General features: G+C 59.9%; 51 protein-coding genes (1 of these 51 running past the window's edge). 32 read left to right on the forward strand and 19 right to left on the reverse strand.

The window, feature by feature from the left end:
• On the reverse strand, positions 1–693 hold a 693-nt coding region (locus AC1DVF_RS06310), incomplete at its 3' end, for a HAMP domain-containing protein (RefSeq protein WP_477782231.1).
• 393 nt (positions 694–1,086) lie between these two features.
• Here AC1DVF_RS06310 and pmrG point away from each other — a divergent pair.
• The 6 genes from pmrG to AC1DVF_RS06340 all read left to right on the forward strand — a co-directional run bounded on the left by pmrG (position 1,087) and on the right by AC1DVF_RS06340 (position 8,857).
• The gene (pmrG, locus tag AC1DVF_RS06315) at positions 1,087–1,686 is read left to right on the forward strand and encodes a lipopolysaccharide core heptose(II)-phosphate phosphatase PmrG (protein ID WP_427120128.1); all 600 of its coding nucleotides are present in this window, start codon (positions 1,087–1,089) and stop codon (positions 1,684–1,686) included.
• Positions 1,687–1,749: 63 nt separating this feature from the next.
• Positions 1,750–3,465, forward strand: a complete 1,716-nt coding sequence (gene arnT / locus AC1DVF_RS06320) for a lipid IV(A) 4-amino-4-deoxy-L-arabinosyltransferase (RefSeq protein ID WP_477782232.1) — start codon at positions 1,750–1,752, stop codon at positions 3,463–3,465.
• Positions 3,462–4,979, forward strand: a complete 1,518-nt coding sequence (locus AC1DVF_RS06325; RefSeq protein ID WP_460128706.1) for an ArnT family glycosyltransferase — start codon at positions 3,462–3,464, stop codon at positions 4,977–4,979. Before arnT (AC1DVF_RS06320) ends, AC1DVF_RS06325 begins: the two co-directional genes overlap by 4 nt.
• A gap of 210 nt (positions 4,980–5,189) precedes the next feature.
• On the forward strand, positions 5,190–6,203 hold the full coding sequence (locus tag AC1DVF_RS06330) for an iron ABC transporter substrate-binding protein (RefSeq protein ID WP_016983392.1): 1,014 nt from the start codon (positions 5,190–5,192) through the stop codon (positions 6,201–6,203).
• Complete coding sequence (locus AC1DVF_RS06335; RefSeq protein ID WP_407047299.1) at positions 6,204–7,802, forward strand: ABC transporter permease; 1,599 nt, start codon at positions 6,204–6,206, stop codon at positions 7,800–7,802. It begins immediately after the preceding gene.
• Entirely contained in the window at positions 7,799–8,857 is a 1,059-nt protein-coding gene (locus AC1DVF_RS06340; RefSeq protein WP_093432691.1) for an ABC transporter ATP-binding protein, read from the forward strand. Before AC1DVF_RS06335 ends, AC1DVF_RS06340 begins: the two co-directional genes overlap by 4 nt.
• On the opposite strand, the gene AC1DVF_RS06345 is transcribed toward AC1DVF_RS06340, so the two are convergent.
• Entirely contained in the window at positions 8,858–9,748 is an 891-nt protein-coding gene (locus tag AC1DVF_RS06345) for a site-specific integrase (protein ID WP_049802099.1), read from the reverse strand.
• Between the two features lie 433 nt (positions 9,749–10,181).
• Between AC1DVF_RS06345 and arnB the strand changes: the two genes are divergently transcribed.
• The 14 genes from arnB (at position 10,182) to AC1DVF_RS06415 (ending at position 25,800) form a co-directional block, all read left to right on the forward strand.
• Positions 10,182–11,330, forward strand: a complete 1,149-nt coding sequence (gene arnB, locus AC1DVF_RS06350; protein ID WP_477782233.1) for a UDP-4-amino-4-deoxy-L-arabinose aminotransferase — start codon at positions 10,182–10,184, stop codon at positions 11,328–11,330.
• The gene (gene arnC, locus AC1DVF_RS06355; protein WP_099759112.1) at positions 11,327–12,352 is read left to right on the forward strand and encodes an undecaprenyl-phosphate 4-deoxy-4-formamido-L-arabinose transferase; all 1,026 of its coding nucleotides are present in this window, start codon (positions 11,327–11,329) and stop codon (positions 12,350–12,352) included. Before arnB ends, arnC begins: the two co-directional genes overlap by 4 nt.
• Positions 12,349–14,340, forward strand: coding sequence for a bifunctional UDP-4-amino-4-deoxy-L-arabinose formyltransferase/UDP-glucuronic acid oxidase ArnA (arnA, locus tag AC1DVF_RS06360; RefSeq protein WP_099759111.1), 1,992 nt, complete (start codon positions 12,349–12,351; stop codon positions 14,338–14,340). The genes arnC and arnA overlap by 4 nt, the downstream gene beginning before the upstream one ends.
• Positions 14,340–15,224: a 4-deoxy-4-formamido-L-arabinose-phosphoundecaprenol deformylase gene (gene arnD, locus AC1DVF_RS06365; protein ID WP_477782234.1), complete on the forward strand. Its 885-nt coding sequence runs from the start codon at positions 14,340–14,342 to the stop codon at positions 15,222–15,224. Before arnA ends, arnD begins: the two co-directional genes overlap by 1 nt.
• Positions 15,221–16,873 carry a lipid IV(A) 4-amino-4-deoxy-L-arabinosyltransferase gene (gene arnT / locus AC1DVF_RS06370; RefSeq protein ID WP_257355100.1) on the forward strand — a complete coding sequence of 551 codons (1,653 nt, stop codon included), beginning with the start codon at positions 15,221–15,223 and terminating at the stop codon, positions 16,871–16,873. The genes arnD and arnT (AC1DVF_RS06370) overlap by 4 nt, the downstream gene beginning before the upstream one ends.
• A complete protein-coding gene (arnE, locus tag AC1DVF_RS06375; protein WP_460090855.1) occupies positions 16,870–17,214 on the forward strand; it encodes a 4-amino-4-deoxy-L-arabinose-phosphoundecaprenol flippase subunit ArnE in 345 nt (114 codons plus the stop codon). The genes arnT (AC1DVF_RS06370) and arnE overlap by 4 nt, the downstream gene beginning before the upstream one ends.
• Positions 17,211–17,615, forward strand: coding sequence for a 4-amino-4-deoxy-L-arabinose-phosphoundecaprenol flippase subunit ArnF (gene arnF / locus AC1DVF_RS06380; protein WP_016986767.1), 405 nt, complete (start codon positions 17,211–17,213; stop codon positions 17,613–17,615). The genes arnE and arnF overlap by 4 nt, the downstream gene beginning before the upstream one ends.
• Entirely contained in the window at positions 17,612–18,991 is a 1,380-nt protein-coding gene (locus AC1DVF_RS06385; RefSeq protein WP_034153972.1) for a UDP-glucose dehydrogenase family protein, read from the forward strand. Before arnF ends, AC1DVF_RS06385 begins: the two co-directional genes overlap by 4 nt.
• The gene (locus AC1DVF_RS06390; RefSeq protein WP_477782235.1) at positions 18,964–20,583 is read left to right on the forward strand and encodes an ArnT family glycosyltransferase; all 1,620 of its coding nucleotides are present in this window, start codon (positions 18,964–18,966) and stop codon (positions 20,581–20,583) included. The genes AC1DVF_RS06385 and AC1DVF_RS06390 overlap by 28 nt, the downstream gene beginning before the upstream one ends.
• 36 nt (positions 20,584–20,619) lie before the next feature.
• Positions 20,620–21,138: a GNAT family N-acetyltransferase gene (locus tag AC1DVF_RS06395; RefSeq protein ID WP_093432709.1), complete on the forward strand. Its 519-nt coding sequence runs from the start codon at positions 20,620–20,622 to the stop codon at positions 21,136–21,138.
• A 197-nt stretch (positions 21,139–21,335) separates the two neighbouring features.
• Entirely contained in the window at positions 21,336–22,514 is a 1,179-nt protein-coding gene (locus tag AC1DVF_RS06400) for an MFS transporter (protein WP_093432712.1), read from the forward strand.
• A gap of 157 nt (positions 22,515–22,671) precedes the next feature.
• Entirely contained in the window at positions 22,672–23,358 is a 687-nt protein-coding gene (locus AC1DVF_RS06405) for an HPP family protein (protein WP_477782236.1), read from the forward strand.
• Positions 23,359–23,538: 180 nt separating this feature from the next.
• On the forward strand, positions 23,539–24,645 hold the full coding sequence (locus AC1DVF_RS06410; protein ID WP_477782237.1) for an enoyl-CoA hydratase/isomerase family protein: 1,107 nt from the start codon (positions 23,539–23,541) through the stop codon (positions 24,643–24,645).
• A gap of 3 nt (positions 24,646–24,648) precedes the next feature.
• Positions 24,649–25,800, forward strand: coding sequence for an acyl-CoA dehydrogenase family protein (locus AC1DVF_RS06415; RefSeq protein ID WP_093432721.1), 1,152 nt, complete (start codon positions 24,649–24,651; stop codon positions 25,798–25,800).
• Between the two features lie 320 nt (positions 25,801–26,120).
• Here AC1DVF_RS06415 and AC1DVF_RS06420 read toward each other — a convergent pair whose 3' ends face one another.
• The 6 genes from AC1DVF_RS06420 to AC1DVF_RS06445 all read right to left on the reverse strand — a co-directional run bounded on the left by AC1DVF_RS06420 (position 26,121) and on the right by AC1DVF_RS06445 (position 33,113).
• Entirely contained in the window at positions 26,121–26,894 is a 774-nt protein-coding gene (locus tag AC1DVF_RS06420; RefSeq protein ID WP_093432724.1) for an enoyl-CoA hydratase, read from the reverse strand.
• Between the two features lie 16 nt (positions 26,895–26,910).
• A complete protein-coding gene (locus AC1DVF_RS06425; protein ID WP_477782238.1) occupies positions 26,911–28,038 on the reverse strand; it encodes an acyl-CoA dehydrogenase in 1,128 nt (375 codons plus the stop codon).
• A gap of 143 nt (positions 28,039–28,181) precedes the next feature.
• Positions 28,182–29,375 carry an acetyl-CoA C-acyltransferase gene (locus AC1DVF_RS06430; RefSeq protein ID WP_477782239.1) on the reverse strand — a complete coding sequence of 398 codons (1,194 nt, stop codon included), beginning with the start codon at positions 29,373–29,375 and terminating at the stop codon, positions 28,182–28,184.
• Positions 29,376–29,387: 12 nt separating this feature from the next.
• On the reverse strand, positions 29,388–30,149 hold the full coding sequence (locus tag AC1DVF_RS06435; protein ID WP_095126290.1) for an SDR family NAD(P)-dependent oxidoreductase: 762 nt from the start codon (positions 30,147–30,149) through the stop codon (positions 29,388–29,390).
• Positions 30,150–30,165: 16 nt separating this feature from the next.
• Positions 30,166–31,830, reverse strand: coding sequence for an AMP-binding protein (locus AC1DVF_RS06440; RefSeq protein ID WP_460090840.1), 1,665 nt, complete (start codon positions 31,828–31,830; stop codon positions 30,166–30,168).
• A gap of 266 nt (positions 31,831–32,096) precedes the next feature.
• Positions 32,097–33,113, reverse strand: a complete 1,017-nt coding sequence (locus AC1DVF_RS06445) for an AraC family transcriptional regulator (protein ID WP_477782240.1) — start codon at positions 33,111–33,113, stop codon at positions 32,097–32,099.
• Between the two features lie 291 nt (positions 33,114–33,404).
• Here AC1DVF_RS06445 and efeU point away from each other — a divergent pair, with 291 nt between their 5' ends.
• Genes efeU through efeO (AC1DVF_RS06465) form a run of 4 tightly spaced genes read left to right on the forward strand, consistent with a single transcriptional unit; the run spans position 33,405 to position 37,628 of the window.
• On the forward strand, positions 33,405–34,250 hold the full coding sequence (gene efeU, locus AC1DVF_RS06450; RefSeq protein WP_477782241.1) for an iron uptake transporter permease EfeU: 846 nt from the start codon (positions 33,405–33,407) through the stop codon (positions 34,248–34,250).
• A gap of 8 nt (positions 34,251–34,258) precedes the next feature.
• Positions 34,259–35,458 carry an iron uptake system protein EfeO gene (gene efeO / locus AC1DVF_RS06455; protein WP_477782242.1) on the forward strand — a complete coding sequence of 400 codons (1,200 nt, stop codon included), beginning with the start codon at positions 34,259–34,261 and terminating at the stop codon, positions 35,456–35,458.
• An 18-nt stretch (positions 35,459–35,476) separates the two neighbouring features.
• Positions 35,477–36,775: an iron uptake transporter deferrochelatase/peroxidase subunit gene (efeB, locus tag AC1DVF_RS06460; RefSeq protein ID WP_477782243.1), complete on the forward strand. Its 1,299-nt coding sequence runs from the start codon at positions 35,477–35,479 to the stop codon at positions 36,773–36,775.
• A 28-nt stretch (positions 36,776–36,803) separates the two neighbouring features.
• The gene (efeO, locus tag AC1DVF_RS06465; protein WP_477782244.1) at positions 36,804–37,628 is read left to right on the forward strand and encodes an iron uptake system protein EfeO; all 825 of its coding nucleotides are present in this window, start codon (positions 36,804–36,806) and stop codon (positions 37,626–37,628) included.
• Between the two features lie 123 nt (positions 37,629–37,751).
• Here efeO (AC1DVF_RS06465) and pssA read toward each other — a convergent pair whose 3' ends face one another.
• On the reverse strand, positions 37,752–39,095 hold the full coding sequence (gene pssA / locus AC1DVF_RS06470) for a CDP-diacylglycerol--serine O-phosphatidyltransferase (protein ID WP_257355079.1): 1,344 nt from the start codon (positions 39,093–39,095) through the stop codon (positions 37,752–37,754).
• A 216-nt stretch (positions 39,096–39,311) separates the two neighbouring features.
• Between pssA and AC1DVF_RS06475 the strand changes: the two genes are divergently transcribed.
• Together AC1DVF_RS06475 and AC1DVF_RS06480 are read left to right on the forward strand one after the other, a co-directional pair.
• A complete protein-coding gene (locus AC1DVF_RS06475; protein ID WP_007914737.1) occupies positions 39,312–39,875 on the forward strand; it encodes a TetR/AcrR family transcriptional regulator in 564 nt (187 codons plus the stop codon).
• A 54-nt stretch (positions 39,876–39,929) separates the two neighbouring features.
• On the forward strand, positions 39,930–40,409 hold the full coding sequence (locus AC1DVF_RS06480) for a nuclear transport factor 2 family protein (protein ID WP_038361256.1): 480 nt from the start codon (positions 39,930–39,932) through the stop codon (positions 40,407–40,409).
• A gap of 120 nt (positions 40,410–40,529) precedes the next feature.
• Here AC1DVF_RS06480 and sfnG read toward each other — a convergent pair whose 3' ends face one another.
• A complete protein-coding gene (gene sfnG, locus AC1DVF_RS06485) occupies positions 40,530–41,612 on the reverse strand; it encodes a dimethylsulfone monooxygenase SfnG (protein ID WP_093432753.1) in 1,083 nt (360 codons plus the stop codon).
• Positions 41,613–41,968: 356 nt separating this feature from the next.
• On the opposite strand from sfnG, the gene AC1DVF_RS06490 reads away from it, so the two are divergent.
• Positions 41,969–42,748, forward strand: a complete 780-nt coding sequence (locus AC1DVF_RS06490) for a TSUP family transporter (protein WP_093432755.1) — start codon at positions 41,969–41,971, stop codon at positions 42,746–42,748.
• Here AC1DVF_RS06490 and nudC read toward each other — a convergent pair.
• The 4 genes from nudC to AC1DVF_RS06510 form a co-directional block, all read right to left on the reverse strand.
• A complete protein-coding gene (nudC, locus tag AC1DVF_RS06495; protein WP_093432758.1) occupies positions 42,716–43,546 on the reverse strand; it encodes an NAD(+) diphosphatase in 831 nt (276 codons plus the stop codon). The genes AC1DVF_RS06490 and nudC overlap by 33 nt on opposite strands.
• A 6-nt stretch (positions 43,547–43,552) precedes the next feature.
• Positions 43,553–44,365, reverse strand: a complete 813-nt coding sequence (locus AC1DVF_RS06500) for a crotonase/enoyl-CoA hydratase family protein (RefSeq protein WP_186623282.1) — start codon at positions 44,363–44,365, stop codon at positions 43,553–43,555.
• Positions 44,366–44,570: 205 nt separating this feature from the next.
• Positions 44,571–45,494, reverse strand: a complete 924-nt coding sequence (locus AC1DVF_RS06505) for a magnesium transporter CorA family protein (RefSeq protein ID WP_460128660.1) — start codon at positions 45,492–45,494, stop codon at positions 44,571–44,573.
• Positions 45,495–45,501: 7 nt separating this feature from the next.
• On the reverse strand, positions 45,502–47,076 hold the full coding sequence (locus tag AC1DVF_RS06510; RefSeq protein ID WP_477782245.1) for a RimK family protein: 1,575 nt from the start codon (positions 47,074–47,076) through the stop codon (positions 45,502–45,504).
• 92 nt (positions 47,077–47,168) lie between these two features.
• Here AC1DVF_RS06510 and AC1DVF_RS06515 point away from each other — a divergent pair, with 92 nt between their 5' ends.
• Positions 47,169–48,269, forward strand: coding sequence for a peptidase C39 family protein (locus AC1DVF_RS06515; RefSeq protein ID WP_477782246.1), 1,101 nt, complete (start codon positions 47,169–47,171; stop codon positions 48,267–48,269).
• 107 nt (positions 48,270–48,376) lie between these two features.
• On the opposite strand, the gene AC1DVF_RS06520 is transcribed toward AC1DVF_RS06515, so the two are convergent.
• Both AC1DVF_RS06520 and AC1DVF_RS06525 read right to left on the reverse strand, forming a co-directional pair.
• Positions 48,377–49,531, reverse strand: coding sequence for a PQQ-dependent sugar dehydrogenase (locus AC1DVF_RS06520; protein ID WP_477782247.1), 1,155 nt, complete (start codon positions 49,529–49,531; stop codon positions 48,377–48,379).
• 52 nt (positions 49,532–49,583) lie between these two features.
• Positions 49,584–49,904 carry a hypothetical protein gene (locus AC1DVF_RS06525; protein WP_093432775.1) on the reverse strand — a complete coding sequence of 107 codons (321 nt, stop codon included), beginning with the start codon at positions 49,902–49,904 and terminating at the stop codon, positions 49,584–49,586.
• A 189-nt stretch (positions 49,905–50,093) separates the two neighbouring features.
• Here AC1DVF_RS06525 and ku point away from each other — a divergent pair, with 189 nt between their 5' ends.
• Entirely contained in the window at positions 50,094–50,960 is an 867-nt protein-coding gene (gene ku, locus AC1DVF_RS06530) for a non-homologous end joining protein Ku (RefSeq protein WP_095048876.1), read from the forward strand.
• 116 nt (positions 50,961–51,076) lie between these two features.
• Here ku and lpxO read toward each other — a convergent pair whose 3' ends face one another.
• On the reverse strand, positions 51,077–51,976 hold the full coding sequence (gene lpxO / locus AC1DVF_RS06535) for a lipid A hydroxylase LpxO (protein WP_099759425.1): 900 nt from the start codon (positions 51,974–51,976) through the stop codon (positions 51,077–51,079).
• A 378-nt stretch (positions 51,977–52,354) separates the two neighbouring features.
• Here lpxO and AC1DVF_RS06540 point away from each other — a divergent pair, with 378 nt between their 5' ends.
• Both AC1DVF_RS06540 and AC1DVF_RS06545 read left to right on the forward strand, forming a co-directional pair.
• Complete coding sequence (locus AC1DVF_RS06540) at positions 52,355–53,941, forward strand: ABC-F family ATPase (RefSeq protein WP_007914779.1); 1,587 nt, start codon at positions 52,355–52,357, stop codon at positions 53,939–53,941.
• Positions 53,942–54,221: 280 nt separating this feature from the next.
• Positions 54,222–55,409, forward strand: a complete 1,188-nt coding sequence (locus tag AC1DVF_RS06545; protein ID WP_477782248.1) for an MFS transporter — start codon at positions 54,222–54,224, stop codon at positions 55,407–55,409.
• Between the two features lie 149 nt (positions 55,410–55,558).
• On the opposite strand, the gene AC1DVF_RS06550 is transcribed toward AC1DVF_RS06545, so the two are convergent.
• Together AC1DVF_RS06550 and AC1DVF_RS06555 are read right to left on the reverse strand one after the other, a co-directional pair.
• Positions 55,559–56,596 (reverse strand): alpha/beta hydrolase family protein, encoded by a 1,038-nt coding sequence (locus tag AC1DVF_RS06550; protein WP_095048871.1) that lies wholly within the window; start codon positions 56,594–56,596, stop codon positions 55,559–55,561.
• Between the two features lie 236 nt (positions 56,597–56,832).
• Positions 56,833–57,444: an FMN-dependent NADH-azoreductase gene (locus tag AC1DVF_RS06555; protein ID WP_093432787.1), complete on the reverse strand. Its 612-nt coding sequence runs from the start codon at positions 57,442–57,444 to the stop codon at positions 56,833–56,835.
• 128 nt (positions 57,445–57,572) lie between these two features.
• Here AC1DVF_RS06555 and AC1DVF_RS06560 point away from each other — a divergent pair, with 128 nt between their 5' ends.
• On the forward strand, positions 57,573–57,671 hold the start of the coding sequence (locus AC1DVF_RS06560) for a LysR substrate-binding domain-containing protein (RefSeq protein WP_093432790.1). 810 nt of this gene lie beyond the right edge of the window; only the first 99 of its 909 coding nucleotides appear in the window; its start codon is at positions 57,573–57,575; the stop codon falls past the right edge of the window.

Here is a 57,671-nt window from a genome sequence, read left to right on the forward strand (position 1 = left end):
GCTCAGCACCATCAACGGCGTGCGCAGTTCATGGCTGACATCGCTGGTGAACAGTTTTTCCCGGCTCAAGGTGGCGCGCAGACGTCCCAACGTCTGATCGAACGACAGCGCCAGCTCGCCGACCTCATCAGCGGCGTAATCGGGATGCAACGGCGGCGCCACCTCGATGAGCTGATCGCGGTGGCGCACCTGGCGAGCCAGACGAATCACCGGCGCCATGACCCGTCGCGCCAGCAAGCGGCCCAGAATAATCGCCAGAATCACGCTGAGGATGAACCCGACAATCACCACAATAAACAGCAGATGCTCACGTTGTTCGAGGCTTTCCTGATCGCGCAGCAACACGTATTTGCGCCCCCCAACGGCTTCGACCATGGCGTAGAAAGCGTCACCGTGAAAAGTGATTTCCTGAAAGCCCAAGGGTAGCGCCGCCAGTTGCCGGGTCAGTGCCAACGGCCCCTGGCCACCCTCGAAAAAAAACAATTCGCCCTTTTCCGGGGCGTGGCTCCAGTGACTGATGTCATCCATTGCCAATAAACGGCGTAGACCTCCGCTTAGCGTGGTGGTGGTCAACTTGCGCTCGACCACGTGCACGCTGGCGACGATCCCCAACGCAAACACACCGGCCACAAGAGCACTCATCAGGGCGAACACGATCACGATCCGTTTTGTCAGGCTTTGCTTGAGATCCATGCGTTCGAACGACTCCTGAGTGTTTATCCGGCTAGCCCGGCGCTATGCCGTTGCGTGACAGCCTGAGCTTCACCGCAACGATGGAGACTTGTTAAGGCCCCTCGATAAACAAAAACAACAATTGAGTTTGTTTATCAAATAGGCGCTTTAGTTTGTCCGCAGTAACTTCTGGCAATTTTTTCACATGTTCTTCACCGCGCCCCGACGACCTTGAACGTAGTGTTCAGCCAGCATTCAAGTAAACAGTCGTAAAGTTGCTCGCTGCCCAAGCCTTGCGTTGCACTGAATGAACTATCTGGCGTTTAAAGAGGCAACATTGTGGCGCAATTATTTCAGTTGAAACATTTATTTCGGTACCGGCGTACGCCGCGCTTTCGGCTATGGGTTGCACTCGTGTGCGTCATCGCACTGGCCATTCTGGTCAGTGGTTTTGTCTGGTGGCCGCGCTCACCGACCGACCTCGATCATGCCGGGCACAGCACCACCGCTCAATGGATAAAAGCCTGGCGGGCCGGTGAAGTCGTTGCGCTGGTGCGACACACCGAACGCTGCGATCGTTCGAGCAATACCTGCCTGGGCCCGGCGGATGGCATCACCGAAGTGGGCAGCCGCGCGGCGCAAGCGGTCGGTCAAGGCTTCGTCAGACTGGGCATGCAGCAGGCCGTGGTGTTGAGCAGCCCGCTGACCCGCACGGCGCAAACCGCGCATTACATGTTCGGCCACGACGCCAGCGCCGAAGACTGGCTGGCCACCTGCGGCCCGACACTTCGCGATGACATCGTCGCGCGCAAAGTGGCGCAGCAGAATCTTGTACTGGTCACGCACAGCGGCTGTATCAGTGATTTTGAAAAACAGACCGGTTTTCCTCACGCGATTGCCGCCGAGTATGGCAGTACCTTACTTGTACGAATTGATGACCGGAAACAACTTACAGTGCTGGGCATTATCAATACACCGTTCTGGCAGATATTAGACGTTACACATAAACAATGAAAAAACCGCCACGGCTTCTAGTGTTTTAAGCCAGATACTATTTATTCGCCCCAAGGCTCAGTCATGACGTCCGATACCCCTCCGTTGCGCCACGCTGCCCGTCATTTGATGCAACCTCCCTCGCTGATCGAACGCTGGGCGATCCCTGGGTTGATCCTGGCGTTTGTGCTGTTTTATCTGTTGCCGCTGATGAGCCACGGTTTGTGGATTCCCGACGAAACCCGTTACGGCCAGATCAGCCAGGAAATGCTGCTGAGCGGCAACTGGGTCGCGCCGCATTTCATGGGCATTCGCTATTTCGAGAAACCGATTGCCGGATACTGGATGATCGCCATCGGCCAGGCGATTTTCGGCGACAACCTGTTCGGTGTGCGCATCGCTTCGGCGGTGAGTACGGGCGTCAGCGTCTGGCTCGCCTATCTGTTGGCACGCAGGCTCTGGAACAACCCGCGGATCAGCGCGGCATGTGCCTTGCTGTACATGAGTTTTGGCCTGATCGCCGGTCAGGCAGGCTACGCCAACCTTGATCCGCAGTTCACCTTGTGGGTCAACCTCAGTCTGGTAGCGGTGTGGTTTGCCATCGACAGCACCACCCCCAAGGCCCGTCTCGGCAGTTGGGCATTGCTCGGCGCCGCTTGTGGAATGGGCCTGATGACCAAAGGCTTTCTGGCCCTGCTGCTGCCGGTGCTGATCGCCCTGCCCTACATGATCTGGCAACGCCGTTTCAGCGAACTGCTGCGCTACGGCCCGGTGGCGATACTGGTGGCCGCATTGGTCAGCGTGCCGTGGGCACTGGCGGTACACGTGCGCGAGCCGGACTTCTGGCGGTTTTTCTTCTGGCATGAACACATCCGCCGTTTCGCCGCTGGCGATGATGCCCAGCATGCACGGCCGTGGTGGTTCTATCTGCCGTTGCTGTTTGCTTCGACGTTGCCATGGGCGCTGTTGTTGCCGTCGACGCTGATTCGTACCTGGCGTGAAAAACGCGAGGCAAAAACCGCGTTTCTGGCGCTGTGGTTTGTGCTGCCGCTGATCTTTTTCAGTCTGAGCAGCGGCAAGCTGCCGACCTACATCATGCCGTGCCTGTTTCCTCTGGCCCTGCTGATGGGCTACACCGTGGTCAACTGGCTGGAGCAGCGCAACACGCAGGTTCTGCGCCTGAACGGCGTGATCAATACCGTAATGGGCAGCGTTGCCCTGATTGCGCTGATCTACCTGCAAGCGAGCAAGGAACTCTACGAAAACACCGAGATGTTCAGCCTGTCGCTGGTGTATATCGTGCTGATCGGCTGGATCATCGCCAATGCCCTGCAAGTCATGCGGCCGCTGACGATGTGGGCCATGCCGGCGCTCGGCATCGGTCTGCTGATCGCCTTGCTGCCCGCCGCAATGCCGGCGCAAATCGTCGACAGCAAGATGCCCGACCAGTTTATTGCCGAGCATCAACAGGCCTTGAGCGAAGCGTCCTCGCTGTTGAGTAATGACCTTGGCGCCGCGTCGGCCTTGGCCTGGCGTCTGAAGCGGCCGCAAGTGGATCTGTTCAATACCGTCGGTGAACTGAAATACGGCCTCGACGATCCGGCCATGGCTGCCCGCAAGGTCGGTCTGGATGATGTCGGCAAATGGATGACCGAAGCGCGCAAAAAAGGCTCGGTGGCGGTGGTGATGCGCGTCAACAGCACCCAGGAAGCGCAGGAAATCGAGCTGTTGCCAGTTGACGGCAAGCATTACCAGCGCGGCAATCTGCAGATCTACATTTTCGCCAAGCGCCAGCCATGACCGCAACGGCCAAAGAACGCAGGGCGTTATGGATTCTTCTCGCAGCGACTGCGCTGATGTTGCTGCTTGGGCTGGGCAGCCGCGAACTCTGGGGCGCGGAAACCCGCTGGGCCAATATCGCGTTGCAGATGCTGCAAAGCGGTGATTACTTCGACCCGTATCTCAAGGGCGATCCGTACTACGACAAACCATTGCTGTCGTACTGGCTGATCACCGCGACGTCCTGGCTGACCGGAGGCCTGGGGCCGTGGTCATTGCGCTTGTCGTCGGTTATTTCGGCGTGGATCAGCGTATGGCTGGTGTACCTCTTGGGCGAGCAATTGTTTCGCAAAGGCACCGGGCTGATTGCCGGATGGATGTTGGCGACCACATTCTATTTCGTCTTCTGGGCGCGGGTCGCGACGGCCGACATCCTCACAGTCTGCGGTGTTCTCGCGGCGGTGTGGTGGTATTGGCGTGGGCCGGATGACACCCGGCTCTGGCGCTATGGGGTGTTTTTTTGCCTGTTGGCGCTGACATCACTGTTCAAGGGCCTGATCGGTTTCATCCTGCCGGGGCTGCTGCTGTTGCCGCATCTGCTGCAAGACGGACGCTGGAAACGCCATCTCAACCGGCGCCTGTGCGCCGCGCTGCTGATCGCCGGGGCGTTCTATGGATTGCCGTTCCTGCTCTCGAATGTCTACGGATCCCCCGACTATCGGCAAAGCGGTCTGGAACTGGTGTTGCGCGAAAACGTCGTGCGGTTTTTCCAGCCGTTCGACAACATCGGCCCGATCTACACCTATTTGTTGTACTTGCCGGTCTACACCCTGCCGTGGGCGCCGTGCTGGATCATCGCCCTGTGGGTGGCGCTGCGAAACTGGCGAAACATTGAGCCGGACACCCGCTGGCTGATTCAGGGTCTCGGCCTGTTGCTGCTGTTTTTCACCGCCAGCGGCAGCCGACGCAGCTATTACGTGTTGCCTCTGGTGCCGTTCGCGCAACTGCTCGGTGCGTGGTGGATTACCCGCCGGATGGCCGCGCGCAACCTTCAAGGGCGTGGCTTGCACGTCGGCTTTGCGATCGCCACGGCGGTCATGGTCGGCGTGCTCGGTGTGTTGTATCCGTGGACCAACAGCGGAGGCGGCGTGATCCGCTTCGGTGAAACGGTACGCGAACAGGCCAGCCAGCAGGCACCGTTGAGTCAGTGGCGTATGGTCATGATCGAGGTCGACAACAAAGTCCCGATGTACCTGCAAACCGGCGGTGCGCCCTTCTACTACGTGCCGGAAACTGCGGACTTTCCGCGTACCGGCAACAGTGCGGCGTTATTAGCCTGGCTGGAGCGCAGCAGCGGTCAGCACTGGGACGCGCAACACACCATCATTGTTGCCCAATACCGCAGTGGTGATCCGCTGCCACTCGACTACCTGAGCGCCGATCACCGGGCCATCAGCACCACGCCAACCCGCGGCGAACAGGTGTTCCATGGCCGCACCGACCAGAGCGTCGCCTACATCCCCAATCCCTCCTGAATAGCTGACGCGGAATGACGCACGGCAACCGTGCGTCACCGAGTCGCTGCTAATCTGAATGGCAATGACATGTATTAACGGTTTGTTTGACGTTTTTTTCTCATTTGCCTCTCTACATTGCCTGCGGCTGAATATCTGCAAATCATTCGCATTGCAGTCTGCCCGCGAATGCCTGCCCATAACGTCTAAAAAATCAGGAGCGTTACCGTTATGAATCCAAAGGTCCCGTCCTTTCTGAAACGCGCATTGCTGGTCAGCGCCCTGCTCAGTGCCGGTCAGGCGTTTGCCGCTGACAGCGTTGGCCTGCTGGTCTACAACGCCCAGCATGAAAGCCTGACCAAAGCCTGGGTGGCCGGTTTTACTGAAGAGACCGGGATTCCGGTGACGATTCGCAATGGCGATGACACCGAAATGGGCAACCAGATCGTGCAGGAAGGCGCGGCCTCGCCGGCAGACGTGTTCCTCACCGAAAACTCACCGGCGATGGTATTGGTCGACAACGCCAAACTGCTCGCCCCGATTGCACCTGCCACGCAGCAACAAGTGGACGCGGCGTACCGCCCGGCTCATGGCCAATGGATCGGCATCGCCGCGCGTTCGACGGTGTTCGTCTACAACCCGGCGAAACTCGCGGAAAAAGACCTGCCGAAATCCCTGCTCGACCTGGCTAAACCGGAGTGGAAAGGCCGCTGGGCTGCTTCACCCGCTGGTGCGGACTTCCAGGCCATCGTCGCGGCCGTGCTGGAACAGAAAGGCGAAACGGCTACCCTCGACTGGCTCAAAGGCATGAAAACCAACGCCAGCGTGTACCGCGGCAACAGCGCCGTGCTCAAAGCGGTGAACGCCGGGCAGATCGACAGCGGCGTGATCTACCACTATTACAGCTTCGTCGATCAGTCCAAGACCGGCGAAAACAGCCAGAACACCAAGCTCTACTACTTCAAGCACCAGGATCCGGGCGCGTTTGTCAGCACGTCCGGCGCGGGCGTACTGGCCTCCAGCAAACATCAGGAAGAGGCGCAGAAGTTCGTCAAATACATCACCGGCAAAGAAGGCCAGGAGATTCTCCACAGCGGCACCTCGTTTGAGTACGCGGTCGGCAAAGACGCGCCGTCCAACCCGAAACTGACGCCGTTGAAGGATCTCGACGCGCCTACAGTCGACGCGTCGAAACTCGACAGCAAGAAAGCCGTCGAGCTGATGACCCAGGCGGGAATCCTGTAAGTGCTCCCCGAAACCCTACCCGCGCAGGTTGCAGTGACCGCCTCCGCGAGCCTTAGACTTAAACCCCGCGCCCTCACCGGTCGCGGGGGCTCGTGGGTGGTTGCGCTGGCGATCGGTGTTTCATTACTGTCGCTGCTGCCGATCGCGTTTGTCCTCGGCGTGTCGTGGGCCACCGGTTGGGCAACCATCGAAGCCTTGGTGTTTCGTCCACGGGTGGCGGAACTGCTGATCAACACCGTGTTGCTGGTGTTGATCACCTTGCCGCTGTGCATTCTGCTCGGCACCGCACTGGCATGGCTGACCGAACGCACCGATCTGCCCGGTCGACGCCTATGGTCATTGCTGGCCGTGGCGCCACTGGCGATACCGGCCTTCGTGCATAGCTATGCGTGGGTCAGCCTGATTCCATCGATTCACGGTTTATCGGCCGGCGTGCTGGTGTCGGTGATCGCCTATTTTCCGTTTCTCTACTTGCCGATTGCCGCAACCTTGCGCCGACTTGATCCGGCGATCGAAGACGTCGCCGAATCCCTCGGTCTCAAGCCTTGGGCGGTGTTTTTCCGGGTGGTGTTGCCGCAGTTGCGCCTGGCGATCTGTGGCGGTGCGTTGCTGGTCGGGCTGCATTTGCTGGCCGAATATGGCCTGTACGCGATGATTCGTTTCGACACGTTCACCACGGCGATTTTCGATCAGTTCAAATCGACCTTCAACGGCCCGGCAGCGAACATGCTGGCGGGCGTTCTGGCGTTGTGCTGCCTGGCGATGCTCACCGCCGAATCCGCCGCCCGGGGCAAGGCGCGCTATGCGCGCGTGGGTTCCGGCAGTGCCCGCGAACAACGCACGGTTCGGCTCGGTCGTGGCAGCGTGATCCTCGGGCTCGGTCTGCAAGTGCTGACCTGCCTGCTCGCCCTCGGCGTGCCGCTGCTGACATTGAGTCGCTGGTTGATCGCCGGTGGCTGGGACGTGTGGGGCGGCGACGAACTGTTGCCTGCGCTGCTGCAAACCCTGTCGTTTGGCGTCGCCGGTGCGCTGTTGACCAGTCTGGCGGCGATTCCGATTGCCTGGCTGTCGATCCGCGCGCCGGGCAAATTGCAGCGTCTGCTCGAAGGCTGCAATTACATCACCAGTTCCCTGCCAGGGATTGTCGTGGCGCTGGCACTGGTCACCGTGACCATCCATTTCGCCCGGCCGATCTACCAGACCACCATCACCGTGCTGCTCGCCTATCTGCTGATGTTCCTGCCACGCGCACTGGTCAGCCTGCGTGCCGGTTTTGCCCAGGCGCCAGTAGAACTGGAGAACATTGCGCAAAGCCTCGGCCGATCGCCCCTGCGCGCCTTGTGGCTGATCACCTTGCGCCTCGCGGCACCGGGCGCTGCCGCCGGCGCCGCGCTGGTGTTTCTGGCGATCACCAATGAACTGACCGCGACCTTGCTGCTCGCCCCCAACGGCACCCGTACGCTGGCCACCGGCTTCTGGGCGATGACCAGCGAAATCGATTACGCCGCCGCCGCGCCTTACGCACTGTTGATGGTGCTGCTTTCGCTGCCGCTGACGGCCCTCCTCTATCACCAATCCAGGCGCACCGCTGGCCGATGAACGCACTCGAACTGATCTCCCTGAACAAGTCCTTTGGCGCGCAGAAAGCGCTGGATGACATCTGCCTGTCAGTGCCGACCGGCAGCCGCACGGTGATTGTCGGCCCGTCCGGCTCCGGCAAAACCACGCTGCTGCGGATAATTGCCGGGTTTGAATTCCCCGACGCCGGCAGCCTGACCCTCAACGGTCAGGTGCTGGTCGACAGCACCCATGCGGTGCCCGCCTACCAACGGCAGATCGGCTATGTTCCGCAGGACGGCGCGTTGTTTCCGCACATGACCGTCGCCGCCAATATCGGGTTCGGCCTGGCACTGACCGGCGCGGCCAGACACGAGCGGATCAAGGAGCTGATGGACAGCGTCGCGCTGGACGCCAACATGGCCGAGCGTTGGCCCCATGAACTGTCTGGCGGCCAGCAGCAACGAGTGTCCCTCGCCCGGGCCCTCGCGCAGCAGCCACGGCTGATGCTGCTGGATGAACCGTTCTCCGCCCTCGACACCGGCCTGCGCAGCGCCATGCGCAAAATGGTCGCGCGCTTGCTTGAGGACGCCGGCGTCACCACGATTCTGGTGACCCACGATCAGGGCGAAGCGCTGTCCTTTGCCGATCAGTTGGCAGTGATGCGCGGCGGGCGGCTGGTGCAGTCCGGGCATCCGATGGACCTTTACCGCTTTCCCCGCGACGAGCAAACCGCACATTTTCTCGGCGAAGCCGTGGTGATGCCGGCACGGATCGAATCCGGTCTGGCCCACTGCGATCTCGGTCAAGTGCCGGTGAACAGCAACGGTTTCATTGGCGACGCGCAGATCATGCTCAGGCCCGAGCAGTTGCAGTTGTCCGGCGCCGTAGTCGGCACACAAGGCTGCCCCGCCGTGGTCACTGAGCGCGATTTTGCCGGCAACACCTGCACCCTCACCGTCGAACTGCGCTCGCCGATCACTCAGGATCCCGGGCGGTCGCTGCTGGTGCGCAGCTCCGGCATGCACGCGCCGCCTGCTGGCAGCGACGTGCAGTTATCGGTGCTCGGTGCGGCGCATCTGTTCGCCGCGTCCTGATTACAGATCGAAGCGATCCACCGCACGCCGCCGCTCGTTGTCATCACGCACATCGTAGTTGGCGGTGGTCTGGATGTTGCTGTGGTGCGCGAGTTTCTGCGCGATCGACAGATCATGTTCCTCGATGACCCGCGTGATAAACGAGCGACGGAAGTCGTGCGGCATGATCTTCACCCCGACCTGCGTGCCGCGCTGACGGGCGATGTAGTAGATCGCGTGTTTGGTGATGCGCTCGCGGGTGATGTGGCTGCCGCGACGGATGCGGTTGAACAGAAAGGCATCGTCGCGCTCGCCTTCCTTCAGTTGCGAGCGCCGCAGTTCCAGCCACGCATCAAGTTTGGCGAATGCCCAGGCCGGCGCGTACTTGATCAGTTGTTTGTTGCCTTTGCCGGTGACGGTCAGGCTGCGCTCAGTGAAGTCGACCTGATTCAAGTCCAGGTCCACCGACTCCGATTTGCGCATGCCGGTGCCGTACAACAACGCAATCACCGCTGCGTCGCGCAGCCCTTGCGGACGCGGATCGGCGGCGCAGACTTCCATCAATTCGTGGATCAAGGTGCGCTTCAAGTTGCGCCCCTGGGACAAGCGCGTGCCGGCAATGGCTTTGACCGAACGCATTTTCAACAAATGATCCTGAGAGATCAGGCTCATGCGCCAGGCTTCATTCATCACACCGCGCACGGCATTCACATAAAGCGAAGAAGTGTTGGGCGCATAGTTGTCTTCGCGCAAAGCGGCGACCAGCGCAACAACATCTTCAGGTTGTAATGCGTGCCAGGGAATATCCTCGACATTCATGTCTTCAAAGCCGAGGCGGTCGGCCGCATCCTGCAAAACATAGCGCATGGTTAGCTGGCTGGAGGGGGCCAGGCGCGCCAGATACAGGGTCATCGGATTGGTTTGGCGGGTTTGCAGCGGTACAGCGGACAAGTCAGTCAAACGTAAAGGCCTTGAGTAAAAACAATTCAACACACCAACTAATAACTGCAACATTCCCAGTGTAAGGGGAACACTTCTGTAGGACTTTTCTACTAAAAATGACGATAAGCGGCAGAAGTCTGAACAGTGGCTGTATGGGGTTCAGATAAACGATTCGCCGACCGGTTTTTCATGTTCCTTTCACAAAAACGGGCATAACCTTAATTCCAACAGATCCCGTGTCGGCGCCGTTCAAACTGCCGCGCGAAGCCACAAAAGTCAACCGAACCCCGACGGTAAGTCACTTCAGCAACTTATTGATGCAAAGGTGTTTTTTGCGTCTACGCTGAGATTGGATCCTACCCGGTGAATTGGTTTTCTTCTGATTGTTTGTGATGAGGTGTTCATGAGTCAGGCGTTTCTCCCCTTCTCTCGCCCGAGTATCGGCGATGAAGAAATTGCAGCCGTTGAACAAGTATTGCGTTCCGGCTGGATCACCACCGGACCGAAAAATCAGGCACTCGAAGAACAATTCGCGCAATACGTTGGCTGTCGTCACGCGGTGGCACTTTCGTCCGCCACCGGCGGCATGCACATTACCTTGCTGGCGCTGGGCATTGGCCCGGGTGACGAAGTCATCACCCCGTCGCAGACCTGGGTCTCGACCGCCAACATGATTTCCCTGCTCGGCGCCACGCCGGTGTTCGTCGACGTTGATCGCGACACCTTGATGACCGATGCCGCGCGCATCGAAGCTGCCATCACCCCACGCACCAAAGCAATCATTCCGGTGCATTACGCCGGCGCCGCATTTGATCTTGATCCGCTGTATGCGCTGGCCGACAAACACGGCATCGCGGTCATCGAAGACGCCGCCCACGCTGCCGGCACCCGTTACAAGGGGCGCCACGTCGGCTCGCAAGGCACGGCGATTTTCTCCTTCCACGCGATCAAGAACATGACCTGTGCCGAAGGCGCGATGTTCGTCACCGACAACGAAGCCCTGGCCAGCCGTGTGCGCATGCTCAAGTTCCATGGTCTGGGTGTCGACGCCTACGATCGCCTGACCGGTGGCCGCAAGCCGCAGGCGCAAGTGATGGAGCCGGGTTTCAAATACAACCTCGCCGACATCAATGCGGCGATTGCCCTGGTGCAACTGGAGCGTCTCGACGCGATCAACGCGCGCCGCACCGAACTGGCCGCCGCCTACCGGCGAAAACTCGAAGGCCTGTCGGTGCAACCACTGGCTTTGCCCGCCTACGCACAAACCCACGCCTGGCACCTGTTCATCCTGCGCATCGACAGCGAGCGCTGCGGCATGGACCGCGAAGCCTTCATGAAAGGCTTGCAGGACCAGGGCATCGGTACCGGTATCCATTTCATCGCCACTCACCTGCACACCTGGTATCGCCAGCGTGACCCCGATCTGTATCTGCCCAACACCGAATGGAACTCGGCGCGGCTGTGCTCGATTCCGTTGTTCCCCGACATGAGCGATCAAGACCTTGATCGCGTGGTCGGTGCCATCGCCACTCTTATGGACAAACGCCCGTGAAACCTTATCCGATCCGCTGTGTGTCGATCGTTATCCCGGTCTACAACGAACAGGACAGCCTGCCGGAACTGCTGCGCCGTACTGAAGCCGCCTGCCAGATGCTGCGTCACGACTTTGAAATCGTCCTCGTCGACGACGGCAGCCGTGACGAGTCCGCCAACCTTCTGGAAGAAGCCGCGACCCGTGAAGACAGCCCGTTCGTGGCGGTCATCCTCAACCGTAACTACGGCCAGCACGCAGCAATCATGGCCGGTTTCGAACAATGCAAAGGCGATGTCGTGATCACCCTCGACGCCGACCTGCAGAACCCGCCGGAAGAAATCCCGCGGCTGGTCGCCGAAGCGGAAAAGGGTTACGACGTGGTCGGCACCGTGCGCGGCAACCGCCAGGATTCGGCCCTGCGCCGCTATCCGTCGAAGCTGATCAACCTCGCCGTGCAACGCTCCACCGGCGTCGCCATGAGCGACTACGGCTGCATGCTGCGCGCTTACCGCCGGACGATCATCGACGCAATGCTCGCCTGCCGTGAACGCAGCACCTTCATCCCGATTCTGGCCAACAGCTTCGCCCGCCACACCACCGAAATCGTCGTGGCCCACGCCGAACGTGAGCACGGCGATTCGAAGTACAGCCCGATGCGCCTGATCAACCTGATGTTCGACCTGGTCACCTGCATGACCACCACGCCGTTGCGCCTGCTGAGCATCGTCGGTTTCACCATGGCCGGGCTTGGATTGCTGTTTGCTTTTGCGTTGATCGTCATGCGTCTGGCCTTCGGTTCCGGCTGGGCCGGTGACGGCATGTTCGTGCTGTTCGCCGTGCTCTTCGTGTTCACCGGTGGCCAGTTCATCGGCATGGGCCTGCTCGGCGAATACCTGGGACGCATGTACAGCGACGTGCGCGCCCGCCCGCGTTTCTTCATTGAAAAAGTCTTGCGCAGCCACGCCGCCGAGCCGGCGCCTGCAGTCACCGTTGATGGTCTCTCCACTACTACTTCTACTACCGGTCAGGTTCTCTCATGAGTGCAAAAACTGTTGTCTTCGCTTATCACGATATTGGTTGCGCCGGCATTCAAGCCTTGCTCGACAGCGGCTACGACATCGCGGCGGTGTTCACTCACGCCGATGACCCGAAAGAGAACGCGTTCTACGGATCGGTTGCGCAACTGTGCGCCAACAAAGGCATCCCGGTGCACGCGCCGGAAGACGTCAACCACCCGTTGTGGATCGAGCGGATTGCCAAGCTCGCCCCTGAGTACATTTTCTCGTTCTACTACCGCAACCTGCTGAGCGAGTCGTTGCTGGCCGTGGCCAAAAAAGGTGCGTTCAACCTGCACGGTTCGCTGCTGCCAAGCTACCGTGGCCGCGCCCCAGCCAACTGGGTACTGGTCAACGGCGAAACCGAAACCGGCGTCACTTTGCACCGCATGGTCAAGCGTGCCGATGCCGGCGCCATCGTTGCCCAGCAACGTGTCGCCATCGAACGCAGCGACACCGCATTGAGCCTGCACGGTAAATTGCGCGCTGCGGCCAGCGATCTGTTGCGTGACACCCTGCCCGCGATGCTGCAAGGCAAGATCAGCGAAACCCCGCAGGACGAATCGAAAGCCAGCGTATTCGGGCGTCGCACCGCTGCGGACGGCAAACTGGTCTGGGCGAAACCGGCCGAGCAACTGTTCAACCTGGTGCGGGCGGTGACCCAACCGTATCCGGGCGCGTTCTGCGCGGTCGGCGAACACAAACTCATCGTCTGGAGCGCCGAAGTCGTCAAAGGCAACGACGGTCAGGCGCCGGGCCGGGTGATCAGTGTCGATCCGCTGCGCATTGCCTGCGGCGAAGACTCGCTGGTGATCCTCTCCGGCCAGCGCAACGACAACGGCCTGTTCCTCAGTGGCCCGCAACTGGCCAACGAACTCGGCCTGGTCGACGGTTCGCTGTTGCGCGGTGCCGAATCCGGCCGTGCGCCACGTCGCACGCGCGTGCTGATCCTCGGCGTCAACGGTTTTATCGGCAATCACTTGTCCGAGCGCCTGCTGCGCGATGACCGCTATGAAGTCTATGGTCTGGATATCGGTTCCGACGCCATCGACCGTCTGCGCAGCCATCCGCACTTCCACTACGTCGAAGGCGACATCAGCATTCACTCCGAGTGGATCGAGTACCACATCAAGAAGTGCGACGTGGTCCTGCCGCTGGTGGCCATCGCCACGCCGATCGAATACACCCGCAACCCGCTGCGTGTGTTCGAACTCGACTTCGAAGAAAACCTGAAACTGGTGCGCTACTGCGTCAAGTACAACAAGCGCGTGATCTTCCCGTCGACCTCGGAAGTCTATGGCATGTGCCAGGACAAACACTTCGATGAAGACACTTCCAACCTGGTGGTCGGCCCGATCAACAAGCAGCGCTGGATTTACTCCGTGTCCAAGCAACTGCTGGACCGGGTGATCTGGGCCTACGGCGCCAAGGGCTTGAATTTCACCCTGTTCCGCCCGTTCAACTGGATGGGCCCGCGCCTTGACCGTCTGGATTCGGCCCGCATCGGCAGCTCCCGCGCCATCACCCAGTTGATCCTCAACCTGGTCGAAGGCACGCCGATTCGCCTGTTCGACGGTGGCGAGCAGAAGCGCTGCTTCACCGACATCGCCGATGGCGTTGAGGCGCTGGCACGGATCATCGATAACGACAACGACGTCTGCAACGGCCAGATCATCAACATCGGCAACCCGGACAACGAAGCCAGCATCCGTCAGTTAGGCGAAGAGCTACTGCGTCAGTTCGAAGCGCACCCGCTGCGTGACAACTTCCCGCCGTTCGCCGGTTTCCGCGACGTGGAAAGCAAGGCGTTCTACGGTGCCGGTTACCAGGACGTCGAGCACCGTAAACCCAGCATTGCCAACGCCAAGCGTCTGCTGGACTGGACGCCGACCGTGGAAATGCGCGAGACCATCGGCAATACGCTCGATTTCTTCTTGCGCGAGGCCATGCTCGAAATCGCGGACAAGAAGTAATGCAGGCAGGACTTCGTATCGACGTCGACACCTACCGCGGCACCCGTGAAGGTGTGCCGCGGCTGCTGGAAATGCTCGACGAGGCGCAGATCAAGGCAACGTTCTTCTTCAGTGTCGGCCCGGACAACATGGGCCGGCATCTGTGGCGCCTGATCCGCCCGCAGTTTCTCTGGAAAATGCTCCGCTCCAATGCTGCCGGCCTGTACGGCTGGGACATTCTGCTCGCCGGCACCGCGTGGCCGGGCAAGCCGATCGGCCGCGATCTCGGGCACCTGATGCGTCAGGCCCGCGACGCCGGTCACGAGGTGGGCCTGCATGCGTGGGATCACCACGGCTGGCAGGCCAATGCCGGGCGCTGGAGCAATGCGCAACTGATCGAGCAGATCCGTCAGGGCGTCGACACTTTGAGCGACATTCTCGGCGAGAAAGTCGAGTGCTCGGCCGCCGCCGGTTGGCGTGCGGACGAACGCGTGATCGAGGCCAAGCAAGCCTTCGGCTTTCGCTACAACAGCGATTGTCGTGGACAACACCTGTTTCGCCCTTTGCTGGCCGACGGTACGCCGGGCACCCCGCAGATTCCGGTGGACCTGCCGACCTTCGACGAAGTCGTCGGCCCGATCGTCGCGGCGCGGGATTTCAACGGTTTCATCCTTGATCACTTTCGCCCGCAACAACTCAACGTCTACACCATTCACGCCGAAGTAGAAGGGATTCTGATGGCTGAGGATTTTCGTCAATTGTTGGCCGATGCGCGCCAACGCAATATCGACTTCAAACCACTGGGCGACTTGCTGCCCGAGTTCTTCAACACCTTGCCCGTGGGTCGCGTGCATCGCGGCGCCCTCGACGGCCGTGAAGGCTGGCTGGGAGTGCAAGGCGCATGATTAAACGCTGGACGCTGCCACTGCTGTTGCTGGGTATTTGCTTGCTGGCCTATCTGCTGCCGCTAGGCACGCACGGTTTGTGGATTCCTGATGAGACCCGTTACGCACAGATCAGCCAGGACATGCTGCTCAGTGGCAACTGGGTGTCGCCGCACTTCATGAGCCTGCGTTATTTCGAGAAGCCGATTGCCGGTTACTGGATGATCGCGCTGGGTCAGGAGTTGTTCGGGCAGAACCTGTTCGGCGTGCGCTTTGCGTCGGCGCTCAGCACCGGGTTGAGCGTGCTGCTGTGCTATCTGGTCGCTCGGCGCTTGTGGAACGAGCCGCGCAAAAGCTTCGTCTGCGCCCTGCTTTACATGAGTTTCACTATCGTCGCCGGTCAGGCCGGTTACGCCAACCTCGATCCGCAATTCACCTTCTGGGTCAATCTGAGTCTGGTGGCGCTGTGGTTTGCCCTCGACAGTCAAACCGGCGGCAAGCGCATGGCAGCCTGGGCGGTAATGGGGCTGGCCTGTGGCATGGGTTTCATGACCAAAGGCTTTCTCGCCTGGCTGCTGCCGGTGCTGATCGCCCTGCCGTGGATGCTCTGGCAAAAACGCTGGCGTGAACTGCTGATGTTCGGCCCGGTGGCGATTGCCGTGGCGATCCTCGTCAGCCTGCCGTGGGTGCTCGCAGTGCATGCGCAGGAACCGGACTACTGGCGGTTCTTCTTCTGGCACGAGCACATCCGCCGCTTTGCCGGTGACGATGCGCAACACGATGCGCCCTGGTGGTTCTACCTGCCACTGCTGGTGGCGTTCAGTCTGCCGTGGGTGGGGCTGCTGCCGACCGCGTTCAAACAAGCCTGGCAAAGCCGTGCTCAGCCGAAAGTGGTCTTTGTGCTGCTCTGGCTGGCGATGCCGCTGGGGTTTTTCAGCCTGGCCAACGGCAAACTGCCGACCTACATCCTGCCGTGCCTGCTGCCGATAGCGTTGTTGCTGGGCAATGCGCTCGCCGACCGTTTGCGCCTGGAGCAAGGACGTGCGCTGAGCATCAATGGCCTGCTCAATCTGGCGCTGGGCATCGTGTTGCTGATCGCGCTGGTTTATCTGCAACTGACCAAACCGGTTTACGACCACGAACTGCACAGCATGGTGCTGGTGTTTATCGCACTGATCGGCTGGATCATCGCCAACCTGCTGCAAGCCTTTCTGCCGCTGCAATGCTGGGCAGCACCGGCACTCGGCAGCCTGTTGCTGATTGCGGTGTTGCCGGCGGCGCTGCCGAAATCGGTGGTCGCCAACAAGATGCCGGATCAGTTCATCAAGCATCACGTCACGGAACTGGCGCAGACCACCCACTTGCTGAGCAACGATCTGGGGGCTGCTTCGGCGCTGGCCTGGCGCCTGAAAACGCCGCAAGTGGCGTTGTACAACACGATAGGCGAACTGAAATATGGCCTTGCCTATCCTGACGGCATTCAACAGCGGGTTGACACCAAAGACGTGCAACAGTGGATGCGTGAGGCGCGCCGCAGCGGTTCGGTCGGCGTGGTGATGCGCGTCAAGGGGCAGGACGAACTGGACGAAATCGACAAGTTGCCCAAGGACGGCCTCCGTTACGAACAGGGCAACCTGGTGATCATGATCCTGCCCAAGGAGGCGTCATGAGCCTGTTGCTGCTGTTGGCCGCGTGCCTGCTGACCTGCCTCGGGCAGGTGGCGCAGAAGTACGCCGTGGAGAGCTGGCGCGGCGTCGAGTCGGGCTGGGCCGAAAAGCTGCGTACGCCGTGGTTGTGGTTGGCCCTGCTCGCCCTCGGCTCAGGTCTGTTGGTCTGGTTGCTGGTGTTGCAGCGTCTGGAAGTCGGCATCGCCTACCCGATGCTCAGCCTCAACTTCGTGCTGATCACCCTGATTGCGCGCTTCGTCTTCCGTGAACCCATCGACCGCCAGCATTGGCTTGGCGTGGCGTTGGTGATCGGCGGCGTGGTTTTGCTGGGGCAACAGTCATGAATCAACGTCGCGGCATCACCTTCGCGCTGGGCAGCGTGTTCCTCGTCAGCGCTGCGCAACTGGGCATGCGCTGGAGCATGACCCGCCTGCCCGTGCCGGAACAATGGCTGCACATCGACAGCCTCGATTGGCGGGCGCTGGCCGTGGTCATTGCGGCGGTTTTTGCCTACGCCCTGTCAATGCTTTGCTGGCTCGCCGCCCTGCGCGATCTGCCGCTGGGCCGGGCTTACTCGCTGCTGAGCATCAGCTATGCGCTGGTGTATCTGCTGGCGGCCAGTCTGCCGCTGTTCAACGAATCCTTCAGTTTCACTAAATCACTCGGCGTGGCGCTGGTCATGCTCGGGGTCATCACCATCAACACTCGTCCGGCTCGTGCGCCCGAATTCAGGAGTGCTCCATGAAAATCACAGTATTTGGCAGCGGTTACGTCGGTCTGGTGCAAGCGGCTGTGTTGGCCGAGGTCGGCCATGATGTCGTGTGCATGGACGTCGACCAGAAGAAGGTCGACCTGTTGCGCCAGGGTCATGTCAGCATTTTTGAGCCTGGGCTGGCCAGCCTGGTGCGCGAAGGTCTCGACTCGAAACGCCTGCAATTCACCACTGATGAGCAACTTGCCGTGCAGCACGGTCGAGTCGCGTTTATCGCCGTGGGTACGCCGTCGCGTGAGGATGGCTCGGCAGACCTGCGCTACGTGCTATCGGTCGGCGATGCGATTGCCCGCCATCGTGAGCAGCCGCTGATTCTGGTGGAAAAATCCACGGTACCGGTGGGCACCGGCGACACCTTGCGCAAGCACATCGAAAAAGCCTTGATCAAAACCGGCCGCCTGCTGCAGTTCGATATCGTCTCCAACCCGGAATTCCTCAAGGAAGGCTCGGCCGTTGCTGACTGCCGCCGTCCGGACCGTATTGTCATCGGCTGCGAAGGCGATGAAGTGCGCGATGTGATGCGCGATCTGTACTCGCCTTTCAACCGCAACCATGACCGCATCATGTTCATGGACCTGCGCAGCGCCGAGCTGACCAAGTACGCCGCCAACTGCATGCTGGCGACCAAGATCAGTTTCATCAACCAGATCGCCGAACTCGCCGAACACCTGGGCGCCGACATCGAATCGGTGCGCCAGGGCATCGGTGCCGACACGCGCATCGGTTACCACTTCATCTATCCGGGCTGCGGTTATGGCGGCTCGTGCTTCCCCAAAGACATGCGCGCGTTGATCCACAGCGCCGAAGAAGCGCACTGCTCCAGCGATTTGCTGCAAGCGGTCGAGGCGATCAACCAGCGGCAGAAACACAAGTTGTTCGAGCGCATCAACGCGTTCTACAAAGGTGACCTGCGCGGCAAGACTTTCGCCCTGTGGGGCCTGGCGTTCAAACCCAACACCGATGACATGCGCGATGCGCCAAGCCGTGTCCTGCTCGAAGAGCTGTGGGCCGCCGGTGCCAGCGTGCGCGCCTTCGACCCGGAAGCCATGCAGGAAACCCAGAACCTTTATCCGGACGAGTCGAAGCTGATGCTAATGGGCACGCCAGAATCGGTACTGCCCGGCGCCGACGCATTGATCATCTGCACCGAATGGCAGCAGTTCAAGGCGCCGGATTTCGATCTGATCAAACAGCGCCTCAACAGTCCGGTGATCTTCGACGGCCGTAACCTCTACGACGCCGAGCGTCTGGCACGTAACGGTTTCCATTACTTCCCGATGGGCCGTGGCGAATCGCGTAAGTTGCCGATCCCGCTGCAACAATGGCCACACGCGTCCGACGTCGCTTGATCAGCTTATCGCCTGAGATTCGCCGGCAGTCCCTGATCGCAGGGCTGCTGGCGTTTTTAGTGTTCATGGCCGGGGTCTACGGGCAGGCCCCGATCGGTTTCGATTCGCGGTTCGTGTTGTTCGCGCAAGAAATGCTGCGCCATGGGCCGACGGTGTTTCCGACCACCTATGGTCAACCGTATGCGGATTATTCAGCGGTTTCGACGCTGTTCATCTGGCTGCTGTCGCTGCCGTTCGGCACTGTGAACGCGTTTACGGCGTGGGCGCCAAGTGCCGTCGCCGGTGCGCTGATCGTGACGCTGATGTATCGACTGCTGGCGCCGTACTCGCGGTGTTGGGCGTTGATCAGTATTGCGTTGCTGATGCTCACCAGCGGTTTCGTCACTGAAGTGCGCGCGGTGTCGCAGGACTTGATGCTCGCGGCGGTGGCCTTCGCGGTGTTCTATCTGGGTTATGCCCATGAGCATTTTGCCGGCAGGCGTCACTGGCCGTTGATCTTCGCGTTGCTGCTGCTCGGCTTCGGCATTCGCGGGCCGATTGGTCTGGTGGTGCCGACCGGCATGCTGTGCAGCTATTACCTGCTCAACCGTGAGTGGTCGCGACTGCTGGTGTTCGGCGTACTGGCTTCGCTGCTGCTCGCGGCCTGCGTCGGCCTGCTGTTGTGGCTGGCGAAACTCAGCGGTGGCCCGGTCTTCTTGCAGGACGTGATCCGCATGCAGTTCATGGGGCGCATGGACGGCAGCGAAGGCGTCAGCGGTTCGCTGTATTACTTCACCAGTTCGTTCGGCAACTACGCGCTGGCCTATCCGCTGGCATTGCTGGTACTGGTGGCGGCCTGGCTGAGCAAACCGCAGCAACGTGGCCCGGCGCTGCGTCTGGTGCAGTACTGCGCGGCGGCGGGACTGATTGTGATGGTCGGCCTGTCGATTCCCCAGGCGAAAAAGGCCCGGTATCTGCTGCCGATGCTGCCGATGGCGGCGATCATTGCGGCGTATCCGTTTCAGGTTGCGCATGGGCGAGTGTTCCGCTATTTGCGCGGCTTGATCATGGGCTTGTGGCTGGTCACGCCGGGCTTGCTGCTGGTGGTTTTGCTGGTCGCTCAACGGCGCTTTCCCGAGCAATTGAGTGAAGTGTCCTGGGTGTTGATCGCGCTGGGCCTGCTGCAACTCTTGGCGTTGTCGCGATTGTTGCTCCCACGTTGGCGTGTCGAAGTGCTGGCGTTAAGTGCCGTGTTGGCGTTGTGGACGGTGTACGCGGCGGTCTTCGAGCCGGTGGAGCGGCGTTTGTACGACACCCAGGCATTCAGTCACGCGGTGTTCGCCCAGGTTCAACAAAACCCGGCGCCGCTGGTGCTGCACGGTATGGGCAAGGACGCGAAAGCGATCAAGTTCATGGTCAATATCGAGCAGGATCTGCAACCGCAGTTCAGCGACTCGATCCAGCAACTGGAGGCGCTCAAAGGCCCGGCGTGGCTGATGATGGATCGCAGTGATCTGCCATCTCTCAAGGGCACGCCGCTGGAAAGCGCGCAGCCGGTGTTGAGCGGGCGTTTCGATAAAAACGACTATGTATTGCTGTGGCTGAAACCGTAACCTGTCGAGCTTTTGACCGACAGGATGCGCCTCAACATGACCTTCGACGTACGCCGCGCCAGCCCTGCTGACGCGGTTGCCCTCCCCGGGATAGAGCGTTCGGCCGCGCAATTGTTTCGTCTTGAACCGCCGTTGGCGTGGCTGGCTAATGCCGAGGTGCCCGATGCTGGCCAACATCTGCAGGCCATCGAACAGGCGTACGTGTGGGTTGCTGAAAATAGCGATGGGCAACTGACTGGATTTGTTCGTGCTGTAGACATTGATCAGCACATGCACATTGAGGAGCTATCCGTCAGTCAGGCTTTTCAAGGACAAGGCATGGGGCGCGCACTGGTTGCGGCAGTCATTGAACAAGCGCGCGTGATGCAGTTGAACTCAGTGACGCTGACCACCTTCCGCGATCTGCCGTGGAATGCACCCTTTTATCAACGGATGGGATTTGTCGAATTGACGCATGCACACACCGACCGCCATTTGCGCGATGCGCTGCAAGCCGAAGTTCTATTCGGCTTTCCCGCAGAGCGCCGCTGCGCGATGCGCCTGCCCCTGATTTGAAAGCAATGAAGGTCCTTGTGGGAGCGAGCCTGCTCGCGAAGGCGGAGTGTCAGTCAACATTGATGTATCTGACCCGACGCATTCGCGAGCAGGCTCGCTCCCACAGGGATGGTGTTATGGCAGCTTGACCTGTGGTGACTGGCCGGTAAGGATGGCGTACGCCCGCCAGGCATTTGAAATAAGGACATTGACCCTTCGTGGCTACCTACTCGCGCCTCATCCGCCGGTTGATGATCAGTTCGCTGACCGTCGTCATCAGCCGCGCGCTGATCAGCCCGCTACTGACGCTGTTCCTCAGCAACAAGCTCGACCTCAACCCGCAAGACGTCGGCCTGCTGCTGGGGATCGCGGTGTTCAGCGCCACGTTGTTGTCGCTCTACGGTGGCTACATCATTGATCGGCTGGACAAGCGCCAGTTGCTGATCCTGACCATGCTTTCCAGCGGTATCGGTCTGATCCTGCTGACCTTCGCGCAGAATCTGTACCTGGTCACCCTGGTGCTGATCATCAGCGAAACCGCGTCGGCGCTGTTCCTGATCTGCTCCAAAGCCATCCTCAGTGAAAACCTGCCAGTGGGCCAGCGAGTCAAGGCGTTTTCCCTGAACTACACGCTGACCAACATCGGTTACGCCGTCGGCCCGATGATCGGCGTGGTGATTGCCGGCGTTCAGCCGTCAGCGCCGTTTATCGTCGCGGGCGCGATTGCCATCGGCAGCATCTTTCTCCTGCTCGGTGCCACGCGTGAAGTGAACCCGGTCTCGGCAATCGCTGCGCCCCCCAGCTTTCTGAAAACCCTGATCATCCTGAAGAACGACCGCACGATGATCCTGTTTACCTTGGGCTGCCTGCTCAGCACGCTGGTGCACGGGCGTTTCACCCTGTACTTGTCGCAATACCTGCTGGTCACCCACACCCAGCAACAGACGCTGGATACCATGGCCGCCCTCCTTGCCTGCAACGCGATCACAGTGATTGTGTTGCAGTACCAGATCGGCCGATTACTCACCCGCGAGCATCTGCGCCACTGGATTGCCGGCGGCACCGCGTTGTTCATCGTCGGGCTGATCGGCTTCAGTCTGGCTGACAGCCTGGTCGGCTGGTGCGTGGCGATGTTCATCTTCACCTTGGGCGAGATGATCATTTACCCGGCCGACTTTCTGTTTGTCGACACCCTCGCCCCGGAAGAATTGCGCGGTAGCTATTACGGCGCGCAGAACCTGGCCGCGCTTGGTGGTGCGTTCAGTCCGGTCATGTGCGGGTTTCTGCTGATGCACACACCGGCACCGAGCATGTTCTATGCCTTGAGCGCACTGGCGGCTGTGGGCGGCTATTTGTGTTTCGTCAGTGGCCGTCGCGCCGCTTCAATTCAAAATTAATGCACTAAATCTGCATTAATATGAATTTGTCAGCATCGAGTTTGCCCGGCACACTGTGCGCGTTCCTCCCCCAATGTTGGAACACTTCGAGGGCTTTCCGGATATGCCGGACAAGTCCTTTTTTTTGCCTCGAATTTGCTGCAAGGATCGGATTCACATGCTCGCTCGCTGGTTGCCCGCCGCCATCAACACCCGTCCCACCGAATGGAGCCGCGCCGCCATCGGCATGGCGTTGGGCACGTTGTTCAGTGTGTGGTTGTGCGCGCAGGTGTTCGGCCATGAGGTCGCCTATCACCTGATCGGCCCGCTGGGCGCATCGGCGGTGTTGCTGTTTGCCGTGTCCTCCGGCGCTCTCGCCCAGCCGTGGTCGATTCTCGGCGGCTATTTATGTGCCGGCGTGGTCGCGTTGCTGGTGGCGCATGTGCTTGGCCGAACCCTTGGCAGCGCCTGTCTGGCGGCGGGTGTGGCGCTGATCCTGATGTGCTGGCTGCGTTGCCTGCATCCGCCCGCTGGCGCGTTGGCCCTGACGCTGGTGCTGGCCGATCCGGCGACCATCGCCATGGACTGGAAAGCCATGGAACCGGTGATGCTCGGCGCGGCGTGCATGCTGCTCAGCGCGCTTGCCTACAACAACCTGACACGGATCCGTTACCCGAAACGCCCGGCAGAACCGGCTCCGGTGCATGGGCCGGTCGACAGTCAGGCGATCACCGCCGAAGACCTGAAACTTGCCTTGGCCGAGATGGAAGCGTTTATCGACGTCACCCCCGAAGACCTCGAACAACTGATCCACGCCAGCGAACTGCACGCCAAACGGCGCAGCATTACCGAAACATTCCGCTGACCCCGGGTAGGCGCTGCCGCAGGCTGCTCCTACACAGGAACGCGGCGATTCGGGTGATGTAAAAACGCAAACTCCCCCTGCGAATATCCCGGTTGTACAGGGCAAATTTGCACTGTTACGATCGGCTAACGCTCGCGCGCGAGCTTCTCGAATAAAGACAATAAAAGCAGGGAGTTACTGATGACAGCTCAGGCTTCATCCCCGCGGACCCCGTCCATGGATGCCACGCAAAACGAAGTGCTGGCCGAGGTTCGCAATCATATCGGTCACCTGACCCTCAACCGCCCCGCCGGTCTCAATGCCATTACCCTCGACATGGTGCGCTTGCTGCAACAGCAGCTCGACGCCTGGGCGACTGACGCCGATGTTCACGCCGTGGTCCTGCGCGGTGCCGGTGAAAAAGCCTTCTGTGCCGGTGGCGACATTCGGTCCCTGTACGACAGTTTCAAAAGCGGCGATACGCTGCACGAAGATTTCTTCGTCGAGGAATACGCCCTCGACCTGACGATTCATCACTACCGCAAACCGGTATTGGCGCTGATGGACGGTTTCGTCCTCGGCGGCGGCATGGGCCTGGTGCAAGGCGCCGATCTGCGTGTGGTCACCGAGAAGAGCCGTCTGGCCATGCCAGAAGTGGCAATCGGTTATTTCCCCGATGTCGGTGGCAGTTATTTCCTGCCGCGCATTCCCGGTGAGCTGGGCATCTATCTGGGGGTCAGCGGCGTGCAGATCCGTGCCGCCGACGCGCTGTATTGCGGCTTGGCCGACTGGTATCTGGACAGCAGCAAACTGGCGCTGCTCGACGAAAGACTCGATCAGATGGAATGGCAGGACACGCCGCTCAAGGCCCTGCAAAACCTGCTGGCCAAACACGCCGTGCAAACCTTGCCCGATGCGCCACTTGAGGCTTTGCGCCCGGCCATCGACCATTTCTTCGCCCTGCCGGACGTACCGAGCATGGTCGAGCAGTTACGCGCAGTGACGGTTGCCAACAGCCACGAATGGGCGACCACAACGGCAAACCTGCTGGAAACCCGCTCGCCGTTGGCCATGGCGGTGACCCTGGAGATGCTGCGTCGCGGCCGCCACTTGAGCCTGGAACAGTGCTTCGCGCTGGAACTGCATCTGGATCGCCAGTGGTTCTCCCGCGGCGACCTGATCGAAGGCGTCCGCGCCCTGCTGATCGATAAAGACAAGACACCTCGCTGGAACCCGCCGACCCTCGCTGCGCTGGACGCAGAGCATGTCGCGAGTTTCTTCCACGGGTTTGCTGAGAGCGGGAGCTGAGCCATGCACGATCTCGAACTGACTGAAGAACAAGTGATGATCCGCGACATGGCCCGTGACTTTGCCCGTGGCGAAATCGCGCCCCATGCGCAGGCGTGGGAAAAGGCTGGCTGGATCGATGACGCGCTCGTCGCGAAGATGGGTGAGCTCGGTTTGCTCGGCATGGTGGTGCCCGAGGAATGGGGCGGTACCTACGTCGATTACGTCGCCTATGCCTTGGCCGTGGAAGAGATCTCTGCCGGTGACGGCGCAACCGGCGCCTTCATGAGTATCCATAACTCGGTGGGCTGCGGTCCGGTGCTCAATTACGGCAGCGAAGCACAGAAGCAAACGTGGCTGGCGGATCTGGCCAGCGGGCAAACCATCGGCTGCTTCTGCCTGACCGAACCGCAGGCCGGTTCCGAGGCGCACAACCTGCGTACCCGCGCCGAACTACGCGACGGCCAGTGGGTGATCAACGGCGCCAAGCAATTTGTCAGTAACGGCAAACGGGCGAAACTGGCAATCGTCTTTGCCGTGACCGATCCGGATCTGGGCAAGAAAGGTATTTCGGCGTTTCTGGTGCCGACCGATACAGCGGGGTTTATCGTCGATCGCACCGAGCACAAAATGGGCATTCGCGCCTCCGACACCTGCGCAGTGACGTTGAACAACTGCAGCATTCCCGAGGCCAATCTGCTCGGTGAACGCGGTAAAGGTCTGGCGATCGCCCTGTCCAACCTTGAAGGAGGACGCATCGGCATCGCTGCGCAAGCATTGGGCATCGCCCGTGCCGCGTTTGAAGCGGCGCTGGTGTATTCGCGCGATCGCATCCAGTTCGGCAAACCGATCAACGAGCACCAGAGCATCGCCAATCTGTTGGCCGACATGCACATGCAAATCAACGCGGCACGCCTGATGATCCTGCATGCGGCGCGACTGCGCACGGCGGGCAAACCGTGTTTGTCGCAGGCGTCACAGGCCAAACTGTTTGCGTCGGAAATGGCCGAGAAGGTCTGTTCGTCAGCGATTCAGATTCATGGCGGGTATGGGTATCTGGAGGATTATCCGGTCGAGAAGTATTACCGCGATGCGCGGATTACCCAGATCTATGAAGGGTCGAGCGAGATTCAACGGATGGTGATTGCGCGGGAGCTGAAGAACTATCAGTTGTAACGGTGTTGGCCCCTTTCCCTCACCCCAGCCCTCCCGAAACGTCGGACCGCCCAGAGGGAGAGGGAGCCGACCGAGGTGTCTGGCGCTATGCATCGACCTGAAAGACCGAGTCGATTATGGATTCAATAAAGCACTTCCAGGTCGGCGTAAATCTGAAATATCCCCCAATCAGTCCCCTCTCCCTCCGGGAGAGGGTTAGGGTGAGGGGCGCGAGCAGGCTCGCTCCCACAGAGATCTCCAGCGAACACAGATTTTGTGAACGCCGATAACCTCATGTGGGAGCGAGCCTGCTCGCGAAGGCGTCAGCTCAGGCACCGCGTTTATTTGCCCTTGAACTCAGCCTCACGCTTGGCAATAAACGCCGCCATCCCTTCCTTCTGATCCTGCGTCGCGAACGCCGCATGGAACACCCGGCGCTCAAAGCGCACGCCCTCAGTCAGATTGACCTCAAAGGCTCGGTTGACGCTTTCCTTGACCATCATCGCAATCGGCAACGACTTGCTGGCAATCACCGCCGCAACCTTCAACGCTTCATCCAACAACTCATCGCTCGGCACAATCCGCGCAACGATGCCGCAACGCTCGGCCTCCACCGCATCGATCATGCGTCCGCTCAGGCACATTTCCATGGCTTTCGCCTTGCCGACGGCGCGGGTCAGACGCTGGGTGCCGCCCATGCCCGGCAGCACACCGAGGTTGATTTCCGGCTGACCGAATCTGGCGTTGTCACCGGCCAGAATGAAGTCGCACATCAACGCCAGTTCACAACCACCGCCAAGGGCAAAGCCGTTGACGGCGGCAATGATCGGCTTACGCCGGTTGGCCACGCGATCGCTGTCGCTGAACAGATCGTCCATGTAAATCTGCGGGTAAGTCAGCTCGGCCATTTCCTTGATGTCGGCACCGGCGGCAAAGGCCTTTTTCGAACCGGTGAGAACGATGCAGCCAATGTTCGCATCCGCTTCCAGTGCGTCCAGGGCCTGGTTCACTTCGCTGACCAGTTGCGCGTTCAGCGCATTCAGCGCCTGCGGACGGTTGAGGGTGATGAGGCCAACGCGGCCATGGGTTTCCAGCAGAATGGTTTCGTACGTCATGAATCAAAATTCCTTCTTAAAGATTGCGCGAAATGACCATGCGCTGAATATCGCTGGTGCCTTCGTAGATCTGGCAGACACGCACGTCGCGGTAGATGCGCTCCAGCGGGAAGTCGTTGAGGTAACCGTAACCGCCAAGTGTTTGCAACGCCATTGAGCAGACCTTTTCGGCCATCTCCGAGGCGAATAGTTTGGCCATCGACGCCTCGACCAGTGCCGGTTGCCCACTGTCACGCAGGGCCGCCGCGTAATGCACCATCTGCCGGGCGACGGCGATCTGCGTGGCCATGTCGGCGAGGCGGAAAGCTACGGCCTGATGTTCGATGATCGGCTTGCCGAAGGTGTCGCGTTCACGGGCGTAATCACGCGCCGCTTCAAACGCCGCGCGGGCCATGCCCACCGCTTGCGAAGCGATGCCGACGCGACCGCCTTCAAGGTTGGCCAGAGCAATCTTGTAGCCCTCGCCCTCTTCACCCAGGCGGTTGGCCACCGGCACTTTCACATCTTCAAAGAGGATCTGGCAGGTATCGGAGGCGTGTTGGCCGAGCTTGTCTTCGACGCGAGCGACTTTATAGCCCGGTGAATCGGTCGGCACGATAAACGCGCTGATACCGCGTTTGCCGGCACTCTGATCGGTCACCGCAAACATAATCACGATCCCGGCGTTTTGCCCGGAGGTGATGAACTGCTTGCAACCGTTCAGCACGTAGTGATCGCCTTCCAGGCGTGCACGGGTTTTCAGGCTGCTGGCGTCGGAACCGGCCTGTGGTTCGGTCAATGCAAAAGCGCCCAGCATGGCGCCGCTGGCCAACGGTTTGAGGAAGCGTTCACGCTGATCGTCATTGCCGAACTTGAGGATCGGCACGCATCCGACCGAGTTGTGCACGCTCATGATCGTCGAACAGGCGCCGTCGCCGGCGGCGATTTCTTCCAGAGCCATGGCGTACGCCAGGTAACCGGTGTCGCAACCGCCCCACTGCTCCGGCACGAGCATGCCGAAGAAGCCCAGTTCAGCCATCTGGCCGATGGCTTCCTTGGGGAAACGGTGCTCGCGATCCCACTCGGCGGCGAACGGCTTCAAGCGTTCCTCGGCAAATTGCCGGGCCATATCACGGATCTGGGTTTGGTCTTCGTTGGGAATCATGGTGAATCCTTAAATCCTGGTTACCACACAGAACCCCTGTGGGAGCGAGCTTGCTCGCGAATGCGGTGTGTCATTCAACTCCAATGCTGGCTGACAGGACGCCTTCGCGAGCAAGCTCGCTCCCACATGGGCTATTTTAGCGATCAATACAGGCATTCCACAGCCATGGCCGTGGCTTCGCCGCCGCCGATGCAGATCGCCGCAATACCGCGCTTCTGCTTTCTCTGGCGCAGGGCCGACAGTAGCGTCACCAGAATCCGCGCACCCGAAGCACCGATCGGATGACCCAGCGCACAGGCGCCACCATGCACATTCAACTTGTCATGGGGGATTTCCAGGTGCGTCATCGCCGCCATGCCAACCACGGCAAACGCTTCGTTGACCTCGAACAGATCGACATCACCCAGCGACCAACCGGTTTTCTTGATCAGCTTCTTGATCGCGCCAATCGGCGCCACCGGGAACAGCCCCGGGGTATCGGCGAACGCAGCGTGGCCATGGATCACCGCCAGCGGTTTCAGCCCGAGTTTCTGTGCCTGCGACTGACGCATCAGCACCAGAGCCGCCGCGCCGTCAGAGATCGAACTGGAGTTCGCCGCCGTCACCGTGCCGCCTTCGCGGAACGCCGGTTTCAGGGAGGCAATCTTGTCCAGTTTGGCTTTCGGTGGCTGCTCGTCGTGGCTGATCAGCACCTGCTCTTTGCCGACGGTCACGGTCAGCGGAACGATTTCATCCTTGAAGCTGCCATCCTTGATCGCCTGCTGCGCGCGGGTGGTCGAGGCGATGGCAAACGCGTCCTGCGCTTCACGGCTGAAGTGGTTGGTCTCGGCGCAGTCTTCGGCGAAGGTGCCCATCAAGCGGCCCTTGTCGTAGGCGTCTTCGAGGCCGTCGAGGAACATCGAGTCGAGCACGCGGCCGTGGCCCATGCGATAACCGGCGCGAGCACGATCCAGCAGATACGGCGAGTTGGACATGCTTTCCATGCCACCGGCGATCACCACATCGGCGCTGCCAGCTATAAGCATGTCATGGGCGAGAATGGTGGTTTCCATGCCCGAACCGCACATCTTGTTGACCGTGGTGCAGCGGGTCGATTTATCCAGCCCGGCGCCCAATGCAGCCTGACGCGCAGGCGCCTGGCCGAGGCCCGCAGGCAGCACGCAACCGAATAGCACTTCATCGACCGCGTCGCTGGCAACACCGGCACGTTCAACCGCAGCCTTGATCGCAGCAGCACCGAGTTGCGGCGCGGTGAGGCTTTTCAGTTCGCCCTGAAAGCCGCCCATTGGCGTGCGCACGGCGCTGACGATGACAATCGGATCGTTGGAAATAGTCATGACAAATCCTCCTTACTTGGCGGCCATGCGCAAGGCACCGTCGAGACGGATCACCTCGCCGTTGAGCATGCTGTTTTCGATGATGTGCCGAACCAGCGCGGCGTACTCGGCAGGCTTGCCCAGACGCGGCGGGAACGGTACGCCGGCGGCCAGCGAATCGCGGACTTCCGGGGTCATGCCGGCCATCATCGGCGTTTCGAAAATGCCCGGGGCGATGGTCATCACGCGGATGCCAAAGCGTGCCAGCTCACGGGCGGCCGGCAGGGTCAGGCTGGCGATCGCGCCTTTCGAAGCGGAATACGCCGCTTGGCCGATCTGGCCGTCGAACGCTGCGACCGAGGCGGTGTTGATGATCACGCCGCGTTCGCCGTCGGCATTGGCCTCGGCTTCGGCGATGGCCGCAGCGGCCAGGCGCAACATATTGAAGCTGCCGATCAGGTTGACGTTGATCACTTGGGCGAAACTGCTCAGTGCATGCGGGCCGTTCTTGCCGAGGATCTTCTCGCCACGGACGATACCGGCGCAGTTGACCAGACCGTTGAGGCTGCCAAAGGCTTTAACGGTGGCCTGCACGGCAGCTTCAGCGGCGGCTTCGTTGCTGATATCGGCAACGACGCTTTGCGCGCCCAAACGCTGCGCCTGTGCGGCGACAGCTTCGGCATTCATGTCCACCAGCATCACTTTGGCGCCGGCACTGACCAGCAATTCAGCGGTGGCGGCACCCAGGCCGGACGCGCCGCCGGTGACGATAAAAACCTTGTTTTCGATCTGCATGACTGTACTTCCTGATTCAAGCTGAAACGTTATGCGCCGCGGCCTCTTGAGCCTTGGCGATTTCCTGGTTGCGCAAGATAAAGCGCTGCAATTTGCCACTTGGGGTCTTGGGCAATTCGCTGACAAATTCGATTTCACGCGGGTATGAGTGTGCGGCCAGACGTTTGCGTACGTGTTGGCGCAATTCTTCGGCCAGCTCCGGCGCGGCGCGGTATTGCGCACTCAGCACGACGAAGGCTTTGACCAGTTCGGTGCGCTCCGGGTCCGGCTTGCCGACGACGGCCGCTTCGACCACCGCCGGGTGCTCAATCAGCGCACTTTCGACATCGAACGGGCCTACGCGGTAGCCCGATGTGGTGATTACGTCATCGCTGCGGCCGACAAAACTGATGCTGCCGTCCGGGTTCCATTCCACGGTGTCACCGCTCAGGTAGTAATCGCCGACGAAAGCCTTGGTCGGCGCGCCTTCGTAACCGCCGAACCAGCACATCGGCGATTGCGGACGGTCGATGGCGAGAATGCCCGGCTGGCCGACACCAAGTTCGTTGTACTGATCGTCGAGCACCACGATGCGATGACCCGGTGAGGCGAAACCGGCGGCACCAACGTGCACCGCGTGATCAAGGCCGTGGTGATTGCACAGGACCATGCCCAGTTCGGTCTGGCCGTAATGGTCGTGGATGACCACGCCGAGGTTGTCGGCGAACCAGCGGATGACTTCCGGGTTCAGCGGCTCACCGGCGCTGCTGACGATGCGCAACTTGCCCTTGATCGACTTGGCGAATTCATCGCCACCGGCGATCAGCAAGCGATAAGCGGTGGGCGAACCGGTGAGGTTGGTGATGCCGTACTTGTTGATCACCCGGCAAGTGCTTTCGAGGGTGAACGGCCCATCGTAGAAAGTGATCGGATGGCCCATCGACAATGGCCCGGTGACGCCGAAATAGATGCCGTAGGCCCAACCCGGATCGGCGACGTTCCAGAAGGCGTCTTCGGGACGCAGGTCTACCGCATCGCGGGTGTAACTCTGGAACGCGACGATGGCTTTGAGCGGTACCGACAGCGCTTTCGAAGGGCCGGTGGTGCCGGAGGTGAACATCAGCAGGAACGGGTCTTCGCCGGTCAACAGGACCGGTTCGCAGACATTGGAATAATTGGCCAACTCGGCCCAGAAGCTGAAGTCGCCACGGACGATGCCCTGGCCTTTGGCGCCGCCAACGGTCACGAGGGTCGGGCAGTCAGCGACTTCGGCGAGTTTCGGCCGGTTGACCGCATCGGTGACCACGACTTTGGCGCCGGAGCTGTTCAGGCGATGTTCGAGGGCTTTGGGGCCGAACGCGGTGAACAGCGGTTGATACACCGCGCCGATGCGCCAGGTGGCGAGCACGGTGATGAGCAATTCGATGTTGCGCGGCAGCAGGCCGGCGACCTTGTCGCCCTTCTGCACGCCCTGAGCGAGGAGGAAGTTGGCGAAACGCGCGGCTTTGTCCTGCAGGTCGCTGAAGGTGTACGTCGCACTGGCGCCGTCGCGGCCTTCCCAGAACAGCGCAATGCGCCCGGGCAAGGCATGACGGTCGCAACATTCGACGCAGGCGTTGAGCGCCGCAAGCGTACCGCTGAGCGCGGCATCCACGGTGTGCTGATAGTTGAACTGTTCAGTGGCAGACAAGTAATCGCGCATTGCCAGAATCCCTCTGTTTTTTATTAGGCTGGGAAGCGTAAACAACAGGGGGATAGTCGCGCTGTAGGGCGGCGGCGGCAATGGTCAAAGCCATCAATGTGGCTGACTGGTTTGGCCAAGACCGCTACCACACTGATCGTTCCCACGCTCTGCGTGGGAATGCGGCCTCGGACGCTCTGCGTCCGCTCCAGAGCTGGAACGCGGAGCGTCCCTTGAGGCATTCCCACGCGGAGCGTGGGAACGATCAAGCGGCGGAATGTGTTGGGTCAGACAACCTCATTCAGGATCAGCTGGCGATAGTGGCCCGGATTCGACCCCGACCACTTGCGAAACGCCTTGTAGAACGAACTCGCATCGGCAAATCCCAAGCGGCTGGCAATCTCGACAAAACTGATCGAAGGCTCCGCCAGCCAGATAATCGCCAGCTCTTTGCGCACACTGTCCTTGAGCCCTTGGTAGGTCTGCCCTTCTTCCGCCAAGCGCCGGCGCAACGTCGAAGCCGACATGCACAACTGTTGGGCCAAGGTCTCGGTTTCCGGCCACTGCTCGGCCGGCAACTCCCGCAGATCGTGCTTGATCCGACTGGCGAGGCTCTCCGGGTCGCGGTACTTGACCAGAATGTTGGCCGGGGCGTGGGCGAGAAAGCGTTTCAGTTCTTCGGCGGTGCGCTTGATCGGTAGATCGAGGCAATCGGCAGAGAAGATCATCCGCGTGCGTGGACGCTCGAAACGCAGGTTTTCCGAGAACATCACTCGATAGTCATCGGTGAACGCCGGCGCCGCACAGCGCAGTTCGATCGCCAGAATCGGAATCCGCCGCCCCGCCAGCCAACAGGCCACACCGTGGACGATCATCCAGTAGGTGAAATAGGTGAAGGCGCGACGCGGTTCGTGGTCATCCTCCAGCAGGACGATCTCCGCCAGACTTTGCTGATGCACCAATTGCGCTGGCATGCGCTCCAGCATCAGCGACAGAAAGCTCAGCCCCGTGTTCAAACCCGCTGCCAGCGTCGGTTGCGCCATCGCGCTGCGACAGAGGAATTCGAGGCTGCCAGACTTGAGCTTGCGCGGGTCCATGCCAAAGAACTCGTCATCCCCGCGTCGGGCCAACAAGCGCCAGAGTCTGGCGTACTGCGAGGCCGGCACCCGGCCGTGTTCGGATTGCAGCAGCAGCGGAGCAATCCCGACCTTGTTCAACACCTCTTCGGTGGCTGCGCCCGGGGCACAACTTTGCAGCAGCGCTTCACGCACCAGTTGCACGGCGATGGTGTCTTTTTCCGACATGGAGCGCGGCAAACCTTGTTGTTTTTGAGTGGTGGGCATCTTACCGCAGGACACGAATTCAACACGAATCCCCTGTAGGAGTGAGCCCGCTCGCGATAGCGTCGTGTCAGTCAACATTGATTTTTCTGAGCCACCGCGTTCGCGAGCAGGCTCGCTCCCACAGGGTTTTGTGCCGGGGCAAAAAACAGGTTGTTCAGCTTGTGTTCAGGTTTATGCCAATCATTGTCATGTGAGAATGCTTGTCATTATGTTACAACTTGTAACCTCTTCGAATGACTTACTGGACACCGAATGCTCGTTCCCTTCCTGATCATGCTGCGCGAAGGCATTGAAGCCGCGCTGATCGTTGGCATTATCGCCAGCTACCTGCAACAGACTGGCCGTGGGCAATGGCTGCCTGCCGTGTGGATCGGCGTATTTCTCGCCGCTGCCCTCGCCCTGCTGGTCGGCGGTGGTCTGGAGCTGGTCAGCGCTGAATTCCCGCAAAAGCAGCAGGAGCTGTTCGAAGGCGTGGTCGGGCTGGTGGCCGTAGGCATTCTCAGCTCCATGGTGTTCTGGATGCGCAAGGTCGCGCGCTCGATCAAGCATTCGCTACAAGCCTCGCTGGATCACGCGCTGACCTCTTCGAAACATCAGGTGATTGCACTGATCGCCATGGTGTTCTTCGCGGTCGCTCGCGAAGGCCTGGAAACGGTGTTCTTCCTGCTCGCCGTGTTCCAGCAGAGCGAAGGCCCGGGCGCGCCGATCGGTGCCCTGCTCGGGCTGATTCTGGCGATCATCGTCGGTTTCCTGATCTACAGCGGCAGCATGCGCCTCAATCTTTCGGCGTTCTTCAAGTGGACCGGCCTGTTCATTCTGGTGGTGGCCGCCGGGATTCTCGCCAACTCGGTGCGGGCGTTGCATGAAGCCGGGTTGTGGAATCACCTGCAAACCGTGCTGTTCGACTTCAGCGCGACGCTGCCGATGGATGGCCCGTTGGGGTCGGTGCTGGCCGGCATGTTCGGTTATCAGGATGCGCCGACCGTCAGCACCCTCGGTGCGTATCTGCTTTATCTGCTGGTGGCGCTGGTGATGTTCTTTTACCCGGCTCCCGCGCCGAAGCCCTCCGCACAATCGTCTTCCGTTTCCAGCCAATAAGGGCATTCATGTCAAAGCCTAATACTCCTCAGGCCTCCCCTCCTCGCGCCTTGCGTTGGGCGGTGGCCGGCTCGGTGGTGGTGATGATCGCCGCCGGTGGTCTGTTTTATTACGCCTCGAAAATGGCTGCGGCCAAGCGTCAGCACAACCAGGATGAAGTGGTGGTGAACATTCATCCGGGCAGTTGCGAACCCAACGCGCTGACGGTGCCGGCCGGCCGCGCCAGTTTCCGCATCGTCAACCGCTCCGACCGTGCCGTGGAATGGGAAATCCTCGACGGCGTGCTCGTTGTCGAGGAGCGGGAAAACATTGCGCCAGGCCTCAGCCAAGTGATCAACGCCAACCTGCAACCGGGCGATTACGCGATCACCTGCGGCCTGCTGAGCAACCCGCGCGGCACCCTGCACGTGACGCCAACTGCCGCCTCTGAGGCTGCGGCCAAAGCCAAGCCGTCGATGGTCGCCTTCGTCGGGCCGCTGTCGGAATTTCGCGTGTACCTGGCCAGCCAGAGCAGCGCGTTGATCAAAGCCGTGACCGCGCTCGATCAAGCGATTGAAAGCGGCGACCTCAGTCAGGCTCAAGCGCTGTACTTACCGGCCCGCGCGGCTTATCAGCGTCTGGCCCCTGCCGCGCAACGCCTGGCGGAACTGGACAACAGCATCAACGCCCGCGCCGACTACTTCGAAAAGCGCGAACAGGATCCGGCCTTCGTCGGTTTCCACCGCATCGAATACGCACTGTTCCAGCAGCGCAATCTCGACCAACTGACGCCCGTTGCCCGGCGCCTGCTCAGCGATGTCACCACGCTCAAACAGCAATTGCTCGCGCAGAGCCTGCCACCGGAGCAACTGGTCAGCATCATCGTGCGCAACCTCAACACCTTGGCCGACGTCCGTGCTGCCAGCGGTGAAGAAGAACGCTACAGCCACAGCGACCTCAACGGTTTCGCTGCCAACGCGCAAACCGCACACAAAGTCGTCGATCTGCTGCGGCCAATGCTGACCAAGTCGGCGGCCGAGCTGTTGCCGAACATCGACCAGGCACTGGCGGACTTCGACAGCGAACTCGATACCTACAAGATCAAGGACGGCTACGCCAGTTACGACGCCATCAGCGGCGAACAACGCAAGCAGATTGCCGACAAGGCCCAGGCTCTGGCCGACGCTCTGGATGGCATCGATCCCGCCCTCGGCCTCTCCGGCCTGTAAGCAGAAGACGATTTGACGATGAAAGATAGCGAACCACTCAACCTGCAACGTCGCCGTGTCCTGATGGGCATGGGCGCCGCCGGTGTCGCCCTCGCCGGCTCGGCCCTGAGCTGTCCGGCCATGGCCGCCGCGCCGGCACAAGTCACCGAAGCACCGAGCAGTGACAAGACCGAAGACCGTCACGATTTCCACGGCATCCACCAGACCGGCATCGTCACCCCGCGCCCGGCGTCGGGCATGCTCGTCTCGTTCGACGTGTTGGCCAGTGATCGTGACGATCTGGAGCGGCTGTTCCGCACCCTCAACGAGCGCATCGCGTTCCTGATGAAGGGCGGCGCGGTGGCGCAGATCGATCCGAAACTGCCGCCGCCGGACTCCGGCATCCTTGGCCCGAATGTAACCCCGGACAACCTGACCATCACCGTTTCTGTCGGCGAGTCGCTGTTCGACGAGCGCTTCGGTCTGGCCGACGCCAAGCCCAAACGCCTGATGCGCATGGTCGGGTTTCCCAACGATGCGCTGGACGCCGATTGCTGCCACGGCGACCTGAGCCTGCAGTTCTGCTCGAACACTGCCGACACCAACATTCACGCCCTGCGCGATATCGTCAAAAACCTCCCCGATCTGCTGCTGGTGCGCTGGAAGCAGGAAGGCAGCGTACCGCCGCAAGCCCCTGCAAAACCAGGCGTGCCGGCGCAATCGGCGCGTAACTTCCTGGGGTTCCGCGATGGCTCGGCCAACCCCGATTCCAACGACGCTAAAGCCATGGATCGCCTGGTCTGGGTGCAACCGGGCAGTGACGAACCGGCCTGGGCCGCTCACGGCAGCTATCAAGCGGTGCGGATCATCCGCAACTTTGTCGAACGCTGGGACCGTACGCCATTGCAGGAACAGGAAAGCATCATCGGCCGGGTCAAAACCACCGGCGCGCCGATGGGTGCGCAGCATGAGACTGAAGTCCCGGACTACAGCAAAGACCCGGCCGGCAAGCTGACCAAGCTCGACGCGCACATTCGCCTGGCCAACCCGCGCACCGCCGCGAGCCAGGCCAACCTGATCCTGCGCCGGCCGTTCAACTATTCCAACGGCGTGAACAAGAACGGTCAACTCGACATGGGCCTGCTGTTCATTTGCTACCAGGCCGACCTGGAAAAAGGCTTTATCACCGTGCAGACCCGCCTCAACGGCGAGCCGCTGGAGGAATACCTCAAACCGGTCGGCGGCGGCTATTTCTTTACCCTGCCGGGTGTCACGGGCGACAAGGACTTTATCGGTCGCTCGCTGCTCAACGCCACACAACCGAAAACAGCCGCATAAAACAATCTCGACACTGGAGCCGCCCCCGATGAAAAAGACGCCACTCGCGTTATTGCTGACCCTTGGTTTGCTCACCACCCCGCTGTCGGCATTCGCCGCCACTGCACCGCTGGATCTGGTGGGGCCGGTTTCGGACTACAAGATTTACGTTACCGAGCAATTGGATGAGCTGGGCAGCCACACCCAACAATTCACCGATGCCGTGAAGAAAGGCGATTTGGCCACCGCGCAAAAGCTCTACGCACCGACCCGCGTTTACTACGAGTCGATCGAGCCGATTGCCGAGCTGTTCAGTGACCTCGATGCGTCCATCGACTCCCGTGTCGACGACCACGAGAAAGGCGTAAAGGCTGATGACTTCACCGGCTTCCACCGCATCGAGTACTCGCTGTTCTCGGAAAAAAGCACCCAGGGCCTTAACGAGTTGGCGGACAAGCTCAACAGCGACGTAAAAGATCTGCAGACCCGCGTCGCCGGCCTGACTTTCCCGCCGGAAAAAGTCGTCGGCGGTGCCGCCGCGCTGCTGGAAGAAGTCGCCGCGACCAAGATCTCCGGCGAAGAAGATCGCTACAGCCACACCGACCTGTATGACTTCCAGGGCAACATCGACGGCGCGAAGAAAATCGTTGATCTGTTCCGTCCGCAGATCGAGCAGCAGGACAAGGCTTTTGCTGCGAAGGTGGACAAGAACTTTGCCACGGTCGACAAGATTCTGGCCAAGTACAAGACCCAGGACGGTGGTTTCGAGACGTATGACAAGGTGAAGGATAACGACCGTAAAGCGCTGGTCGGGCCGGTGAATACACTGGCGGAAGATCTGTCCACGTTGCGTGGCAAGTTGGGGCTGAACTAAGTTTTTTAGCGTCTGTTAAGGCCCTATCGCGAGCAGGCTCACTCCTACAAGGGGAACGCATTCCAAATGTAGGCGTGAGCCTGCTCGCGATAGCGGTTGTATGACCGCTACAAATTTAAAGCCTTACAAAATCCGGTAGAGCAACCGCTCAATCCGCACCCGACTCACCCGCTTGAGAAATTTGGCCACCGCGGCCGGGTATTCGGGCAGCGTCTCCAGGCTCTGAAAACTGTCAATCCGCGTGGTATGGCGGAAAATCTCTTCCAGTTCCTTCGCCCGTGGCTCCAGCCATTCGCCCTTCGGATCATCGATCAACAAGGCGTTTTCCAGATCCAGGCGAAACGCTCGTGGATTGAGGTTGTTACCGGTCAGCAACGTATAACGCTGATCAATCCACATGCCCTTGAGGTGATAGGTGTTGTCGCCGTCACGCCACAAGTGCAGGTTCAACTGACCGCTGTCGATGTTGCGCTGATGGCGCTTGGCAAAGCGGCGCAGGCTGATTTCGTACAGATACGGCAATGCCGCGATCACCTTGAACGGCTCGCTCGGCGGGATATAAAAGTCGTTGGCGGTCTTGTCGCCGACCACGATATCGATCTTCACGCCACGGGCCAGCGCTCGGTTGATCTCACGAATCACACCCAGCGGCAGGTTGAAGTACGGCGTGCAGATGGTCAGCTGTTTTTGCGCGCTGGCGATGAGTTCGAGAATCGCCCGGTTCAACGGGTTGTTCTTGCCGACGCCGAGCAGCGGGCTGACCGACAGGCCGTCTCTGGCGGTGCTGCCATTGGCGGTGTCGTACGTCGCGTATTTGAGACGGCTGCGCAGATCGCCGATGTCGTTGCGCAGGCTGCGTGTGGTCGGCAGGTTCGGCAGATCGAGGCGATGCACGGCTTTCGATTCGATCAGGCCATGTTTGACCAGGTGATGCATCGAGTCGGCCAGTTCAGCGCTGTGCAGCACGTGATAACGGTCGAAGCGGTACTTGTCGAATTTGTGCAGGTAAACGTTGTTCAGGCTCGCGCCGCTGTAGACCACGCAGTCGTCGATCACGAAGCCTTTCAAATGCAGCACACCGAACAACTCGCGGGTCTGCACCGGCACGCCGTAAACCGGCACTTCGCTCTGGTGCGTGCGGGTCATTTCCTGATACCACGCCGAATTGCCCGGCTGCTTGCCGGCGCCGATCAGCCCGCGCTGGGCGCGCAACCAATCGACGACCACGGCGATCTCCAGCTCGGGGCGCTTGAGCTTGGCGGCGTGCAAGGCATCGAGGATTTCCTGACCGGCTTCGTCTTGCTGCAGATACAGCGCAACGATGTAGATGCGCTGGGTCGCCGTGGCGATTTTCTCCAGCAGGCAACGACGAAACTCGGCGGCGCCGGACAGAATGGTCACGGCCTCGGCGGTCAGCGGAAAGCTGCGCAATTTGGGCAGCAAGGAACGTTTGAAAAGCAACGGCATAGGGCTCGCAATGGGTCGAATCCGAAGAACCCGAGAGCTTACACCATCGCATCCTTCGGGTCTTGTTAGTGTCTGTAATGGCCTCTTCGCGAGCAGGCTCGCTCCCACCTTTGAAACGCATTCCACTGTGGGAGCGCGCCTGCTCGCGAAGACGATTTCACAGTCGACAAAAATACCCGCTTGACCAAGGAGAACAATCGTTCTACTGTTCGCCACATGAACGAAATCACTAGCAATGACACACGCGACATCATTCTGGATGTCACCGAAAAGTTGATCTACAAAAGTGGCATCGCTGCCACCAGCATGGATCTTCTGGTGAAAACCGCCGGCGTCTCCAGAAAAAGCATCTACCGTTACTTTGCCGACAAGGACGCGCTGACCGTCGCCGCCCTGCAACGTCGCGACGTGCGCTGGATGCATTGGTACAGAAGCGCTGTCGATCAGGCCGAAACCCCGGCCGATCGCCTGCTTAACCTGTTTACCGTGCTCAAGAGCTGGTTCGCCTCCGAAGGCTTTCGCGGCTGCGCGTTCATCAACACCAGCGGCGAGACCGGCGACCCGCAGGACCCGGTGCGGCTGGTGGCGAAAGAACACAAACAGAAGCTGCTCGACTACGTGTGCGAGCTGTGTACCGAACATGGCGCCGAGGATCCGCAACTGCTGGCCAAACAGCTGCTGATCCTGATTGACGGTGCCATTACCGTAGCGCTTGTGATGGGTGATCACAGTGCCGCCGATAATGCGCAATGCATGGCGCGAAAGTTATTGGACCTGTAACGCCTTAATAAGCCGGACTTGTTGTTCAATTATTAATTAGATCGGGAGACTGATATGTCTACTGCAGCCCAGGTACGTCCGCCATTGCCGCCCTTCAACCGTGAATCGGCCATCGAGAAAGTTCGCCTGGCCGAGGATGGCTGGAACTCCCGCGACCCGGAACGGGTATCGCTGGCTTACACCCTCGACACCAAATGGCGCAACCGCGCCGAATTCGCCAACAATCGCGAAGAAGCCAAGGCCTTCCTGACCCGTAAATGGGCGAAGGAACTGGATTACCGTTTGATCAAGGAACTGTGGGCCTACTCCGACACCCGCATCGCCGTGCGTTACGCCTATGAATGGCACGATGATTCGGGCAACTGGTTCCGCTCCTACGGCAACGAAAACTGGGAGTTCGACGAGCAAGGCCTGATGTTCCAGCGTTACGCGTGCATCAACGACATGCCGATCAAGGAAAGCGAACGCAAGTTCCACTGGCCGCTGGGCCGCCGCCCGGATGATCATCCGAGCCTGTCTGACCTCGGTCTGTAGATTCACAAAGATCCAATGTGGGAGCGAGCTTGCTCGCGAATGCGGTTTATCAGTAATCACAGTATTTACTGAAAGGACGCCTTCGCGAGCAAGCTCGCTCCCACAGGTTTTGCATAGGGTTCAGGCAACAGCGGCAGTCTTTTCTGCCTCCAGTTCGCGCACCAGCGGCAACACCCGTCGCCCGAAATATTCGACCTCTTCCTGAAAGTGCAGAAACCCCGCCAGCACCAGATCCACACCCACCGCTTTCAGCGCGACAATCCGCTCGGCAATCTGCAACGGCGTACCAATCAGATTGGTCTTGAAGCCATCGTTGTACTGCACCAGATCCTCAAACGTCGATTTCGCCCAGTTGCCCTCACCCTCCGGCGATGCACGGCCTGCCTGTTTCGCCGCATCGCCAAAAGCGTTTACCGCTTCCGGATCGGCCTGATCGATGATCTGCGCAAGTACCGCCCGCGCCTCTTCTTCGGTTTCACGGGCGATGACAAAGGCATTCACACCGATCTTCACCGAATGATTGTTCGCCGCTGCCTTGGCACGAATATCGTCGACCTGCGCCTTGATCCCCTCAACGCTGTTGCCGTTGGTGAAATACCAGTCCGAAACCCGTGCGGCCATGTCCCGCGCGGCACGGGAACTGCCGCCCTGGAAAATTTCCGGACGACCCAATGGTTTCGGTTTCAGGCTGTAATTATCGAAGCGGTAGAAATCGCCGCGAAAGGTGAAGTTGTCCTGACTCCACACGCCGCGCAGTGAGCGAATGAATTCTTCGGAACGGCGATAACGCTCGTCGTGCTCCAGCCAATGCTCGCCGATGGCCTGGAATTCGCCTTTGAACCAGCCGCTGACGATGTTCACCGCGATGCGGCCGTTGGTGAGTTGGTCGATCGTCGCCAGTTGCTTGGCTGCCAACGCCGGTTGCCACGGGCCGGGCAGGATCGCGGCGATCACTTTGAGTTTGCTGGTGGCCGCGAGCAATGCGTGGCTGAACGCCACGGATTCATGCTGGAACTCCGCACCATACCCGGCGGTGAAACGGATCTGCGTCAACGCGTATTCGAACCCGGCGGCCTCGGCGAGCTGCGCCAGTTTGCGGTTGTAGTCGATGCCCCAATCGGTGCGCTGTTCGATCTTGCTGACCACCAGCCCACCGCTGACGTTCGGCACCCAGTAGGCAAATTTTACGGCTTGCTGACTCATTGGCGTGTCCTCGGGACATTTGCGGAGATGGGAGTGGTAGAGCAGCAAGCGTGCCAGGGCTGGAATACCCGGTTTTGTTGGGCTTCCCGGTTATTCAGATGTTTTTTATAGGGGATTTTGTTGGCTGGGTGTTGAGTGTGCAACAGTAGGTTATGCAGTGGCTGGGAAGCCGCCTTCGCGAGCAAGCTCGCTCCCACAGTGGTTTGTAGTGAATATTGATTTTGTGGACACCGCAAAAACTGTGGGAGCGAGCTTGCTCGCGAAGGCGTCAGACGGGTCGCCGCAACAGTTGGATACAGGTAACATGACCGCCCTCCCCGCAGCCAAATCTGCGCCCTGCCGAATAAGCCGATTCCATGCCTTTCGAACTCAGCGTTGACCTCACCACCCTCGCCATTCTGGCCTTTGTCGCTTTCATTGCCGGTTTCATCGATGCCATCGCCGGCGGTGGCGGCCTGCTGACCACGCCCGCCCTGCTGACCGCTGGCCTGCCGCCGCATCTGGTGCTCGGCACCAACAAACTCAGCTCAACGTTCGGCTCGGCCACTGCCAGTTTCACCTTCTACAAACGCAAGCTGTTCCACCCGCGTCAGTGGACCCACGCCATCGTCGGCACACTGGTCGGCGCCCTGGCCGGCGCCATCGTCGCGCATTACCTGCCGGCGGAATGGCTGAACAAGATGCTCCCGGTGATCGTGTTTGCCTGCGGCCTGTATCTGTTGTTCGGCGGCACGCCAAAAGCGCCGCTGGACAGCGACGCACCGATCAAAAAGAAATGGCAATCGAGCCAAGGCTTCAGCCTCGGTTTCTATGACGGCGTGGCCGGCCCCGGCACGGGCGCGTTCTGGACAGTGAGCAGCCTGCTGCTCTACCCGATCGATCTGGTCAAGGCCAGCGGCGTGGCACGCAGCATGAACTTTGTCAGCAACATTGCGGCGCTGTCGGTGTTCGTGTTTTCCGGGCAGGTGGACTGGATCATCGGCCTGAGCATGGGCCTGTCGGTGATGGTCGGCGCGTTCTTTGGCGCGCGCACCGCGATCAGCGGCGGCGCCAAGTTCATTCGCCCGGTGTTCATCACCGTGGTGCTGGGTTTGACCGTGCGTTTAGCCTGGCAGCACTGGTTCAGCGTGGCCTAAGCGTCGCGCCACGTAGACGTCGATCAGGTAACGGGCAATCGACTTTGACGCCGGCAACGGCGGCAGGTCGTGCACGTTGAACCACTGGGCGTCTTCGATCTCGTCTTCCTGACAGACAATCTCGCCACCGGCGTACTCGGCATGGAAGCCGAGCATCATCGAATGCGGGAACGGCCAGCACTGACTGCCCATGTACTGAATGTTCTGCACCTCGATCTGCACTTCTTCGCGCACTTCACGAATCAGGCAATCCTCGGCCGACTCGCCAGGTTCAGCGAATCCGGCCAGCGTGCTGTAGACCCCGGTGACGAATCGCGGTGAGCGCGCCAACAGAATCTCGTCGCCACGGGTGATCAGTACGATCATGCTCGGTGAAATCCGCGGGTAACTGCGCAGATCGCACGGCTGGCAATACATCGCCCGCTCACGCGGTACCTGCGTCATCGCCTGGCCGCAATTACCGCAGAAACGATGCTCGCGCGCCCACGTACCAATCTGTGCGGCGTAACCGAGGACTTTGTAGATCGTGTGCTCGCCATCGAGCATGAACGCCCGCAGCCCTTTCCAGTTACAACCCGGCACCTCACTGGCACTGCGCAACTCCAACAAGTACACCGGCTCACCATCGAGATGGCCAATGCCGTGCTCGGCGAGAACTGACAAGTCCTGACGCTTGAGCCATTCCCGGGGGAACAGCGCGCCGTTGTCATCGAACAGAAAGCCTTCCGGGCTGCGCGCCACGGCCCAGCCGCCGGGTTGATCGGTGTCCAGTACTGCAGTGGTCCAGCGAGATGTCATGGTTTCTCAGTCCAGAAATTCGGGTTTCTGTTTGCTCATATGGGCGGCCATGGCCACGCGCAAGTCGGTGGATTGCAACATGGCGGCGTTCCAGGTGGCAACGTATTCGAGACCGTCGTCGATACGATGGTCGCGCATGTAGCTGATCATTTCCTTGGTGCCGGTAACCGCGATCGGCGACTTCGCAGCGATCTCGCGAGCGATGTCCAGCACGCCTTCGAGCAGCGCGTCCTTGTCGCTGTAGACGCGGTTGACCAGGCCAATGCTGCGCGCCTCGTCAGCGCCGAACGTGCGACCGGTGTAAGCCAGTTCACGCAGCATGCCGTCACCGATGATCCGTGGCAACCGTTGCAAAGTGCCAACATCGGCGGCCATACCGATATCGATTTCCTTGATCGAGAATTGGGCGTCTTCAGCGGCGTAACGCATGTCGCAGGCCGCGATCAGGTCAATCGCGCCACCGAGGCAATACCCCTGAATAGCGGCAAGCACCGGTTTGCGGCAGTTGTCGACGGCGTTGAATGAGGCTTGCAGGGTGAGGATCTTGCGGCGCAGCAGGCGCGCGTTGCGGCCAACATCCTTGCCCAGTTCATTGGCGACGCCGGCGAGCATCATCAGATCAATGCCGGAGGAAAAGTGTTTACCGTTGCCACTGAGGACCACCACGCGCACTTCGTCGGTGTCGTCGATCCACTGGAAGATCTCGACGATCTCGCTCCAGAACGCCGCGTTCATCGCGTTGATCTTTTCCGGGCGATTGATCTGCACATGGGCGATGTTGTCGGCCAGTTCGACACTGAAGGCGGAGTATTGAGTCATGGCAGTGATCCTTTACCGGGCAGAAAATGAGGCCCGAACTATAACAAGGCATCACAGTGGCGGTTCGGCCAAATGCGGGACTGTCCTGAGTTTTACTTTGCCTGCGCCGGCTTCTTCGCGAGCAGGCTCGCTCCCACCCTGTTGAAATGCATTCCCACTGTGGGAGCGAGCCTGCTCGCGAAGACGTCCGATCAGTCACTACAAATCATCTGGCCAAACGCCGCAACCCAAACAACATCCCCCCTGCCCCCAGCAACATCACCGCCAGAAACAGCGGATAGGAAATCCACCACGGCGTCCCCGCCGTCATCATGCTGAATTCCGACATGCCGCCAATACTCGCAATCAGGTTCAACGGCAGAAACACCACGTTGATCAATGTCAGTTTGCGCAGCAGGTTGTTCATGCTGTTGTTCATCAGGTTGCCACGCGCATCGATCAGCCCGGAAAACACCGTCGAGTAGATTTCCGCCTGCTTGTAGCACTGGTTGTTCTCGATGATCAGGTCGTCGATCAGACCAAGCGCTTCACTGGCGAAATGCTGCTTCTCGGCATGGTTGCGCAGGCGCGTGAGGACCGCGCCGTTGCTGTGCAACGCGTTGATGTAATAGATCAGGCTTTCGCTGAGGTTGAACATCTGCACCAGATGCTGGTTCTGCATCGAGGCGTTGAATTTCTGCTGCAGTTCGCGGGCGACCAGTTTGATCACCTTCAAGTGCCCGAGGTAGTGATGGATGTTGTTGAACAGCAAGTCGAGCAACACATCCAGCGGCGTGTTCAACGGCTGGCGGGTACCGAGGCCGTGCAGCGGCGTGTCGTCGGTAGCGATCACCAGCAGTTGCCCGGGCGCGAACAGTAGCCCGCAGGACGACACTTCAAACGCCAGACTGCCACCGCCGGAATAGTTTTCCGGGCGTTTCCATATCAGAAACAAATGGTCGGGATGGAACTCGATGCGCGACACCTCGTCCGGGTCCAGCGCTGACGCCAGTGCATGCTCATCGACCTTGAAATGACTGTGCAGCAAGTCGCGTTCGGCAGCATCGGGGTTGCTGAACAGCATCACCTCGGCATCCAGTCGTTCGACCCGCTGCAGGGCGCCGTGGCTCAGTGCGAAGCTGTTGATCATCGGCGCCTCACCACGCCTGACCGCGACGCTTCAGCTCCAGGCGGCGCACGAACTCCTCCAGCACCAGTRCGTACAGATCGTCGTGCAAATAGGCGTCTTCGATGCCGGCGTCGAGGTTGGGGTTGTCGTTGACTTCGATCACCACCACCTTGTCACCGGCCTGTTTCAGATCGACGCCGTAGAGGCCGTCGCCGATGAGGTTTGCGGTTTTCACCGCCAGCTCCACCACCGCCCGCGGCGCCTCGTGGATCGCCATGGTCCGGCATTCGCCGTTGACGTCCTGACCCTTGGCTTTGTGATTGTAGATTTGCCAGTGGCCCTTGGACATAAAGTACTGGCAGGCGAAGATCGGTTTGCGGTTGAGCACACCTATGCGCCAATCGTATTCGGTGTAGAAAAACTCCTGCGCCAGCAGCAACACCGAGTGTTCGAACAGTTCGGCGGTCGCCTCAAGCAACGCCTGCTGGCTTTCGACCTTGATCACGCCACGGGAAAAACAGCCGTCGGGGATCTTCAATACCAGCGGAAAGCCGAGGCGCTCGCCCACACGCTCGAAGTCTTCGGGTCGCTCCTTGTAGAGGATTTCGGTGGCGGGCATGCCCAGTTGATGGCTATTGAGCAAGTCCGTCAGGTAGACCTTGTTGGTGCAACGCAGAATCGACGTCGGGTCATCCATCACCACCAATCCTTCACTTTCGGCCTTCTTGGCGAAGCGATAAGTGTGGTTGTCGACGCTGGTGGTTTCACGGATCAGCAAACCGTCGTACTCGGCCAGACGTGCGTAATCCTTGCGTTCAATCAGTTCGACGTCGATGCCCATGCCTTTGCCGACCCGGACGAAATTCGCCAGTGCCTTGGCATTGGACGGCGGCAACGCCTCCTGCGGATCGTGCAATATCGCTAGGTCATAGCGTGCCACTTGCGGCGAGCGCGGCACCCGCCAGACTTTACGGCTGAACCCGTCGAGCGCGTTGGCGAACTGATCTTCCTGATCATCGCGCAACTTGTGCAGAGCGCCGGACTTTATGCCTTCGATGTGCCAACCATTAGTTCGACGGAACTCAACTAACAATATCGGGCAGGGAAACACTTCAAACAATTGTCGCGCCAGATCCTGTAATGGCTCGATATGTGTCCGACCGAAATACAGGGTCAGGGTAAACCCTTCGGTATCACTGTAGAGATGATGACTGAGGGCTTTCTCGAGCGTTTTATCGAGATCATCCAGCGCCAGGCCATACAGTGATTTTTTCGTCAGTTCGCTGATGGTGCGCACGGAGGGAATCACCTTGTGCCCCCGCGCTTCGGCCAGCAACGAGCAGTAGTAGCCATGACCGAGATACTTGTAGCTGCGGCACAGATTGATCACCTGCACACGCTTGCCCGGCTCGCTGTCACAGCTGTGCTCGAGGTATTCCTGCGCCGTCAGGATGTCTTCACTGGGGAAGTATGAAGCCCAGTCTTCCTTGCGCTCGACAATAATCAACACTTGGCTGGATGCCTTAATCGCCGAACTTAAATAAGTTGCCGCCGGCAAACTTTGCTCGGATACTTCGCGCCAATGACCCTGTACCGCTGACATAGAGATTGATCCGTTGGAGAACAAGACCTTTTCTATTAAGCACGAAGTTTTTTGAAAGTCTCGTTTCGTTACGCAACTTTTACGGTGGTCATATGAAGGCTGTTTTTCGTTTGGCGGTAGTTGAAGACTTGCCGGCGCTGCTGGCACTGGAAATGCAATGTTTCACCACAGACCGGCTCACCAGTCGCAGCTTTCAGTGGATGATCACCCGTGCTCACGGGCAGTTGCTGGTGGCGGAGTGCGACGGTCAATTGTTGGGTTATGCGTTGGTGTTGTTTCATCGCGGCACTTCGCTCGCCCGGCTGTATTCCATTGCACTGGCCGTTGAAGCGCGAGGAACCGGTCTGAGCAAGCAACTGCTGCAACGCATCGAAGCGATGGCGCTGGAGCATGATTGTGCCTATCTGCGCCTGGAGGTGCGCATCGACAACCCTGCGGCCATTGCCCTGTATGAACGCAATGGCTACCGGCGCTTTGCACTGATTCACGATTACTACGAAGACCACGCCGATGCGCTACGCCTGGAGAAACGCATTCTCCAGCACCGCGACTCGCGCAGCATCAAGGTGCCTTACTACCCGCAAACCACCGATTTCACCTGTGGCCCGGCGTGCCTGTTGATGGCCATGGGCGCATTGCAATCGGAGCGTTTGCTGGAGCGTCGGGAAGAGTTGCAAGTCTGGCGGGAAGCGACGACGGTGTTCATGACCTCCGGGCATGGCGGTTGCAGCCCGCAGGGATTGGCGTTGGCGGCGTGGCGTCGGGGGTTTCGCGTGCGTATGGCGCTGAGCATGAGCGGGCCGTTATTCCTCGATGGAGTGCGGGATGCGCATAAAAAAGACGTCATGCGCCTGGTACACGAAGAGTTCACGGCGCAATTGCAGGAGACCGATGTCGAGTGTGTGATCGGTGCGTCGCTGGATCTGCCGCGTTTGCTGGATGCCGGAGGGCAGCCGATGGTGTTGATCAGCAGCTATCGACTGACCCGCTCGAAGTCGCCGCATTGGGTGATCGTCACCGATTGCGACGAGGATTTCGTTTACCTGCATGACCCGGATGTCGATCACAGCCAGCATCGCCAACCCATGGACTGCCAGCATGTGCCGGTGAGTCATGGCGAGTTCGAGAAGATGTGCCGGTTTGGCCGGGGTAAATTGCGTGCGGCGGTGGTGTTGTATTCCCGCGAAACGTAAGCCTCCACATGTAGGAGCTGCCGAAGGCTGCGATCTGTTGATCTTGATCTTAAAAAACAAKATCAAAAGATCGCAGCCTTCGGCAGCTCCTACAGGGGGGATCTTCTTTAAAGTTCGGGCTTCAGGCCAACTTTGTATAGCGAGCCGTTCTCTTCATCCGTCAGCACATACAAATAACCATCCGGCCCTTGCCGCACATCACGAATCCGCTGCTTGAGTTCGCCGAGCAAACGCTCCTCATGCACGACCTTGTCGCCATCGAACTGCAAGCGGATCAGTTCCTGAGTCACCAGCGCGCCGATAAACGCATTGTGTTGCCACGGCTTGAAACGATCGGCATCGTAAAACGCCATACCGGTAACGCCCGGCGATTTCTCCCACACATGATGCGGCGCGACGGTGCCTTCGGCCGTTTTGCCCTGGGCTTCCGGAATCGGCTGCATCGAGTAATTGATGCCGTGGGTCGCCAGTGGCCAGCCATAGTTCTTGCCGCGTTCGATGATGTTCACTTCGTCGCCACCGCGCGGGCCGTGCTCGTTCTCCCACACCGTGCCAGTCCATGGATTGAGCGCCGCGCCCTGCGGATTGCGCACGCCGTAGGCCCAGATTTCCGGGCGAACGCCGGACTGGCCGACAAAGGGGTTGTCGTCCGGCACCTTGCCGTCGGGGTAGATGCGCACGACCTTGCCTTGCAGCTTGTCGAGATCCTGCGCAGTCGGCCGGTCGTTGTTCTCGCCCAAGGTAATGAACAGATAACCGTCGCGGTCAAACACCAGCCGCGAGCCAAAGTGATTGCCGACCGAAAGCTTCGGCTCCTGGCGAAAGATCACTTTGAAGTCCTTCAACGTCTTCAGGTCATCCGCAAGCCGCCCGCGCCCTACGGCGGTGCCAGCCTTGTCGCCGGCTCCGCCGCCTTCGGCATAGGACAGATAGACCAGACGATCCTGTTTGAAGTCCGGCGACAGCGCGACATCCAGTAACCCGCCCTGCCCCTTGGCCCAGACCTGCGGCACACCGGAGATCGGCGCCGACAGCGTGCCGTCGGCCGCCACCACGCGCAGATTGCCGGGACGCTCAGTGACCAGCATGCCTTGGCGATCCGGCAGAAACGCCAGCGCCCATGGATGCTCAAGGTCTGCGGTGATGGTCGTGACTTCGAGGCTGCCCTGTTCGCTTTGCAGCTCTTTGGGCGCGGCGGCAAAGGTCGGAGCACTGATCAGCGCACCGGCCCACAGTGTGGCTAGAAGGGTTTTACGCAACATGCACGATTCCTTTTGTTCGTTTCAAGGGCCGACAGAACTTCAGTCCTGCCGCTCAACGATTGCTGTCTCCGCCGCGCGAAGGTGGGTTGGGAATGAACGTGGGGGGTGTGCTCGGCACCGAACGGATCGGCTGGCCGTTGCCAATGCCCCGGTTCTCGACCGTAGGCTGGCGCGGCGTTGGTACGGTGTTCGGCCCCCGAATGAGGGGAGCGCTGGGCTGAGTGCCCTGCATGCTGTTCGGATTGGCCCGGCGGATCGGGCTGTTATAGGGGTTATTGCTGTTACCGGTGGGGCTTTGCGCCAACAGCATGTCGGCATGAACCAGCCCGCCACTGAGGGCAAGGACGACGATGCCAAGCAGAATTCGGTTCATGACGCTGCCTCTCGATGGGCGTGGGATAGAGCCTTCGAGTCCACGCTACGCCGAGGGTTCGGATTTGTTAACCCGTCAGGCTTAAACAACATGTAACACGGCTTGACCAAGTGGCTGGCAACCCGCGCATCCCGGGGAAACTTTCAGTCGTGGCCGCTGGTCATCCGATCATCACTCGGAGAACTCACCATGGCTCGGGCAATCTGGAAAGGCGCAATCAGTTTCGGACTGGTGCACATCCCTGTCGCACTGGTCTCGGCGACCTCGTCGCAGGGCGTGGATTTCGATTGGCTCGACAGCCGCAGCATGGATCCCGTTGGCTATAAACGGGTAAACAAGGTCACCGGCAAAGAAGTTACCAAGGAACACATTGTCAAAGGTGTGGCCTACGAAAAAGGCCGATATGTGGTGCTCAGCGAAGAAGAGATCCGCTCGGCACACCCTGTTTCAACGCAGACCATCGACATATTCTCGTTTGTCGACGCCGATCAGATTCCCCTGCAAAACATCGACACGCCCTACTACCTGGCGCCGGACAAACGCGGTGGCAAGGTCTACGCGTTACTGCGTGAAACCCTGAGCAAAACCAACAAGGTCGCCCTCGCCCGCGTGGTCTTGCATACGCGCCAATACCTCGCAGCGTTAATGCCGCTGGAATCTGCGCTGGTACTGGTGAAACTGCGCTGGCCGCAGGAGGTACGCGGTCTCGATGAGTTGGAACTTGGCAGCGAAGTGACCAAGCCGCAGTTGGCCAAGGGTGAACTGGACATGGCCAAACGGCTGGTGCAGGACATGAGCGCCGACTGGAAGCCCGAAGACTACAAGGATGAATTTGAAGACAAGATCATGGCCCTGGTCGAGAAAAAGGCCCATGAAGGCAAGATCGAGGATGTTGAGACGGTGGGCGGCGAAGAAGAGCGTAAGACGGCCGATGTTATCGACCTGACCGAACTGCTTAAACGCAGCCTGGGCGGGAAAGCGGTGGCGAAGCCGAAAGCGAAAGCAGAGAAAACGGCGAAATCTGCGCCGGCGAAGAAGACCAAGAAGGCTTCCTGATAGTGATTGGTTGCCCTTGAGACCGTCATCGCGAGCAGGCTCACTCCTACAGGGAACGCATTTCAAATGTAGGAGTGAGCCTGCTCGCGATGGCGTCAGCAGCGTTTGTCTTGAATTTAGATCAGAATGAATACCGCGAGCAAACCACCGAAGATCGCCCACTTTTCCATGTAGTAGCGCTTGCGATTGCGCTTTTTCAGCTCTTTGCCACGCAGACGAATCTTGTAGATTCGGGTAAACAAGCGGTTGATCCCGCCAGTACGGTCGCTGGCATCATTCGGTGCGCCTGCCGCCGACATCACCGTACGGCTGAACCAGGCGTTGAACGCGGCGGCCCAGCGGTACTTCATCGGCCGTTCAATATCGCAGAACAGGATGATGCGGTTCTTGTCGGTGGTGTTTTCGGCGTAATGAATAAACGTCTCGTCGAACATCACCGCTTCACCATCGCGCCAATGGTAGTTCTCACCGTCGACGTTGATGTAGCAGCCGGCATCGTTCGGCGTGTCCAGGCCCAAGTGATAGCGATAGGAACCGGCATACGGATCGCGGTGACGGACCAGTTTCGAACCCGGGGGCAACTCGGCAAACATCGCGGCCTTGATCGAACCAATGCTCTGCACCAATTCGGTGGTGCGCGGGCACAGCTTCATGGCCGACGGATGGCTCTCGCCGTACCACTTCAGATAAAACCGCTTCCAGCCGCTTTTGAAGAACGAGTTGAAACCGACATCGTCGTACTGGTTGGAGCGCTTGATCTCGCCGGCACGCAGCAGGTTCTGCCCCTCCTCACGGATTTCTTCCCAGTGCGCCTGCAACGGGCTCAAGTCAGGAAACTCGCTAGGGTCCAGGTACGGCTTGTTCGGTTTTTTCGAAAACAGATAAAGGAAGCAGTTGATCGGCGCAAGAAACGTCGAATGGTCGCTCAGTTGTCGACCGAGTTTGTGTCGCACACGCCCACGCAGATGAACGTATGCAATGGAAATGACATAAATAGCAGCAATGATGAGTTTCACGGAAATCGTCACACGTCAGAAGTGAACAAACTGCGCGCCTGGCGGCCTGAGGCCCAGCGTCTCATGCAGTGGTCTGAATACACATGGCTCGTCCTTGGCCCGCGCCGTAACCGGACGCTCGGTGAAAGGTGGCATTTTAGCCACAGTTTGTCGCCAAAGGTGAGCGTTCATCTGTGAAAAACTGTCCCGCGCAGGTGCCAATCGGCGATCGTGGCGTGATCGCCCTATCGTTTAAAGAGCCAGACCAGTACAATCGCCGCCAAACTTTACGCGCCCCCCTTGGTTGATGACGGGACTTCCCCGCTTCAGCGCACTTTGACTCGGGCCAAGCGCTCCAGCCGCACCCTCGCTACTCAGAATGCTTCGCAGGAAAAACTCTTGATCTCTACAGCTAACATCACGATGCAGTTCGGCGCCAAGCCGCTCTTCGAAAACGTTTCGGTCAAATTCGGCGCGGGCAACCGCTACGGTCTGATCGGCGCCAACGGTTGCGGCAAGTCGACCTTCATGAAAATCCTCGGCGGCGACCTCGACCCGTCCGGCGGTCAGGTCATGCTCGAGCCGAACGTACGTCTGGGTAAATTGCGCCAGGACCAGTTCGCCTACGAAGAATTCACCGTGATCGACACCGTGATCATGGGTCACGAAGAGCTGTGGAAGGTCAAGGCCGAGCGCGACCGCATCTACTCGCTGCCGGAAATGAGCGAAGAAGACGGCATGGCCGTGGCCGAGCTGGAAACCGAATTCGCCGAGATGGACGGCTACACTGCCGAATCCCGTGCCGGCGAACTGTTGCTGGGCCTGGGTATCGGCATCGAGCAACACTTCGGCCCGATGAGCGAAGTTTCGCCAGGCTGGAAACTGCGCGTATTGCTGGCGCAGGCGCTGTTCTCCGATCCGGAAGTGCTGTTGCTCGACGAACCGACCAACCACTTGGACATCAACACCATTCGCTGGCTGGAAAACGTGCTGACCCAGCGCAACAGCCTGATGATCATCATCTCCCACGACCGTCACTTCCTGAACAGCGTGTGCACGCACATGGCTGACCTGGATTACGGCGAGCTGCGTCTGTTCCCGGGCAACTACGACGAGTACATGACCGTGGCGACCCAGTCCCGCGAGCAACTGCTGTCGGACAACGCCAAGAAGAAAGCGCAGATTTCCGAGCTGCAATCGTTCGTCAGCCGCTTCTCGGCCAACGCCTCGAAAGCCAAGCAGGCTACTTCCCGCGCCAAGGCGATCGACAAGATCCAGCTGGCCGAGGTCAAGCCTTCGAGTCGCGTGAGCCCGTTCATTCGCTTCGATCAGAACAAAAAGCTGCACCGCCAGGCGGTCATCGTCGAAAAAATGGCCAAAGGCTTCGACGGCAAACCACTGTTCAAAGACTTCAGCTTCCAGGTTGAAGCCGGCGAGCGCGTGGCGATCATCGGCCCGAACGGTATCGGCAAAACCACCCTGCTGCGCACTCTGGTCAACGAACTGACCCCGGACGCCGGCAGCATCAAGTGGACCGACGCTGCCGAACTGGGCTACTACGCCCAGGATCACGCGCACGACTTCGAAGACGACGTCACCCTGTTCGACTGGATGGGTCAGTGGACTCAGGGCGAACAGATGATTCGCGGCACTTTGGGGCGCATGCTGTTCTCCAACGACGAAATCCTCAAGTCGGTCAAAGTGATTTCCGGTGGTGAGCAAGGTCGCATGCTGTTCGGCAAGCTGATCCTGCAAAAGCCGAACGTGCTGATCATGGACGAACCGACCAACCACTTGGACATGGAATCGATCGAGGCGCTGAACCTGGCGCTGGAAAACTACCCGGGCACGCTGATCTTCGTCAGCCACGACCGTGAGTTCGTATCGTCCCTGGCCACACGCATCATCGAGCTGAGCCCGGATGGCGTGACTGACTTCAGCGGCACTTACGATGACTACCTGCGTAGTCAGGGTGTGGTGTTCTAAAACGCTGCTGCAACCTGAAAAGCCCTGTCCATGTGACGGGGCTTTTTGCATTTCAGGTTGAGGGATTTTCGGGTTCTGATCGTTCCCACGCTCTGCGTGGGAATGCATCCCGTGACGCTCCGCGTCACACGAGCGGGACGCGGAGCGTCCGTGGCGGCGTTACCACGCAGAGCGTGGGAACGATCAATCAATCCTCAGGAAAGTAGTTAGCCTGCTTTCTTTTATCTGACACCCAAGCCATGATGCGAACTCTCCCACCGCCGCCCGCGAACGAGTCCTCATGTCTGCGCAGCAACTGCCACCGCAAAGCTCCATGGCGATCACCCTGCAGATCGTTTCTATCGTGTTCTACACCTTTATTGCGTTCCTCTGCATCGGCCTGCCGATCGCGGTGTTGCCCGGTTATGTGCATGAGCAGCTGGGTTTCAGCGCGGTCATCGCCGGGCTGGTGATTGGCTCGCAATACCTGGCCACCCTGCTCAGCCGGCCAATGGCCGGGCGCATGTCGGACACGGTCGGCACCAAACGGGCGATCATTTATGGCTTGTGGGGGATTGTCCTCAGTGGCTTGCTGACGCTGGTCTCCACCCTGTTGCAGACTTGGCCGCTGACAAGCCTGGTCATTCTGATCATCGGCCGCTTGCTGCTCGGCATCGCGCAGGGCTTGATCGGTGTCGGTACGATCAGTTGGTGCATGGGCCAGGTCGGCGTCGAACACACGGCAAAATCGATTGGCTGGAACGGCATCGCTTCCTATGGCGCGATTGCGATTGGTGCGCCGCTGGGCGTGGTGATGGTCGCCGATTACGGCTTCACCAGCCTCGGCATCGCGCTAGCCGTGCTGGCGGCCGGTGCGCTGGTGCTGATTCGCAATAAGCCTTCGGTGCCGGTGATCCGTGGCGAACGCCTGCCGTTCTGGGCGGTGTTCGGGCGGATCGCCCCGTATGGCGCCAGTCTGACCCTGGCCTCGATCGGCTACGGCACGCTGACGACGTTCATCACCCTCTATTACCTCAACCGTGGCTGGACCGGCGCGGCGTACTGCCTGACGGTGTTTGGCGTGTGCTTCATCCTGTCACGGCTGATGTTTATCTCGGCGATCAGTCGTTTCGGCGGTTTCAGCTCAGCCATTGCCTGCATGAGCATCGAAACCGTGGGGCTTGTGCTGTTGTGGCTGGCACCGTCGACCGCATTCGCCTTGATCGGTGCCGGACTGGCAGGGTTTGGTTTGTCGCTGGTGTACCCGGCGCTGGGTGTCGAGGCGATCAAGCAGGTGCCCAGTTCCAGCCGAGGATCCGGGTTGGGCGCTTATGCAGTGTTCTTCGATCTGGCGCTGGCGATTGCCGGGCCGTTGATGGGCGCGGTGGCGTTGAACCTGGGGTATTCGTGGATTTTCTTCAGCGCGGCGCTGTTGTCGGTGATCGGGCTGGGGCTGACCTTGCTGCTGCAGCGCCGGGCGATTTCCTGAATCATCGACGCAAAACCAATGTGGGAGCGAGCTTGCTCGCGAAGGCGGTGAGTCAGTCAGCACATGTATTGACTGACACTACGCCTTCGTCGGAACGCCGCCCGGAGCAAGCTCGCTCCCACAGTTGCTGCGGTGCTGCGGGGATCGGATTATTGATCCGCGGTCTGCATGCCGGCCCGGGTTGGTTTACCCAAGGTGTGCGAGAAGAACCGTCCCGCCTCAGAGATCAGGTTGCGGTGAATATCCTCGCGATCCACCCCATCAGCATCGGTGCACAACGCCGGCATGGCGCGAATCTGTTCTTCGTTGCACGGCGCCATAAACACGAAGTGCCCAGCCCCGGCGAGTAATTTGAAGTCCGGTGCCGTCGGCAGTTTGCGCGCCAGCGCGGCCGCATTCTTGTCGAAGGCCACCAGTTTGTCACCATCACCGCTGTAGAGCAGCACCGGCACATGCACGTCAGCCAAGGTGTGACGACCGAACTTCAGGCTCAGCGGCGCCATCAGCAGCAGCGCATGAACGCGCGGATCGGCCACCGGTTGCAGATCATCCCGATCAACGATCAACTCACCCTGGGTGTTACAAGCATCACGATCGTCCGGGCGCTCTTGGCAATACCGACGCAGGCGATCGAGATCCGGTTGCGCCCCGGACAGGATCAACGCGGTCTCGCCGCCCGCCGAATAACCGATCACCCCGACCTGATCCGCATTGACGTAAGGCGCGAGCATGCGATCGCCCAAGGTTGCGGTGATGGCTTCGGAAATCTGGATCGGTCGCCCGTAGAGATTGCTCAGGGTGCCGAGTCGGCTGTGGTCTTTGGAATTGTCGCCGGGGTGAATCACCGCCACCACGACAAAGCCTTTGCGCGCCAGCGAAGTCGCCAGGTCGTGCAGTGCGAGCGGCGTGCCGGTGTTGCCATGGGAGAGCATCAGCATCGGGAAACGGCCGATGGCGACTTTGGTGTCTTCGCCGGCCTCGACCGAATAGCCCTCGAGCAGGCTCAGGTGCTCACGATCGCTGGAGGGATAAAAGGCGATGGCGCGCATCGGTTGCAGGTCCAGCGGATCGAGGAAGGTCATCTCGTGATAACCGACGCTCCAGACCGGGTGTCGCCCAGGCGCGGCATGCACTGTGTTAAGGCTGCCGAGCAGRCAAATCAGTAACGTTGCACAAAGACGCATCATGGGATGCCCCACCCTGTTGTTACTCAATCGAAAGTTCCGTTGCGTTGCGGGCCTGAAACCCCGGGGATTCGGTGTTCCGGTACGACAATGCACTCAGACGCTGATTGTGTGACTGCATAACCCGGGCCAGATTATGTAACAGTCAGAAACAAAAAACTCCGTATTCGCCCCTTGCGGAACCAGAATACAGAGTTTTTTGGGTATTACCTGAACATCAGCTGTTCTTTACGCAAGCCTTACGCGGCGGCGAACAGTTGCTCGCTGATCTTCGCTTGTGCAGCGGTCATCGCGTTGTTGCGCACTTCTTCGCCATACGCCAGGCCTTCAGCGCGGACGATTTCGATGTCGGTGATGCCGAGGAAGCCCAGTACCAGCTTCAGATATTCTTCGTGAGCGATGCCGCTGGCCTGACCGGCATGAATACCGCCGGAAGTGGATACGATCACCACTTTCTTGCCGCCGCACAGGCCTTCAGGGCCGGCTTCGGTGTAACGGAAGGTTTGACCGGCGACGGCAACGCGGTCGATCCACGCCTTGAGTTGGGTCGGCACGGTGAAGTTGTACATCGGAGCCGCGATCACCACGGCGTCCGCAGCTATGAATTCGGCCAGGGTCGAAGCGCTCAGTTCGGCTTCGTGCTGTTGAGCAGCGTTACGCAGCTCAGCGGTGGTGCCAGCGGCGACCAAGGTGGTCGACGAGAAGTGGCTGATGGCATCGGCGGCCAGGTCGCGGTAGGTCACCACGGCGCTTGGCTCAGCGACTTGCCAGGCTTTGACGACTTCGCTGCTCAACTGACGGGAAGCCGAATTGTCGCCCAGAATGCTCGAATCGATATGCAGCAGTTTCATGTGGAATCTCCTGGAAGGAATCGCCGGTGGCGACGGAATGGAGACAATCCTACGCAAGAAACCAATGGATGATTAGCCGCCTGAAATGCGATAGTTTGTCCCACCGATAGAACAGTCGGATATCCCTGATGCAAGACCTCAACGATCTCTACTATTTCGCCAAAGTCGTCGAAGCCGGCGGTTTTGCTGCAGCCGGGCGCTTGCTCGGGATTCCCAAATCACGGCTG

Source organism: Pseudomonas sp. P4_D7, assembly GCF_056401755.1.

Bases quoted from the DNA above. Each gene is read 5' to 3' on its own strand.
- arnT (WP_477782232.1), top strand. From the start codon at position 1,750: ATGACGTCCGATACCCCTCCGTTGCGCCACGCTGCCCGTCATTTGATG.
- AC1DVF_RS06325 (WP_460128706.1), top strand. From the start codon at position 3,462: ATGACCGCAACGGCCAAAGAACGCAGGGCGTTATGGATTCTTCTCGCA.
- AC1DVF_RS06330 (WP_016983392.1), top strand. From the start codon at position 5,190: ATGAATCCAAAGGTCCCGTCCTTTCTGAAACGCGCATTGCTGGTCAGC.
- AC1DVF_RS06340 (WP_093432691.1), top strand. From the start codon at position 7,799: ATGAACGCACTCGAACTGATCTCCCTGAACAAGTCCTTTGGCGCGCAG.
- AC1DVF_RS06345 (WP_049802099.1), bottom strand. From the start codon at position 9,748: ATGACCCTGTATCTGGCGCGCCTGGCCCCCTCCAGCCAGCTAACCATG.
- arnB (WP_477782233.1), top strand. From the start codon at position 10,182: ATGAGTCAGGCGTTTCTCCCCTTCTCTCGCCCGAGTATCGGCGATGAA.
- arnA (WP_099759111.1), top strand. From the start codon at position 12,349: ATGAGTGCAAAAACTGTTGTCTTCGCTTATCACGATATTGGTTGCGCC.
- arnD (WP_477782234.1), top strand. From the start codon at position 14,340: ATGCAGGCAGGACTTCGTATCGACGTCGACACCTACCGCGGCACCCGT.
- arnT (WP_257355100.1), top strand. From the start codon at position 15,221: ATGATTAAACGCTGGACGCTGCCACTGCTGTTGCTGGGTATTTGCTTG.
- arnE (WP_460090855.1), top strand. From the start codon at position 16,870: ATGAGCCTGTTGCTGCTGTTGGCCGCGTGCCTGCTGACCTGCCTCGGG.
- arnF (WP_016986767.1), top strand. From the start codon at position 17,211: ATGAATCAACGTCGCGGCATCACCTTCGCGCTGGGCAGCGTGTTCCTC.
- AC1DVF_RS06385 (WP_034153972.1), top strand. From the start codon at position 17,612: ATGAAAATCACAGTATTTGGCAGCGGTTACGTCGGTCTGGTGCAAGCG.
- AC1DVF_RS06390 (WP_477782235.1), top strand. From the start codon at position 18,964: ATGGCCACACGCGTCCGACGTCGCTTGATCAGCTTATCGCCTGAGATT.
- AC1DVF_RS06395 (WP_093432709.1), top strand. From the start codon at position 20,620: ATGACCTTCGACGTACGCCGCGCCAGCCCTGCTGACGCGGTTGCCCTC.
- AC1DVF_RS06405 (WP_477782236.1), top strand. From the start codon at position 22,672: ATGCTCGCTCGCTGGTTGCCCGCCGCCATCAACACCCGTCCCACCGAA.
- AC1DVF_RS06410 (WP_477782237.1), top strand. From the start codon at position 23,539: ATGACAGCTCAGGCTTCATCCCCGCGGACCCCGTCCATGGATGCCACG.
- AC1DVF_RS06415 (WP_093432721.1), top strand. From the start codon at position 24,649: ATGCACGATCTCGAACTGACTGAAGAACAAGTGATGATCCGCGACATG.
- AC1DVF_RS06420 (WP_093432724.1), bottom strand. From the start codon at position 26,894: ATGACGTACGAAACCATTCTGCTGGAAACCCATGGCCGCGTTGGCCTC.
- AC1DVF_RS06425 (WP_477782238.1), bottom strand. From the start codon at position 28,038: ATGATTCCCAACGAAGACCAAACCCAGATCCGTGATATGGCCCGGCAA.
- AC1DVF_RS06430 (WP_477782239.1), bottom strand. From the start codon at position 29,375: ATGACTATTTCCAACGATCCGATTGTCATCGTCAGCGCCGTGCGCACG.
- AC1DVF_RS06435 (WP_095126290.1), bottom strand. From the start codon at position 30,149: ATGCAGATCGAAAACAAGGTTTTTATCGTCACCGGCGGCGCGTCCGGC.
- AC1DVF_RS06440 (WP_460090840.1), bottom strand. From the start codon at position 31,830: ATGCGCGATTACTTGTCTGCCACTGAACAGTTCAACTATCAGCACACC.
- AC1DVF_RS06445 (WP_477782240.1), bottom strand. From the start codon at position 33,113: ATGTCGGAAAAAGACACCATCGCCGTGCAACTGGTGCGTGAAGCGCTG.
- efeU (WP_477782241.1), top strand. From the start codon at position 33,405: ATGCTCGTTCCCTTCCTGATCATGCTGCGCGAAGGCATTGAAGCCGCG.
- efeO (WP_477782242.1), top strand. From the start codon at position 34,259: ATGTCAAAGCCTAATACTCCTCAGGCCTCCCCTCCTCGCGCCTTGCGT.
- efeB (WP_477782243.1), top strand. From the start codon at position 35,477: ATGAAAGATAGCGAACCACTCAACCTGCAACGTCGCCGTGTCCTGATG.
- efeO (WP_477782244.1), top strand. From the start codon at position 36,804: ATGAAAAAGACGCCACTCGCGTTATTGCTGACCCTTGGTTTGCTCACC.
- pssA (WP_257355079.1), bottom strand. From the start codon at position 39,095: ATGCCGTTGCTTTTCAAACGTTCCTTGCTGCCCAAATTGCGCAGCTTT.
- AC1DVF_RS06475 (WP_007914737.1), top strand. From the start codon at position 39,312: ATGAACGAAATCACTAGCAATGACACACGCGACATCATTCTGGATGTC.
- AC1DVF_RS06480 (WP_038361256.1), top strand. From the start codon at position 39,930: ATGTCTACTGCAGCCCAGGTACGTCCGCCATTGCCGCCCTTCAACCGT.
- sfnG (WP_093432753.1), bottom strand. From the start codon at position 41,612: ATGAGTCAGCAAGCCGTAAAATTTGCCTACTGGGTGCCGAACGTCAGC.
- AC1DVF_RS06490 (WP_093432755.1), top strand. From the start codon at position 41,969: ATGCCTTTCGAACTCAGCGTTGACCTCACCACCCTCGCCATTCTGGCC.
- nudC (WP_093432758.1), bottom strand. From the start codon at position 43,546: ATGACATCTCGCTGGACCACTGCAGTACTGGACACCGATCAACCCGGC.
- AC1DVF_RS06500 (WP_186623282.1), bottom strand. From the start codon at position 44,365: ATGACTCAATACTCCGCCTTCAGTGTCGAACTGGCCGACAACATCGCC.
- AC1DVF_RS06505 (WP_460128660.1), bottom strand. From the start codon at position 45,494: ATGATCAACAGCTTCGCACTGAGCCACGGCGCCCTGCAGCGGGTCGAA.
- AC1DVF_RS06515 (WP_477782246.1), top strand. From the start codon at position 47,169: ATGAAGGCTGTTTTTCGTTTGGCGGTAGTTGAAGACTTGCCGGCGCTG.
- AC1DVF_RS06520 (WP_477782247.1), bottom strand. From the start codon at position 49,531: ATGTTGCGTAAAACCCTTCTAGCCACACTGTGGGCCGGTGCGCTGATC.
- AC1DVF_RS06525 (WP_093432775.1), bottom strand. From the start codon at position 49,904: ATGAACCGAATTCTGCTTGGCATCGTCGTCCTTGCCCTCAGTGGCGGG.
- ku (WP_095048876.1), top strand. From the start codon at position 50,094: ATGGCTCGGGCAATCTGGAAAGGCGCAATCAGTTTCGGACTGGTGCAC.
- AC1DVF_RS06545 (WP_477782248.1), top strand. From the start codon at position 54,222: ATGTCTGCGCAGCAACTGCCACCGCAAAGCTCCATGGCGATCACCCTG.
- AC1DVF_RS06555 (WP_093432787.1), bottom strand. From the start codon at position 57,444: ATGAAACTGCTGCATATCGATTCGAGCATTCTGGGCGACAATTCGGCT.